Genomic DNA, 55,739 nt, shown 5'->3' with positions numbered 1-55,739 from the left:
AAACCGGATCAGACGCGATCGTTCGGGGTAGGTTCGTTCGGCCACCTGCATGAGAATTTCCCACTCGCTGCGTGCTTCGCCGGGAGGCGGCGTAATGAACGGCGAGAAGATAATCTCGCGCTCGGTAGAGGTTTCAGTACCGCCATCGCGCTGCTCGTAGCGCGTCGCTGCCGGCAGCAGGATCACGGTGTCGGCGGGATCAACTAGCATTTGGCTGGTTAGGACAATATCTTGATGGACGCGCAGCGCCGGACGGCTCAGCGCAGCGCGAATGTACTCAGGATCGGGCATGGTATCGAGGAAATTGCCTCCTACGGCGTAGAACACATCAAGCGCACCATCGTAAGCAGCATCGAGCATCTCGCCGCAACTGAGCCCCTTCCAATCCGGCACGGCAAAGCCCCACTGCCTGCCCAGCCAGCGCGCTTGCGCGGTATTCACCGGTCTCCCGCCGGGGAAAGCCGTCGCCAGACACCCCATCTCGCCACCACCTTGCACGCCGCTATGACCACGGATCGGCATCACCCCGCAGTATTCTCGGCCAATAAAACCACGGGCAAGCGCCAAATTGAGAATTGCTTTGACATTCTCGACCCCATACTCGTGCTGCGTAATACCCATACTCCACACGAACACCGCACTCTTGGCCTGTGCCAATACCTCGGCAAGGGTCAGCATCTCGGCGCGGGTGCTGCCGCTCGCCTGTTCCAATTCCTCCCAAGACTGCCCGGCCAGCGCGATCTGCACATCGGCAAAGCCGCAGGTATGGGCGTCAATAAAGGAACGGTCAATCCAATTTCGCTCGATCAGATGCTTGAGCACGCCGTTGAGAAAAGCGATGTCGCCACCGGTGTGAATCTGGAAGAAGCGGTCGGCGAGGCGGGTGCCGAACAGCGCGCTCTCGAATACACTCGGTACCCAATAGCGTTCGAGACCCGGTTCGCGGTAGGGGTTGATGACGAAAATGCGGGTGCCGTGCTGCTTGGCGTAATAGAGATACTTGGTCGTCACCGGCTGATTGTTGGGCGCATCGCTGCCGATAAAGAGCAGCACATCGCTGCCAATCCAGTCGCGGTAGCTACAGGTCGAAGCAGCTACACCGAGGACCTGCTTCATTGCGGTCGTGCTCGGTGCGTGGCAGAGACGGGCAGCGTTATCGATGTTATTGGTGCCGAGAAAGCGGGCCACCTTTTGGGCCACATAGTAAGTCTCGTTGGTGATGCCGCGTGAAGTGAGATAAAACGCGATCCGGCGCGGATCAGCAGTGCGCAGGCACGCGGCAATCTCGTTCAGCGCTGCGTCCCACGTCATTCGGCGAAAGCCAGCCTCACCACGCCGGCGGATCATAGGGTAGGGCAAGCGGCCAAGCGCACGCAATTCACGCCCGCTCAGATCGCGCAGCGCCGTAACATCCTCTAGCCGACGCACATCGAGCGGCGGCATCGTATTGAGGCGCAACAGGTTCAGTCGTACCGTACAGAGATGCACACCTTTCATGGTGAAATCGCGCAGACCGGCGGTACCCAACGCGCACCCATCGCAGACACCCTCGTTTAAAATCCGCCACGCCTTGCCGAGACTGTCGCGATTTTCCCACACGGTGCGCGCCATTTCCCAATAATGGTTTGGCTTGACCTGCCCAAGCCCATTGGGTACGAGACTTACCCACGTCGCCGGATTCCAGCCCCGTCGTTTCATGCTGCCTCCTCGCCGGTTGGTTCGATTGGGGGATGCTTTTTTATTGTACCAGCAAATGTGCAAGGCAGGAGTGATTCATGGTGTATAGGACAAGGATTGGGCCGGATGCACACCAACTGCGCCAACCATACCAATCCGACTCACCTGTGGGTATCCGGTTTCCCCATAGTCATACCCCATCGCGCCCAACACCCTTAGAATCCGATACAATAATGACTCTCCATAACCGTCTTCCATCAAGGCAGGATCACGTGACCGGCGACCCAAACAGCAACACCCATCAATGATCTCGTTCCGGTTGTGGCAGCATTACAACAACCGTTGGGCCACAACCTGATCGGGATGGCCTTGTTCGGCTTACGAGCGTGGGATGATGCCCGGCCCGCAAGCGATTGAGATCTGTTGCTCATCGCGGAACATCTGCCAACATCGTTATAGGAGCGCCACCAATATCTGCTTGCGTGCTTGCCGGCGGCGTGGCGCGGAAGAGCGACCGTGATAGTCAAAACGCCTGCCGAATTCACTCCCTATCTTGCACCGCTGTATCTCGACATCGCGCTCGATGACATTGTGCTCTACGAACGTGACGGTTGGCTCACATTGCGCTTTGCCGCCATCCGTACACTCCTCGACCAGCACGGTCTTTACCGGATCCAACGTGGGCGTGATCTGATTTGGGAATGGCGCGAATTCCTCGATTTTGGCTGGGAATTGAACTAGGAGATGATCTTAAGATCGATCAGCAAATACTGACCTAAACTCATGAACACACCCATCACCGATCCCATCCAAGCACGCTGCGCATTGCTGGAAGCGGAATTGGCTTGCTACGTCGAGCTGCTACGCGAGCACTATCACCCCGAACAGATCAACGTTCCCTTGATCACATCCACGAGGTGCTGTTGTTACTACCTCCGCGCCTTGGGGTTAATATTGTGGTCTACACGCCGCACGAATTTGCGACGATGAAAGTATCGAAGCTGATAAGGAAAGGTGCTCTATGAGCGCTCCTGAACAATGGCTAGCTTCTGCGCGCGATGATGTGCGCGTCGCCCGGCTTGCCTGCGTGAAGGCATCTCTAATCAGGTTTGTTTTCATTGCCCGCAGTGCGTTAAAACGTCACTCGAAGCGTTGATCGTGCATCAAGGCCTTGTGCCGTACCGTATTCACAAGTTGTCTGATCTGCCCAGTCAAGTCAATGCTGCGCCACGAGCCGCGATAGCAACGACTCGCTATCCGGGTTTCACCCCTGATGTATCCCAATCGCTGCCCAATCAACGTGATGCCGAGGAAGCACTTGCGATCGCTCAGCACGTCTCGGCATACGTTACAGATCTGGTTGCGGCATAACCCCCCTAGACAAGCCCCCCGATCTTCGTGTAGACTAGAAAAGAGGGAGGTTGTATGCACGTCCAGCCCGAACCAATTTTGGTCATTGCCGCACACGCTGACGACATCGAGTTTGCCGCCGCTGGGACGATTGCCGGCTGGGTGGCGTCTGGACATCCGGTGATCTACTGTATTGTTACCGATGGATCGGCCGGCTCTAACGAGCCGGGGATCGATCTGGTGGCATTGGCGGCGCGCCGGCAGGATGAGCAGCGAGCAGCAGCAACCGTGCTGGGTGTTCATGATGTGCGTTTCCTCGGCTATCGTGACGGCGTGTTACAGCCAACCCTTGAACTGCGGCGCGAGTTGACTCGTCTCATCCGTGAGATTCGCCCCTTCCGCGTGCTCTGCCAAGACCCAACCTTGATCTTTGCCGGCAGCACGTACATCAATCACCCCGATCATCGGGCCGCTGGCGAAGCGGCAATTTACGCTGTCTTCCCTAGCGCTGAAACCCGTCCTATCTTCCCGGAATTGCTCGCCGAAGGCTACGAGCCGCATAAAGTGCGCGAACTCTATCTGATGTTCCCGCCGGCCCCTGATCTTTACCTCGATATCAGCGATCGGATCGAGCAGAAGATCGAGAGCCTGCTCTGCCACCGCTCGCAACTTGGCCCCGAGGTCGCCGAGTGGGTGCGCAAGTGGGATGCCGAGAACGGCGCCAAGATCGGTACGGCTTACGCCGAAGCCTTCCGGGTGATGCGTCTGGTCGATAATTAGCCCCGCGATACGCAAACCACTGTTCACGGGCAGCGTCGAGCTGTTCCCCGCTGGTTTCGTATACGCGCTGGATGAGTGTTTATAGCGCCGGCCCGTCCGGCTAGAAAGGCACTCCATTGGCAGATTGATACCCGTGAGGTGTGCGTGTGTCAGGGCCACGCGCATCTCAGTTGCACCAGTCGGTGCGTCGCCCTGTTCTCGTGTCCGCGCCAGCGTCGGGGCACGTGCCTACGATGTGGTTTCCCTTCTAGCCTGCTGCGGCGTCGCAGTCGCGCAATGCGCGTTGGAGACCACGGTAGCGGACGTAGTTAGTGAGGTTATATGAGTACTTTGACGAACAATCGCTTACAGGCCCTTAGTGACAACGCTTGGCTGCACTTCTTCCAAATGGGCCACTTCTCCAGTACCGACGCGCGACCCACGGTGCTCGTGCGAGGTGAAGGGTCGCGCGTATGGGATCAAGACGGCAATGAGTACATCGATGGACTCTCCGGTCTGTTTACGGTCAATGTCGGTTATGGTCGCCGTGAAATTATCGAGGCGATCAGTGCTCAACTGAGCGAGATAGCATACGTTAGTCCCTTTAGCTTCCCCAGTTTGCCATTAATCGATCTGTCAGCACGGCTGGCGGCCATCAGCCCGACCGGCCCCCGCTCGCGCGTCTTCCTGACGACCGGCGGTTCAGATGCGGTTGAGACAGCGCTGAAACTCGCCAAGGCATATCAGCGCCGACGTGGTTTTGCCGACCGCACCAAGATTATTGCCCGCCGCGTGAGCTACCACGGCACCTCGATGGGGGCGCTCTCGGTTAATGGCGTGACCTCGATCCGCAACGGTTTTGGGCCACTAGTGCCGGGTGCGCGCCACGTGCCGCTTCCCTACCGCTACCGCTGCGACTACTGCGCCCTGCACAGTGCTTGCCATGGCGTCTGTGTTGATGAGGTCGAGCGCTTGATCGAGTTTGAAGGGCCAGAAACTATCGCTGCCATCATCATGGAGCCGGTGCAGAATAGCGGTGGCGCGATTGTCTCGCCCCCCGGCTACCTCCAGCGTATCCGCCAGATTTGCGATCACTATGGGATTGTGATGATTGTCGATGAGGTGATCTGCGGTTTTGGTCGCGTTGGCGACTGGTTCGGTTCGACAGCAATGGGAGTCAACCCCGACATCATCACAACCGCGAAAGCGATGACCAGCGGCTACGCACCGCTCGGCGCAGCGATTGTGCGTGATACGATCGCCGATGTGTTTGTGTCTGACAACGACGCCGACAAGTTCATGCACGGCATTACCTTCGGTGGGCACGCCGCCAGTTGCGCCGCTGCACTCGCCAACCTTGACATTATCGAACGCGAGCATCTGCTTGAGCGGAGCCGCGATATGGGCGCCTACCTGATGCGCGAACTTGAAACGGCAGTCGGTAATCATCCTAACGTCGGTGAGGTGCGCGGGATGGGGATGTTTATGGCGGTCGAGCTGGTGCGTGACCGCGCGACCCGCGAATCGTTGGCCGAAGAGCGGTTGATGGTCTGGCTGAGCGACCAGTTGAAGCAGCGCGGTTTGATCTGTCGCGCCGATGACCGGCTTGAGCCGGTGATCCAACTGGCCCCGCCGCTGATCCTGACCCGCGAAGAGGCTGATCGTTGCGTCAGCATTGTTGCCGAAGCGGTGCATGCATTGGGTCGTAAGCTGGGCAGCACCCCCGCCGTGTTTGCCATTCATCCGCCGGTTGAAGCGAAAACCGCGGTAGCGGCAGATTAAACGGTTCGCAACGGTGAATAGTATGCTACACGCGGCGGCGCCAGACGTACCGTCGCGTGTGCCCTACAGTCGTGAGCTGAGCAGCCCTCTTGTTGACAATCTATCCGCTGGCTCACACGACAGCGGCGGTTCGCGGCGGTGCCAGAAGAACCGCCGCGCAGGGTCTCCGTTATCGGTTGACGAGCGGTACGTACAACTGAGACAGCCCAAGCTGCACCAGCATCGGGAATCCACGGTAGGGGAAATCACCAAGACCCAACTGGCCGGTTTCATTGTCACCCCAGCATACGGCACGACCGTCTGCCAACAGCGCGCATGAATGACTATTGCCGGCAGTCAGAGCGGTTACTTGACCGGTAATCCCCGTTACTGTCACCGGCTCGCTGCTGGTTGTTGGTGCATTAACACCGAGCTGACCGGCATCATTGTTTCCCCAACACTTTACCTGATGATCGACCGTGAGCGCACAGGTATGGTCGTTGCCCGCCGCTAGCGCGACTACACCCGTACTTAAACCATTTACAGCAACCGGTGCTGTGCGATCCGTTGTGGTGCCGTCACCGAGCTGACCGCTCCTATTCGCCCCCCAACACACCACCCCACCTGTTGCAGTGACAGCACAGGTGTGCGCACCACCGGCCGCAATTGCGCGCACATCGGTGAGGTTAGCGACCCGCATCGGCATCTTGTCACTACTGAACTCAGCACTCGTGCCATTTGCCCAACAATACACACTACCATCAGCGGCTAAGGCACAGGTCTGAAACCCACCGGCAGTAATCGCGCGCACATCACGTGGCAGACCAGCAATCACAGTCGGTGTAGCACCCCACTGATGCCCCCAGCAGACTACGTCGCCGTTCTGCTTAAGCGCACAGGTGTGCTGCTCACCGGCAGTGATTGCGCTCACGCCTGACGACAGATTCGTCACCGGTAGCGGATCACTGCGCCGGCCAGAGGAATTGCCGGCCTGCCCATAATAATTGCCACCCCAACAGACGACACCACCGGCACTCGTCAGGGCGCACGTATGGCTATTGCCGGCATCGATTGCCGTCACCCCTGACAGCGTTTCGACTTCCGTCGGCACCCCACGTGCGGTAAACATCGTATCGCAGAGATTTTTATCGTACTTTGCCCCCCAGCATAGCACTCGACCATCGGCAGCGAGGGCACAGGTATGCGAATGCCCTGCGGTGATTGCTTGTACCCCACTCGGCACTGATGCACTGTACCGCGCAGTGGTGCTCTGCAGAACTCTGCCATCACCTAGTTGGCCCTCCAAATTGCGCCCCCAACATAACACGCCGCCACTCGCCATCAACGCACAGGTATGGTTATACCCGGCAGACAGAGCGGTAATGCCGCCTGTGATACCGGTTACCGCAACCGGTTTGGTAGACATACCGTGAACATCGTTATTTCCCAATGAACCGTAGAAATTGTTACCCCAACACCATGCACTGCCCGACGCGGTCACGGCACACGTATGAAACGAACCGGTGCTGATGCTGGTAATGTCCGTTGGCAGATCAGCCACCACCATTGGCCGTGCCCGACTCGTAGTTGTGCCATCACCGAGCTGACCATGTTCATTGTAGCCCCAACACCAGACTCGACCATCTCGACTCAACGCACAGGTATACATCCTACCGGCGGAAACGGCAACCATCGTATTCGGCAGATGCGCCACGGCTACCGGCGTCGGTTGCCACTCTGCTACGCCTTCACCCAATTGACCAAAGGAATTATCACCCCAACACCATACACGGCCATCGGTCATCACAGCACATGCATGCGAGGAGCCCATCGATATCGATACAGCGCCGCTTGAAATCGGGATCGTTGGCGTTGAACCTTGGAAGCACATAACCATGCCGCTATCGTTGAGAACGCACGGATAGCTGCCCGCCACCAGAGCGGTCACGGTTCCGGTTATGCCGGTCAATTCCCGAGACTGAACGGTATTATACGAATAGCCCCAACAAACAATCCGGTTCTCTACAGTAACAGCACACGTATACCCATAACCAACGGCAATCTTAACCGCACTGGCATTCAACAATGTCGCTTGCACCGGGACACTTGTGTTTTGGTGCGTGCCATCACCGAGCTGACCATAAAAATTATCACCCCAACACCACACCTTGCCATCAGCCGTTAACGCACAACTATGCCTGTCATAGACATCAACGGCAACAACTCGCTGTGGCAGGAGCGATGAAGCCGCATTGGCAGTGACGGCAGCCGCAGGTGGAGTTAGGGGAGCGGCAATAACGGCACGACCGGTTAGCATCAAGACCGACAGAACCAGACCGAACCAGACCAAGAGGATGAAAAGCTGTCGCATGGACATTGTCTTGCTCCGTAGTTATTCAGCGTTTCATTTGATGCAAGTACCGGTACTTCGGTCACATCGTAGCACGACCTTGTGACATCTATGGTCACACTGATCGAACTGAATGCTGGAAGGCGAGAAAGGCAACCATCCTTGCCTTCTCACTATGGGTGTGATAAACTACGATTAGTAAAGAGGTGATGAGGCTCACCGTTGCAAGTGCCTGCGGGCTGATAGCCTCTACAGAAGGTACCTTCTGTAGAGGCTTTTCTGTTGTTGAGAGGGAGCCGCGATGACGTTTCACAGCATTCTATTCACCGACATTCCCGACGATACACCGGTACCGCAATGTTTTCCCGATTTGAACCTTGATCAGGTGGTGGAGGCGATTGCAACTGCGTACAAAGATGCGCGGCTGCAACCATTCTTTCATGCGCCGCTGCGTGACGAGGAACTCATCCGCCATCGACAAGCAGTGGCGCGCGATCTCGAACACCCGCGCATTGCGACAGCAATCACCACTTTTAATAAGCAGATGGACACCATCGCTCGTTACCTTGCTCTGCGACAAACCCTGATCTACGAGCATCACCGGCAAGGGTGGTTACTTGAAGCGGTGTTGACCTATTGCACTGCCGTAAGTGAATTAGCCCATACGCTGAGCACAGCAGAAGTACGTTCTGTTGGTTTGCAATCGTTTACGCATTATCTGTACAACTATCTAAGCACACCCACATTTAGCGAACTAAACAACGCAGCACAGAGCATAGAACATGCACTACAGCAGATCAGGTTTAGTTTAATAATTCGTAGTGATTCTTTTATTGTTAAAAGTTTTGAAAACGAGCAACCGTACAGTCCAGAGATCAGCGCCGTATTCGCTAAATTCCGTCAAGAAGATAGTCCTAGCTATCTCACCAATCTGCGTGAAGCAGCGGGGATGAACCATATCGAGGCTAAAATTGTCGAATTTGTCGCTCGTCTCACGCCTGAGCCGTTTGCTGCCCTTGCCCAATTTTGCGCCCAGCACGAACGGTTTATTGATGAGACAATTCGCCGCTTCGACCGCGAGATCCGGTTTTATCTGGCCTACCTTGAATTCATTGCGCGCTTCCGGCAGCAAAGTTTGCCGTTTTGTTACCCAGAGATAAGCCGCAGCGACCGCAACGAGACCGTGCGCGATGGCTTTGATCTGGCGCTCGCCCACGCGATGTATGCGCGACAAGCGCCGATCGTGCTCAATGACTACGACCTCATCGAACCAGAACAGATACTTGTCGTATCAGGCCCAAATCAGGGTGGCAAAACAACATTTGCGCGGATGGTTGGGCAGTTGCACTATCTAGCTGCGTTAGGCCTGCCGGTGCCAGCCCGTCAAGCTCGCCTCTTCATTCCCGATCACATCTTCACCCACTTTGAACGGAGCGAAGCCATCACCAACCTGCGCGGGAAACTCCAAGACGAGTTGGTGCGAATGCACGAGCTGATGGTCAAGACGACGAGCAACACGCTGCTAATCCTCAACGAAATCTTTCACTCCACAACCGTTGAGGACGCCACCTTCTTGAGCAAAGAACTTATGGCTCGCATATTGCGCCAACAAGCGTTTGGCGTATGGGTGACGTTCATCGACGAACTCTCACGGCTGAATGAGCATACGGTCAGTATGGTCAGCCTCGTCGATCCGGCCAACCCAAGCCAACGCCCGTTTAAAGTGGTGCGCCAACCGGCCGATGGTCGCGTCTATGCGCTAGCAATAGCTCGCAAACATCGGCTGACGTATGAACAGATTAGAGAACGAATGGAAAAGAATTGAGGTATCTTTTTCAGTGCGGAATAATCCCAGATAGGATAGGTAAAAAGCTATGCGGGTCTATTTCCTTTACCCTGATCGGAACGACGATCCGAACAAACCCCTCCCAGCACACGCCGATCATCTGTTGCGCGATCTCGCCCTCGCCCCAATCATTGCCGCAATGGCCAACGGCGATCAATTTATTGCAGCGACTGTCCAACAGGTACTGCTGAACAGTCTCACCGATCTAACCCAGATCACATATCGGCAAGCAGCCCTCCAAGATTGCCTGAACCACCCAAACGTCATTCATGCACTCTACCAAATTCCGATCAAAGCATTTGAACTCAAACGCAAACGTTGGCTTGGCCTGTTTGGCATGCATTATCCGAGCAGTATTCTCAGTGAAGCACGTGCAATGCTCATTGCCTACCTTGATCTGCTCAAGGAGCTGCGCCAGCTTGCCGATCAGCACCGAGCGGCATTTCAATCACCGGCCTTCAGCCGCTTTTTTGCCATGATTCAGCAAGAACTGAGCGATGACTACCTTGTTGAGATAGAGCAGCATCTGCGCCAGCTCAGCTTTCGTGACGGTATCCTAGTCAGTGCCGGCCTAGGGCGAGGCAACGAACCGGGTGATTATGTACTGTGTAAACCTAACCAACCACAAAAAAATTGGTTACAGCGGCTCATCGACCCGACACCGAGCTACGCTTACACCCTGCCCCCCAAAGACGAAGCCGGCAGTCGTATGCTAGGTGATCTGCGCGATCGCAGTCTCAACGTGGTGGCGGATGCAGTCGCGCAGGCCGCTACCCACGTGGAAGGCTTTTTCAAGATATTGCAACGTGAATTAGCGTTCTACGTCGGCTGTCTTCATCTGGCGAAACGGCTGTATGCGCTGCAAATGCCTATCTCGTTTCCCCAACCGTTACCACTTACGCAGCCTTATTTCGCTGCCAAAGGGTTATACGATGTCTCGCTGGCATTAGTCAGCCAACAACCGGTGATCGACAACGATATCGAAGCTACTGATGCCAAGCTATTCGTTATCACCGGCGCCAATCAGGGCGGCAAATCAACCTTTTTGCGCAGCGTAGGTATTGCGCAATTGCTGATGCAATGCGGCATGTTTGTACCGGCTATATCCTTCTCGGCTAACGTCTGCAGTGGTATCTTCACTCACTCCAAACGTGAAGAGGATGTAACGATGAACAGCGGCAAACTCGATGAAGAGCTTGCCCGGATGAGTGAGATTATCGATCAGCTCCGGCCGCACGCTCTGATCTTACTCAACGAGTCATTTGCCGCCACTAACGAACAGGAAGGGAGCGAGATTGCGCACCAAATCATCAGTGCGCTGCTCGACAGCCAGATGAAATTACTGTTCGTGACCCATCTCTACAATTTTGCCCGTCGGTGGTGGCGTATGCAGCGAACAGATACGATCTTCTTACGCGCCGAACGGCAATCCGATGGCTCGCGTACCTTCAAATTGCGAGTGGCCGAACCGCAAGCGACGAGCTACGGTGCCGATCTTTATTATCAGGTGTTTGGTGAAGTAGCGCAGGTAGCATCAGATGAGAGCACCGCAGCCTGAGGCAGCAACACTCGCACCTGCCGCGCCAAGGTTGCAGTATCGGCAAAACCTTGATTCACGTACCGCACCACGCCATTGCCATCGAGCACAACGGTTGCGGGTGCAGTGAGAATACCCAATTGCCCGACAAGCTGCGGATGTTCAAGCGCTGATACCGTGGTCACTACAACCTCTTCACCCGTCATCGCTGCCAACTGGGCTAACGCTGGCGCTTGGCGAGCGTAGCATTCACGGCAACCGGGAGTTGAAAACGCGATCACGGCTGGCCGGCCAAGTGGGACAATGCCGGCGAAGATGGGGATTTGGCCGAGTATGCGTAACCGGTACGCCTGCCAAGACCGTACCCCTACCCACAACAAGCCAAGCCCGGCTGCGAGCGCGCCGATAATGAAGAGACGCTCGATCATTTCCACCGCCCCAAACGTTGCAATTGAAAGAAGATAAAGCACCCGGCGCAGAAACCAAAGAGCAGGTTCACAGCCGCCAGCGCAACGACGAGCAATGCCAGCGCCCAACCGAGCAGATGCGCGCCGAACCACAATGCAAGCGTGGCCGCGATTAACACTGCTGCGCCCATCCCTTGGGCGAATCGGTGAGGGGCCGGGTCTTCTTGGTGGAAATCGGGGCGCAGGAGACCAAGCGGGCGCAACACATCGCGATAGAGGCGCTGAAAGAGCGCTAGCGCCGGCGAGATAGTGCCAAGCGCCATCACCGCAGCGACAAAGGCGAGCAGCCAGAGATAGTCGGCAGCAAAGGCGAGCAGGAGCAACAGAATGATCGTGGCCTGATTGACGCGCAACGCCGTGCGATCAACGAGCGCGGGTGGGGAAGAAATTGATTGAGCAGCCATAGATAACTACCTTACGTAAGTTTTCAAGTTCTTGCGTTAATCTTAAATAAGATAGTCTGTTTTGTCAAGAAAGAGAGCATGGGTGCTACGGATGCGCACGGTGGCCCGACCCGTGCGCATTTGTCCTCGTCGGTGGAAATCCGTGTCTCATGAACATTTCGGGTAAAATAAAAGGGACACAGCATTGCTGTGTCCCTTTCGAGCTGGTAGCGGCGGCAGGATTCGAACCTGCGACCTTCGGGTTATGAGCCCGACGAGCTGCCACTGCTCCACGCCGCGTCGCCATCTGTTACTATAGCACATCAAAATCACTATGTCAAGAGGTTTTTCACTACATGGTGTTGTGATGCAGGCTGAACAGCCAGAGCAAATCGCCGCGATCCGCGCGCTCTTTCGCGAATACGCCGCCAGCCTGCCCATTGATCTCGGTTATCAAGGGTTTGAAGCAGAACTGGCTGCGCTTCCCGGTGCATACGCGCCACCGCAGGGCAGGTTGTTGCTGGCGCTCGTCGCCGGTGAAGCGGCAGGTTGCGTGGCGTTGCGCCCGCTAAGCGAGACGATCTGCGAGATGAAGCGGTTGTACGTGCGGCCATCGTTTCGCCGCGAGGGGTTAGGGCAGCGGCTCGCCAGCCAGATCGTGGCAGAAGCGACTGCAATCGGCTATGAGCTAATGCGGCTCGATACCCTGCCCACGATGCGCAGCGCGATCCGGCTGTACGAATCGCTCGGCTTTACCCGCTGCGCGCCGTACTACCCCACCCCGATCACCGAGACGGTGTTCATGGAACGGCGGCTGTTGTAGAGACGTTGCAATCTAACGTCTCTACGACACCCTTACCGTATCGACCGGTAGCCACCTTTCACCCCACGCGGCGACAACACCAACTGCCAAAGCTGGCTGGCCCGCGCCATAAAGCTGCCGGCGCTCGTGAGCAGGTAGAAGCGCCACATGCGGTAGAAACGTTCATCGTACCGGTGTGCCAACTGCGGCCATGCTTGCTCGAAATTGGCATGCCATGCCTTGAGCGTCGCCACGTAATTGACACCGAAATTGTGCCAGTCTTCAAGCACAAACAACCCCTCGAACGCCGCCGTCAACAAGCGCGGCGAAGGCAACATCGAGTTGGGGAAGATGTAGCGTTCGATCCACGCATCGCGCCCTTGATAGGCGACATTCGTGCCGATCGTGTGCAACAGCAAGAGACCATCATCGGCCAACAAGCGGCGCGCCGTTTGCATAAAGGTACGATAATTGCGATAACCAACGTGCTCGAACATCCCTACCGAGATGATCCGGTCAAACGTGCCCTGTGTTTGCCGGTAATCTTCCAGCCGGATCTCCACCGGCAAGCCACGACAACGCTCTTGAGCCAGCGCGGCTTGTTCCCGCGAGACGGTAATCCCGACTACATGCGCGCCGTAGCGTTCAGCCAGATATTGGGCCGTGCCGCCCCATCCACACCCAATATCAAGCACACGCATGCCCGGTTGCAGATCGAGCTTGCGCGCAATCAGATCGAGCTTCGCCTCTTGCGCTTCATCCAGCGTGCGGGCACCGCTATCCCAGTAAGCACAACTGTAGATCATGCGACGGTCGAGCATCGCGGCATAGAGATCATTCCCGATATCGTAGTGGCGCTGACCGATCACGAACGCACCCTTGCCGCGCTGGCGATTGATAAACCGGCTATCAAACCATAGTGGGAGATTCACCAGCCAACCTACCTGTACCGGTGCCTGTACTTGCAGGAGCCGGCAAATGAACTCATCAATTGCCGCACAGTCCCACCAACCATCCATGTAGGCTTCGCCAAGACCAAGCGAGCCGTTAAGCAAGCAGCGAAGGTAGAGACGCTCATCGTATACCTGAATGTCCCATGGTTGTGAGCCATTGACCGTAATGCCGGCGGCATCGAGCAGTTTTCCTGCATAATTGCGTGCCCACCGGTGAAGACGATGCCGTTTAGATCGAGCGACATTCGTTGTCGTTGGCAGAGAAGCCAGTTCGCGTTCAGTCATAGCACCCTCCTTCTAGATGCAGGCCAAACGATTGAACGTGCTTCGCAACTGTCGCTTGCCGCATATTCACCTATGGTATCAGTTCACTACTTGTCACCCCCTTACAAGAGCGGTATACTGCTTGCAAAGAAAATGATTGCACATGTGCAGGTTTACTATTATGAAACAACACGACGTTCGCTCCCATTTGCCGCACCAGCTTATCCATGATGTCTACGTCCTGCTGGATGACGGCGACCGACGCGCGTTAGCGCATACCAACCTGACGCCGCTCGAGTTCAATTTGCTGTTGCAGCTTGATCTCGAGCAGGGTCAGCGACTGACCGATGTGGGTGCGAAACTGCTCTGTGTCAAAAGCACGATCACCCGGCTCGTCGATCGGCTCGAGCGCGACGGATTAGTGCGGCGCAATCCCGATCCTGATGATCGGCGGGCGCAGCGACTGATCCTCACGCCGCGCGGCGCGGCGGTGCGCGCCGAGGCGCTGGCAATGCACAACGCAGCGGTCGAGCGCCGAATGAATCTGCTTGACCCGGAAGAGCAAGAGCAGCTCACCCGCCTGCTGTTAAAACTACGGGATGGGTTGGCCGCCGATTTAGCGGCTCAGCAAGCCGTCGAAGCCGAAACATAGCTGTTTCCTCCTAGTCTGCGAATCCTTTGCCTGTTTTCAAACAGTATTCTTCATGATACCGCTGCTTTGACAACAGGCAAGATGGCATGAATCTGATTCGACTGGCGCTGGGTTGGTTGATCGGGATCACGTTAGCTGGAGTTGTTGCCTTGCCGCTACACTGGTTTGCACTAGCAGCCGGTGCGGCGGGGGTAGGTGTCGTTGTTGTTCATCGCCGCTGGCGCTGGGTAGCGCTGGCGGCGATGTGTTTGGCGCTGGGTGGCATGCGCTACCACGTTGCCCAACCCTTGCTCGGCCCGCACCATATCGAGCGCTGGGCTAGCGCTGATGAGGTGATGCTGGTCGGCGGCGTTGCGGAAGAGCCACGCCGCGATGATACCGGCCAGCAAGTGGTCATCAGCGTTTCTCACGCCGGCCCTGACGGACAGTTGGCCCCGGCAGAGGGCCGTGTGCTGGTGCGCGCCCCACCCTACCCCCCGTACTATCCGGGGGATCGCTTGCAGATCAGCGGTAGGCTGACCTTGCCCCGCCCTGCCCAACGTCCGGGAGAGTTTGATTACCGCGCCTACCTTGCACGCCGGAACATCTTTGTGCTCCTTAACCAGCCTACCACTATCAAGACATTGGCTGCGCGTGAACCGGCGTGGGGGTTGGCCCAGATCAGCCAGTTTCGCGAGCAGTGCCGGCGTACCGTGCTGCGCCTCTTGCCCGAACCACAAGCGGCGCTGGCAATCGGGATTCTGCTCGGTATTCAGGCCGGTCTGCCGGAAGCGGCCCGCACAGCTTTCGCTACTACCGGCACCTCGCACATCTTAGTTGTGTCGGGCTGGAACTTTACCATCGTCGCGGCGGCACTGGCAGCACTGGCCAAACTCACTCGCCTGCGACCATGGTCAGCCTTTTGGCTTAGTCTAGCCGTGATGTGGATCTATGCCGGTTTCACCGGCGCTTCGGCGGCAGTCGTGCGGGCAGCGATGATGGCTAGTCTCGCTCTCTTGGCCCGCACCGCCGAGCGGCAGAGCGAGCCGTGGCGGTTGTTGTTGACCACTTGCTGGCTGTTGACGTTGATCAACCCGCATACCCTCTGGGATCTCGGCTTTCAACTCTCGGTGTTGGCTACGGCGAGCCTGTTTGCATTTGGTAAACCGGTGGAACACTGGCTTGATGGGGTGCGCTGGCTGGCACACCCCGCGTTGGCAGCAGTACGCGAGGCGCTCACCGCAACCTTGGCGGCGCAAGTGCTGACAATGCCGCTGATGCTCTACCACTTCGGTAATCTCTCGCTGGTTGCACCGTTGGCCAATATCCTGATTGTGCCGGTAGTGCCGGTGGCGATGCTGTTGGGAATGGCGGCATTGATCGGCGGGTTGATCTGGCTGCCACTCGGCCAGTGGCTAGCGATCATCGCATGGCTGCCGCTGAGCTGGATCAGCAATACGGCGCTGGTGCTGGCCCAACCGGCATGGGCGGCGCTTGCTGTGCCGTCCTTCCCACTCTGGCTGTTGCTGGCAGGTTATGCCCTGATTGGCGGCTATTGGCTATGGCGGCGGCCAGATCGGGCAGACATACGAGCAAGTTAATGCAATTCACCAAATCTAGCGCTTTGTGTTATGATGCAAGGAGAAACATTCTGATATTGGCAAGGAATACGTATGGCCCAGATCGCACCCTACGGCAGTTGGCGTTCGCCGATTACTGCCGCTCTGCTCGTCGCCAAGCAGGTAAGCCTCAGTTGGCCGCAGATTGATGGCACTGATATCTACTGGATCGAAGGACGTCCGCAAGAGGGTGGGCGGAATGTGCTCGTGCGCCGTGCCGCTGACGGCACGATCAGCGATGTGACCCCAACCGGTATGAACGTGCGTACTCTTGTTCATGAGTACGGCGGTCTCAGCTATGTGGTCGATCAGGGTGAAGTTTTCTTTGTTGAGTTTAGTGATCAGACCCTCTACCGCCAGCTTCCCGGCGCGGCGCCGGTACCGCTCGGCACACCGGCAGGCTTACGCTTCGCCGAAATGGTTGTGGATCGGGCGCATAACCGGTTGATTGCAATTGGGGAAGATCACCGCGGTGATGGTGAAGCCCAGAACTATCTGGTGGCGGTGGATCTAGCCAACGGCGCGACGACACCATTACTCACCGGACGCGACTTCGTGGCCGCGCCGCGCCTGAGTCCCGATGGGGCATGGCTGGCATGGCTGGCGTGGGATCATCCCAATATGCCGTGGGACGCCGCTGAGTTGTGGGTGGCGCCGATCTTGGCCGATGGCAGTCTGGGAACGGCGCGCCGATTAGCCGGCGGCGCCGGCGATACGTGCTTTCAGCCGGAATGGGCTGCTGATGGCAGCTTGTTGGTGGTGGCTGAACGCAGCGGCTGGTGGAACCTGTACCGGCTCGATCTCGACGGCAACGCCATCCCGCTTTACCCGCGAGAAGCCGAGTTCGGCCAGCCGCTTTGGCAGTTGGGCATGCGTACCTATCTACCGTTGCCTGACGGACGTATCCTAGCATCGTTCTGCCAGCAGAGCCGTTGGCAAATGGTGGTGATAGGGCGAGACGGCAGTGCCGAGCCAATCGAAGTGCCGGTCTCGGTGATCAATATTGTCAATGGCGCTGGTGATCGTGTAGTCTTCATTGGCAGTTCACCAACACTACCGGCAACGCTCTTCCTGCTCGATGTAAATAACCGCGCGCTCACACCAATCCGGAGCAGCGGCGAGCTGCCGGTTGATCCGGCGTACCTCTCACTGCCCGAAGTGATCAGCTTTCCAAGCGCCAACGGCCGCACCGCCTACGGCATCTTTTACCCGCCACACAACCCTGACTTCATCGCCCCAGAAGGGGAACGGCCACCACTACTGGTAATGATCCACGGCGGGCCGACTGCCGCCGCCTACCCCACCTTGCGTCTCTCGATTCAATACTGGACGAGCCGAGGGATTGGGGTGCTCGATGTGAATTATGGCGGCAGCACCGGTTTTGGCCGCGCCTACCGTGAACTGCTCGACGGTCGATGGGGAATTGTCGATGTCGAAGACTGCGTCGCCGGCGCACAGTTTCTCGCGGCCAGCGGCAAAGCTGATCCCGAACGATTACTGATCACCGGCGGTAGCGCTGGCGGGTTCACCGTCTTGGCGGCGCTTGCCTTCCACCACACCTTCCGGGCCGGGGCGAGCCACTTCGGTGTCGCCGACCTAGCGGCACTAGCTCGCGACACGCACAAGTTCGAGTCGCGCTACCTTGACCGTCTGATCGGCCCCTACCCAGAGCGAGCCGACCTCTATCATGCTCGTTCACCACTTTACCATGCCCATCAGATCAGGTCACCGGTCATCTTCTTTCAAGGGCTAGAAGACAAAGTAGTGCCGCCGGCCCAATCAGAAGCGATGTACGAGGCGCTCCGTGCGCGCGGCATCCGCACCGAGTACGTGCCCTTCCCCGGCGAACAGCACGGCTTCCGCAAGGCCGAAAATATTATCACCGCCATCGAACGCGAACTGGCGTTTTATGGTGAGGTGCTTGGCTTTACGCCGGTAGTGTGACGACGGCTCAACAGGCCGTGCAGAAGTCACCGCATGCTACTTTGTCTGCGAGGGAGCAACGGCATCCAGCGGAGCTGGCGCCGCCCAACCAAAGCAGTCTCCCGTTTCAGCGAAACTAACCCGCTCAGGCGTCCCATCCGCGCGGGAGATCGCTTCGCCGTCTGCGGCGGCTCGCAATAACATCGAGGAACGAAAGGCAGCCATGCACCGCTCGGCGCGCAAGGACAAGCGGTGTAAGATGAATGTTTGATCATCTTGCCTGCTTCATTGCCGGCCAGTTGCGTGCTATACTTACACCATCAAAACGATTGGTTGTGGGAGTATGCCTTTGAGTACGGAGCCAGCCGCCCTTCTCGAGCGCGCTACAGCCATTGTTGCCGCCCAACTTGCCGGATTGCGCGAACTCTACCACGCCGCCTTGCAACAGCAAGAAGGCGTGGTTCAGCGTGCGCGCCAACTTTCGCGCCAACTCGATGAAGCAGTGGTACAAGAGCAGTTTGCCCGTGAACACGGCTTATCCACCGTTGCTATCGCGGCGCGGGTCAAGCAATTGCGAGCCGAACACGCCACCGCGGCTGAAGCTGAAGCCGAATTGCGCCGGTCGCTCCGCCAACTCGACCAACTTATCCGCCAAATCGAGATGAGTAGCACCACCCTTACCCGCAATGTGGAAGGCGTGGCTGCCGATCCGTGGGTGCAGGCGTTGCGGGCGCAAGTCATTAAGGGTCGCGAGGAAGAGCGCATCCGACTGGCGCGCGAAGTGCATGACGGGCCGGCGCAAGTGCTGGCTAATGCACTGATGGGGGTCGAAGTCTGCCAAAATCTGCTCCAAGAGCAGAAGCTGGAACAGCTCGGCTCGATCCTTAGCCAGCTCGGTGATAACGTGCGCGAGGGCTTGCGTGAAGTGCGCAGCTTTATCGCCGATCTCCGTCCGGGTAAGTTGGAAGAACAAGGTCTGGTGCCGGCGCTGCACGAATACATCCGTCGCTACCGCGACACGGTAAGCAATCCGGTCGTGTTTGAAGCCGATCCGTTGCCGCGCTTGCCGGCTGAAACCGAGATCGTGCTCTACCGCATCGTGCAAGAGGCCTTGCAGAATGCGCGCAAACATGCCCGCGGCGCGCCAGTTCGGGTCACCTTGTTAGCTCGCGGCGGACGCTTGCATCTGTCGATCCGTGATGAAGGACCCGGCTTTGATCTGCGTGAAGTCGTTCGGCGCGCCGGACGCGAGAGCTGGGGGTTGACAAGCATGCGCGAACGGGCCGAGCTGATCGGCGCGCAACTAACCGTCACGACCCGGCGTGGCGCCGGCACCGAAGTGCAAGTGACGATGTCATTGCCGCAACCGGGTTGAGTTATCCGAGGAGTCATGCGTGACAGCGCCATTATCATCAAAGGTCAGAGTATTAGTGATTGATGACCACCCGCTCTTCCGGCAGGGGATCCGCTGGAGTTTAGAGAGTGCATCCGATATTGAGGTGATCGGCGAGGCTGAGAACGGCCAAGAGGCGATCAAGCTGACCGAACGCCTGATGCCCGATGTGGTGCTGGTCGATATTAACCTACCCGGCTTGAACGGGTTGGAGGTGGCGCGGGTGATTAAGCGCCGCGAGCCGCGCACCGGCATCATCGTGCTGAGTGTTTATGAAGACGATGATCAATTATTTCAGGCAATTAAGGTCGGTGCGGCTGCCTTTACATCCAAAGATATTAGCCCGGAAGAGCTGGTGCAAATGATCCGCGAGGTCGCCCGCGGGCGTTATCTGATCAACGATGCAGTGCTGGCCCGGCCCAACGTCGCGGCGCGGGTGCTGCACCAATTCCGCGAACTGGCCGCCACCGACGAAGAGGACAGCGCGAATTTGTTTGCCCCGCTGACCTCGCGCGAAATTGAGATTCTCGATTGCATTGCCCGCGGCCTTTCCAACAAAGAGATTGCCAACGAGCTGAGCATTAGTGGCCAGACGGTCAAAAATCATATCACCTCCATCCTCTCTAAGTTGCAGGTCAATGACCGCACGATGGCGGTAATTGTGGCAATTAAAAAGGGGTGGATTAAGATGGGTTATTCGCAACCGCTTGAGTAGGGACATTGCGGTGCAATGTACCTACGGCGCTCCTCGTAACGCAGCGGCGATGACGCGATCTAACCGCACCATGTCACGAGCCTCTACCACACTGATAAACGCAAGCTGGGGCAAGCTATTGATTACCGTTTGCGCCGCTTCGTTTGCCAGCTCGTGTTCAGATGGAGTGAACGTTTCCCGTACCGCTTGCCGCAACCATTCGGCCTGCCGATCACGGCGGAGCTAGTAGCGGGTAAGGATACCTTCACCCGCACCACACTGTCGAGCGGCGCGCCGGCGATCTGCGTTGCGGTGCAGATAGGCAAGCCCGATCAGCGCAGCAGACAACTCTTCTGGCAGGTATACTTTGCAGGCTTCCCGTTGCGCGGAGCTGAGATTGATTAATGCAGCTTCATGCCTCCCGGCGGCGATCGCGAGATAGCCACTGTGTCGCAACAGGCTGACCCGACCATAGGAAATGCTCATCTCGGTGATGATCGCACTGGCGGCGGCAAGGTTGCGTTCCGCCGCTGTGATCGCTCCCTCTTCCAGATCGATGCTGGCGAGGCGCAGATGCGCTTCCCACAACGCCATCGCGTCACCACCAGCAGTTAATTGTGCAATCAAGCCGGCAAACATCCGGCGCGCCGGCGATAGGTCGCCGTATGAACGCAACGCTTCGGCCACATCGCACCGGTAGCGCCACACCATGATCTGATCGCCATTGTGCGTCACCAGATCAACCGCTTCGCGCAGCATAGGCAATGCTTTGTGGTAATGGCCATGGGTGCAATACCCGACGCCGAGCTGATTAAGCGCATACGCTAAAGGAGCCGGCGCATTGCTGCGCCGGGCAATCATAATCGCTTCGTTGAGGATGGTTGCATAGCGCTCCAGATTGCCGGGGAAGCGGTTGAGCATGCCTTGGTAGGCTAAGCCCTGCGCCACATCGGCCTCTTGCCCTGCTTGGCGTGCCAGCGCAATCCCTTGGGCAAGCAGATCACCGGCATGTAACGCACCCTGCTGCGAGGCAAGATAGCCAACCGTAATCAGTGCACGTCCGCGCAATGCAGGCGGGATGGCTTGCGCTGACCCAGACATCAACAGTGGTTCGACCAAACGCCCCGCGTAGACTGCGCGCCGGCTCAGCCAGTAAACGCGCAGCGCCGCGGTGATTCGCGCTGCCACCATCCCGTTGTCGGCGGTCAACGACCAGCGAATCGCTGCACGTAAATTTGGTAGCTCAGCATCGAGTTGATTCAGCGTCGTTGCGGCTGCTGCGCTTTCGAGCAGCAGGCCGGCCGTTTCGGCAAGGTTGGCAAAATAGGCGGCGTGGCACGTATAGACACTGGCAGCTTCAGGATGCGATTGCAACCGTTCGGCAGCGAAAACCCGGATCGTTTCGAGCAAACGAAACCGTCCGCTTGCTTCAACCTGCACCAGCCCTGCCTCAACCAGCGGGTCAAGACTGTCTACACCCAACGCTACCGCTGCCGGTGCGTCAAACGTACTCGGAAACACACCCAAGCGAGCAAAGCTGTCGCGTGCTGCCGGCGCCAGCAAACGTTCACTCCACGCAATCGTGGCCTGCAACGAGCGCTGGTGCGCCGGCAGATCGGCAAAACTGCTATCAAACGCCGTCACCCCCGCCTCAAGGCTCGCCAACAACGCCGCCGGTTCGAGCACATCGGCGTGAGCCGCAGCCAACTCAATCGCCAACGGCAGACCGTCGAGCCGCTGGCAAAGCGCGGCAACCGTTGCTGCATTAGCCACGCTAAGGGCAAACGCCGGGTTCACTGCCGCCGCGCGTTCGCAAAACAGCCGGGTAGCCGGCGCTGCCGCCACCGCGCTCACGCGCCGGTTGGCCGGTACGATCAGCGGCTTGACCAAAAAGCGGGTTTCGGCACGCAGACATAGCGGCACACGGCTCGTGATGAGAACGGACAACTGCGGCGCCGCCGCCAATAAGCGCGCGATCAACGGCGCCGCCGGCAAGAGCTGCTCGAAGTTATCGAGCACGAGCAGGAATGAACGCTGAGCAAGCAAGGCGATCAGCGCCGCTTCAGCTTCATCACCCTGCGCGCCAAGGCGCGCGGCGATGAATGGCGCAACCGCTGCCGGATCATCAAGCGCCGCCAACTCGATCACCGCTGCGCCATCAGCAAACGATGGCTGCAACGCGGTAGCCACAGCCAGCGCCAAGCGCGACTTTCCCACTCCCGGCGGGCCGATCAACGTGACACAACGGGCCGTATGCGCACCGATCAACTGGATAAGTTCAGCGATCTCGGCGTCGCGTCCAAGTAATGGAGTCGGCGCAACTGGCAAGCGATGCGCTAGAGGACGCGCCGTCGCCGGGATGGGCTGGATGGTGGCATTGGGTAACGTGCGCGAACCGGCAGCAGCAAGAAAGGCGGTGCGCTCCTCACCGGCCAACCCCAAAGCGTTCGCCAGTTGCACCGCCGTGGCACGAGGCGGCATCCGCGCGCCGGTTTCGTACTTTCGCACCAGCGACACCGAGATCCCGGCGCGCACCGCTAATTGGGTTTGCGTCAGCCCCAGCTCAAGACGGCATTGCTTGAGCAAAACGGGAAAGGTGATGGCAGCCGGCAAGCGCTTGTCATCCTTTGCAAAACATTTGGCCTACTTAGCCGGAAGTGTGCTTCAGCGGGCCGCAATGGTACTGCCGGCTTGTGTCACTCTTGTGTTACTGCATTATACCATCGCATTCTTGAAACAGATTGAACGTTTTGTTACAACCAGAACACATCCGTTAAATCTTTCGTTAGTGGAAAGGGTAAGCGATTGCGATCGGCAGACACCTCTCGATATCAACCTCTAACACAGGAGCATGTATGATCCACTTTACCTCGCTCATCCAAGCGGTCGGCCTCACGCCAGCCTTGTCGGCTTACCCGTTCACCAGTGTGTTGATGCTAGTGCTGATCGGCGGTCTTGTACAACAACATCTGCTCAATCCTGAGCAAATCGCACGCGATTCGATGGGGTTCTCTACCATTCTTGCCAACCAAATTGGCGGCGTTGATCTACCAACGTGGGCGTTTGAAGGGCCATTTTTATTCTTGATTTTGCTGGGCGTGATCTACGAGTGGTCGAGCGAACGCAGCGCCACGGCACAAGAGATGATGGGGTTTGTGAATCGCCTTGTGAAGACTGGGGCCGGCTTTGGCGTGCAATATCAGATGGTGAATAGCCAGATGGAACAGATCCTCGATCTACTGACACAGACACTGCCGCCCGATATTGTGACCGCACTCAGCACCGGCGTGGCAGTTGCCACTGTCGTGCCGCTGGCCCCCCAGCCAGCCGATAGCCTCGCATGGTTGGCCCAACCGATTGCGGTCGTTTGGTCAAGCATTGTCACCATCGCGATCTGGATCATCTCTGGCATCCGCGCCGCCATCATTACCCTCATTTGCCTGATGGATCCCGGCGGCCACCTTGGTTTGCTCAAGCTGTTTTCGTGGGGTGACGGCGGATGGGCAATAACGACCACCGTTGTGCTGATCTTCTTCCCGCTGCTGGCCTTGTTGCTAGCCGGTCTTACCGTGCTCGGCCTTTGGTTCATCCGGCGCTACTTCGAGCTGCGCGAGCGGAAGATGATGATCGCCTGCCAACATTGCGGCGGCCAGATGCATCCCGCGGCGCTCGAATGCCCGGCCTGCCGCCAGCCCAACCAGCAACCGCGCATGGTTGGTTGGATCGGCCAACCACGGCCAGAACCGGTCACCGATCTGGCGGCGCACCGGATTACACTGATCAAGCATCGCCGTTGCCCAAGCTGCGCTACCCGGCTCAAGAAGCGCGCGGTGCAACAAGCCTGCCCGGCATGCGAAACTGTCACCTTCACCGATGTGGCGCAGGTCAATTCATTTCTGCGCGTACTAGACCGGCAACTGCCGCGCACCCTGCTCGTTAGCGGCTTGCTGGGGTTAGTGCCGATTATTGGGGTGGTACCGGCAATCATCTACTACCGGCTGAGTTTAATCGCCAGCTTGCAGAGCTACGTGCCGGTAGGCATCGGCTGCTTCACCAACTGGGTCTTGCGAATCGTGGCGATCTTCCTCATCGGAATGCAATCAATCCCGGGCATCGGCGCATTCGCTATCCCGGCGTTATGCCTGATCAACTACACTGTCCATCGCCAGATCGTGGCTGGTCAGGCGACAAGCAAGATCCGCGCGACCGGGTCGTTGGCGATGCCGGACGGGAAGACGGTGGCGTCCTAACAACAGAGAGTGCGGCAGTCAAACTGCCGCACTCCATATTCTGCACTCCTCGGTTAGGATTGAAACCTACCCTTACGCCGATTTACGGGTTTTACTGCTCGCTTTGCGGGCTGACACCGCCGGCTTTTCAGGAGCGGGCTGTGGCGCCGGTGCAGCTTCGACTGCCACCCCGGCCTGCGCCTCATCGAGCGAGTTAGCGATGTAGTCGCACTTCGGATAGCGCGAGCAACCGTAGAACGGGCGGCCAAACTTGCCCCGGCGTCGCAATAGTTCGCCCTCGCCGCACTTTGGGCAGGTCACACCGGTCGGTTCTGGCAACGGAGCCGGCTTGCCATCGCGACCGATCCGGCGGGTGTTGGTACATTCTGGATAGCCCGAACAACCAAGGAAGGGGCCAAATCGGCTCTTCTTGATCACCATAGGCCGGCCACAGACGTTGCACAGCACATCACTCGTCTCTGGCGCGCTCGCCTTATCAAGAATGATCTGACCATTCTCATCGCGGTGAAAATCGCTGGTGAAATCGCACGAATCGCCTTCACCCTCACGGTTGTACCGCGAACAGGCCAAAAACTCACCGTTCCGGCCAAACTTAATCACCAGCTTTCCCTGACCGCACTTCGGGCAATCGATATCGGTCGTAATCTCTTCGCGCTTAACATTGCGCATTTGGCGCTGCGCCGTCTCAAGCGTCGAACGAAAAGGGCCGTAGAACTCACGCAATACCGGCACCCACTGTTTAGAACCTTCGGCAATATCATCAAGCTGCTGTTCGAGCGACGAGGTGAAATCGTAATCGACAATGTTGCCGAAATGCTCAACCAGCAAATCGGTGACCACCCGCCCTAATGTGGTCGGAATCAGCTTCTTATCGACCATCTCGACGTATTCACGCTCTTGAATCGTTGAGAGAATAGTCGCGTACGTGCTAGGCCGACCAATGCCGAGCCGTTCCAGCTCTTTTACCAGACTGGCTTCGGTATAGCGCGGCGGCGGTTCGGTGAAGTGTTGCACCGATAGCAGCTCAACCAACTGCAAACCCTCACCTTCAGCCAAGGGTGGCAAGCGACGTTCGCTGTCTTCGTCCTCTTCGCCTTCGTCGAGACTGACGTTATAGACGGCGAGGAAGCCGGGGAACTTAAGCACCGAGCCGGTGGCGCGGAAGAGGTAGGGCGGCGCGCCGGCCACGCTCGGTTGGGCGGCAATGTCAACCGTAGTGCTGTCAAAGATAGCCGGGGCCATCTGCGAAGCGATAAACCGCTTCCAGATCAGATCGTAGAGCCGCCACAGATCGCGATCAAGCCGCTCACTCAACTGCTCAGGCGTGCGAGCGCTACTGGTTGGACGAATCGCCTCATGCGCCTCCTGCGCACCTTTCGCCTTGGTTTTGTAGACCGGCGGCTGGTCGGGGAGATAGTCACTCCCAAACCGCTTACCGATCACCTCGCGGGCTTCAGCTTGCGCTTCCGCCGCCACCTGCACACTATCGGTACGCATGTAGGTAATCAAACCGACCGTGCCCTCTTCACCACCAACATCGACCCCTTCATATAAACGCTGAGCCAGCATCATGGTCTTCTTGGCGCTAAACCCCAACTTACGGGCTGCCTCTTGCTGCAAGGTACTGGTGGTAAACGGCGGCGCCGGCGAGCGGCGCTTGTCGCGCCGGGTCACTTTGGCAACGGTATAGGTCGCGCCTTTCAGATCGGCCACGATCGCCTCGGCCTGCTCACGCCGCTCAATCGAAAACTTCTCCAGCTTCTTACCGTCACGCTCGATCAGGGTCGCGCGGAAGAGATCACGCGGCGCGATGCCAGCCTCTTTCAACAGATCGGCCTCGATCGTCCAATATTCCTGCGGCTGGAACTGCTCGATCTCGCGCTCGCGCTCGACGATCAGCCGCACCGCCACCGACTGCACCCGCCCGGCGCTTAGACCACGCTTGACCTTATCCCACAGCAGCGGGCTAAGCTGATAGCCAACCAGCCGGTCGAGCACCCGCCGCGCCTGTTGAGCGTCAACCAAATTTTGGTCGATCTGGCGCGGCTGTTGTAACGCCTGCTGCACCGCATTGCGCGTGATCTCTTGAAAGACCACCCGGTACACCGGCGTCTTTTTTGGCGTCTTGACCGACTGCGTAATATGCCACGCAATCGCTTCACCCTCGCGATCGGGGTCGGTCGCCAGATAGATCGCGTCAGCGTTGCGGATTGCTTGGCTCAACTCTTGAACGACCTTCGGCTTAACGATTTCATAGGAAGGGGCAAAATCGTGCTCGATATCAATCGCCAGCCCGTTCTTAGGCAAATCGCGCACATGGCCCATGCTGGAGGTAACCTTATAGCCTTTGCCCAAATATTTCTGAATCGTCCGCGCTTTGGCCGGCGACTCAACGATCACTACTTTTTCGCCCATGAAGCAATTCCCAATGAATCTAGAAGTCTACTTGAACAGGTTTTCGCTATCGTCATCGCACTATACGCGGCGCTGGCGCGATTGTCAAGGGCGAGCCTTCCCGATTTTGACCGGTTGTTGAACTGTAACTCGCTTCCCTACGATGAGCTATTGACAAGCAGCATCGATCAGATAACCTGTGGTTAGGGTAACCAGTCTTTTACTTCATGGACGATCCGGTTTATCGTGCCCATTTTACCCTCGATTTGCTGGTATACTAACGGTATCGAGGGTTGGGTATGGGCTGCCGGCAAGGAGTATAGCCATGCCTTCAGAGACGCAGGAGACGGCCCAGCACGCTCCGTTGTTCGATATGTTCGCGCCTGCGACGTATGAGGAATGGCGGGCAGCGGCTGAGAAGACGCTGAAGGGCGTTCCGTTTGAGAAGCGCCTAATTACCAAGACCTACGAACAAATTCTGCTGCAACCGATCTATAACGCTGCCGATATTGCCGAGTTGCCGCACACTGGCTCGCTGCCCGGCTTTGCCCCGTTTGTGCGCGATACGCGCGTGTTGGGGCCGGTGTTGGAACGCTGGCAGGTGGCGCAAGAGCTGCCTTATCCGACCGCAGATGAAACGAATCGGGCGGCACAGGCCGATGTACCGCGCGGCTTGACGACACTCAACTTGCCGCTGGATCAGGCTACCCGCTTTGGTCTCGATCCCGACGTAGCCGCGCCGGCGCAGGTAGGTGCGGGCGGTCTCTCACTGGCAACGCTAGCCGATGCCCGCCGCCTGTTCGCCCAGCTCGACCTTGACCGGCTGTCACTGTTGGTGAATGCCGGCGCGCAGGCGCTGCCGGTAGCGGCCCTGCTCGTAACCGCCGCCGAAGAGCAGGGCCTTCCGTCCGACCGGCTACGCGGTTGTATCGGCGCCGATCCGCTCGAAGTGTTAGCTGCCGATGGGACGTTACCGGCGTCGCTCGACCGTTGCTACGACCTGTTGGCCGAGTGGACACGATGGGCACAAACGCATGCCCCAAATCTACGCACCATAGTTGTTAGTACTCACGTGTACCACAACAGTGGCGCCCACGCCGCCCAAGAGCTAGGATGCGCATTAGCAACCGGAGTTGCCTATCTGCGCGCGTTGCAAGAGCGTGGCCTCAGTGTCAATGACGTGGCCCCACGCATCCAATTTTCGTGCTCGGTGGGATCGCAGTTCTTCATCGAAGTAGCCCGTCTGCGCGCCGCTCGTATGCTGTGGGCGCGGGTAGTAACCGCGTTCGACGGTGATGAAACTGCGCAGCAGATGCATCTACACGCCCGCACTTCGGCGTGGACGAAGACGCGCTACGATGTCTATAACAACATGCTGCGTGCCACCAGCGAGGCGATGGCAGCAGTGATGGGCGGGGCGCAGAGCATCCATATCAGTCATTTTGATGAAGCGTGGGGCCTGCCCGACGAGTTCTCGCGCCGGATTGCCCGTAATTTGCACGTGATCCTGCAAGAAGAGTGCAACTTCTTCCGCCTGATCGATCCACCCGGTGGGTCGTGGGCGGTCGAGAAGTTGACTGATGAGATCGCGGCCAAGGCGTGGGCGTTCTTCCAAGAGATCGAACGGCAGGGTGGCATGGCAGCCGCTCTGCGCGCGGGAATGCCGCAAGCGGCTATCGCTGCCACCCGTGCCGAGCGCTTTGCCGCTATTGCTCAACGCCGCGAGGTGATCGTCGGCGTCAATATGTATCCCAATCTCAGCGAGAAGCTGCCGGAGGTACGCCAGATCGACCACGTGCAGTTGCACGCTGCCCGTGCGGTTGATCTACGCCACGCCCGTGAGATGCGCTCGGAAGAGGCATGCCAAGCTGCGCTAGTTGAGCTGGCCCACCGGCGCACCATGGCAGCCACACTGGCCGCCGTTCGTGCCGGCGCGACTATGGGTGAACTGAGCTGCGCGCTGGCTGCCGCCGATAGCGCCGCGCCGCAGATTGAGTTGCTGCCGGCCCACCGTGCCGCCGAGCAGTTCGAAGCTCTACGCACCGCTGCCGATGCCTATGCTGCCCGCACCGGGCGCCGCCCGGCTGTGTTCCTCGCTAATATGGGACCAATTAGTCAGCACAAGGCTCGGGCAGACTTTTCGACCGGCTTTTTCGCCGCTGGAGGTTTTGCTGTCATCGGCAACGATGGCTTCACTACTGTTGAAGAAGCCGCCGCTGCAGCGCTCGCTTCCGACGCTGAGATTGTTACGATCTGCTCAACTGACGAAACGTATCCAGATATTGTGCCGGCCTTGACCCACGCGATCAAGTCGCAACGACCTGATGTCACGGTCGTGCTGGCCGGCTATCCGACCGATCTTATTGACACGTATCGCGCCGCCGGGATCGATGAGTTCATCCACCTGCGCGCCAATTGTTATGAAACGCTGGCCCGGCTGCAACGTCTGAAAGGAGTGGCTGAGTGAAGAACCCCGATTTCACGACGCTGTCATACCGCGATGAGCGACCTGTCCCTGATCTGACTGAGTGGCAGGCAAAAGCTGAACAAGTAGCCGGCAAGCCGTTGCGCGAGCTGACTTGGCGCACGATGGAACAGATCGAGGTGCGGCCACTCTATACGGCTGCCGATTTGGTCGGCCTTGAGCACCTTGGCTTTACCGCCGGCATTCCACCATACTTACGTGGCCCGTACCCGACCATGTACGTTACCCAACCGTGGACGATCCGCCAGTATGCGGGCTTTTCTACTGCCGAGGCGAGTAACGCTTTCTATCGACGCAACCTTGCTGCTGGCCAAAAGGGGTTGTCGGTAGCTTTTGATCTTGCTACCCATCGTGGTTACGACTCTGACCACCCACGTGTCGTCGGTGATGTTGGTAAAGCGGGTGTGGCCATCGACTCGATCCTCGACATGAAGATACTGTTCGATGGTATCCCGCTCGATCAGATGTCGGTCTCGATGACGATGAACGGCGCGGTGATTCCGATCATGGCCTTCTACATCGTCGCCGCCGAAGAGCAAGGTGTACGGCAAGAACAACTCACCGGCACCATCCAAAACGACATCTTGAAAGAGTACATGGTGCGCAACACCTACATCTACCCGCCTGAGCCGTCAATGCGCATCATTGCCGATATTTTTGCGTACACGGCCAAGCACATGCCCAAGTTCAACAGCATCAGTATTTCGGGCTACCACATGCAAGAGGCCGGCGCCACCGCCGACCTTGAGCTAGCCTACACGCTGGCTGACGGGCTGGAGTATGTGCGCGCTGGGTTGAAGGCCGGGCTGGCGATTGACGCCTTCGCGCCGCGGCTCTCGTTCTTCTGGGCGATCGGGATGAACTACTTCATGGAGATCGCCAAGATGCGCGCTGCCCGTCTGCTCTGGGCCAAGATTATCAAGCAGTTTAACCCACAAGACCCCCGCTCGCTGGCGCTGCGCACCCACTGCCAGACATCGGGCTGGAGCCTCACCGAACAAGACCCGTTCAACAATGTAGCCCGCACCTGCATCGAGGCAATGGCCGCTGCCCTCGGCCACACGCAGTCATTGCATACCAATTCGCTCGACGAGGCGATCGCGTTACCGACCGACTTCTCGGCTCGCATTGCCCGCAACACCCAGTTGTACCTGCAAGAAGAGACCGGCATCTGCAAGATCGTCGATCCGTGGGGCGGGTCGTACTATCTCGAATGGCTGACCGATGCGCTGGCCCGCCGCGCATGGGCACATATCCAAGAGGTCGAAGAGCTGGGTGGTATGGCCAAAGCGATTGAGGCCGGTTTGCCCAAACTGCGGATCGAAGAGGCGGCGGCGCGCCGGCAAGCCCATATCGATTCAGGCCGCGAGACGATTGTCGGTGTCAACAAGTACCGGCTCGAATACGAAGCACCGATCGAGATTCTGGAAGTTGACAACACTGCTGTGCGCCAGAAGCAGATCGAACGGCTGCAAAAGCTGCGCGCTGAACGCGACGAGGCCAAAACGCAGGCAGCTCTCAATGAGCTGACGCGCGTGGCGGCCACCGGGGAAGGCAACCTGCTGGCGGCAGCGATTGAAGCTGCGCGCGCGCGGGCTACCCTCGGCGAGATTTCGATGGCGATGGAAAAGGTCTTTGGCCGCTTCAAAGCCGAAATTCGCTCGGTAGCCGGCGTTTACGGCAGCGAGTATAGCGACGCCGAGCAGATACAGCACGTGCGCGCTATGGCTGATGCCTTCGCTGCACTTGAAGGTCGCCGCCCCCGCATATTGGTGGCAAAGATCGGGCAAGATGGCCACGACCGCGGCGCCAAGGTGGTGGCGACGGCCTTTGCCGACCTCGGCTTTGATGTCGATATTGGTTCGCTCTTCCAGACACCTGAAGAGGTTGCACGGCAAGCAGTTGAAAATGACGTACACGTGGTTGGGATCAGCTCGCTGGCCGGCGGCCACAAAACCCTCTTGCCGCAACTGGTCGAAGAGTTGCGCAAATTGGGTCGCGAAGACATTATGATCGTGATTGGCGGCGTTATTCCGCCCCAAGATTACGAATTCCTGCGCGCACACGGCGCGGCGCTGATCTTCGGCCCCGGTACAATCATTCCCGTTGCCGCCGAGAAACTGCTCCGTGAGCTGCAACGACGGTTGCACGGTGATAGCGTCGCAACACCGGCGCCGTAGAAAGGAATACGACCGTTGGAGAGACGTTGCCTTGCAACGTCTCTCCATTATGTTAGAATATTGAGACCGTTATGACCAACGACCAATCACCAACCGAAGAGATGCCATTCGCGTTATCGGTGCTGGCTGGGATCGCCAGTCGTCACGACGGCTTGCCCGGCAATCCTCTCACGTCAGCTCCTGCACCGAGTGGGTCACGTCGCCGCACCCTCACAACAGAGGAGTATGTCGAAGGGGTGCGCAACGGTGACCGCGCTATTCTGGCCCGCGCCATTACGCTGATTGAGAGCAACGCACCAGCTCATATCGCTCAAGCCCAAGAGGTTCTACGCCAACTGCTGCCTTACACCGGCGGGGCGCTCCGGGTCGGCATCACCGGCGTGCCCGGCGTCGGTAAAAGCACCTTCATCGAAGCACTTGGCACAATGCTCTGTGAACAGGGGCATCGGGTGGCGGTGTTGGCAATCGATCCATCTAGCAGTATCTCGCGCGGCAGCATCTTGGGCGACAAAACCCGCATGGAACGACTTGCCCGCCATCCCAACGCTTATATTCGACCCTCACCGTCGGGCGGTAGTTTGGGCGGTGTAGCCCGTAAGACTCGCGAGACTCTTTTGATTTGCGAGGCAGCCGGTTTTGACGTGGTGTTAGTAGAGACGGTCGGCGTCGGCCAGAGCGAGACCGCCGTGCGCGGGATGGTGGACTTTTTCTTGCTGTTGATGCTGGCCGGCGCCGGTGATGAGCTACAAGGGATTAAGAAGGGCGTCATTGAGCTGGCCGATGCGCTGGTCATCACCAAAGCCGACGGCGATAACAAAGCGCGCGCGTTGGCAGCGCAAGCCGAATATCGTCATGCTCTACGCTACCTCACCCCAGCAACACCGGGTTGGAAACCGCCGGTGCGTACCTGTTCGGCGCTGACCGGCGACGGCATCACTGCCGTTTGGCACGAGATCGAACACTTCCGCACCGAGATGATGGCCAGCGGTGTTTGGTCGACTCGTCGCCGTGAACAGGCGCGTGATTGGCTTTACACGCTGATCGATGAACAATTACGCACGCTCTTCTTTGCCCATCCGGCTGTGCGTGAGCGCTTACCTGTGATCGAACAGGCGGTGGTAGAAGGAGATTTGCCGGTGGTCAGTGCGGTGCAACAGCTTATCGCAGCCTTGGGCAGCACATAAACCCGTAACCCGTCGAGCCACGGCGCTGCTGTGCCTGCGCAATGGGGCACAGCAGTGCTGTGCCCTTACTGGTCACCCATCTTCGCGCAGGATATACCCCACACTACGCACGGTATGGATCAAGCGTGGCTCACCGTTGGCCTCAAGCTTCTGACGTAAGTAGCGCACATAGACCTCGATAATATTGCTTTCGCCGCCGAAGTCGTAATTCCACACCCGATCATAGATAATGTCGCGGGTTAACACCTGATTGGGATGGCGCATAAAGAGTTCTAGCAGATCGTACTCTTTCGCCGTCAACTCAACGCGACGATCACCCACGCGCAATTCACGTGATCGGGTATCAAGAGTCAAATTAGCGAAACGCAGTACTTCCTGCTGTAGACTCGCTTGTTGGCGACGCAACTGGGCGCGAACACGGGCCAGTAACTCTTCAAAGGCAAACGGCTTGACCAAATAATCGTCAGCGCCGGCCTCCAACCCAGCCACTCGATCACGCACCGCATCGCGCGCTGTCAACATAATGATTGGAATACTCGACTCGGCGCGCAGCCGGCGGGCAACTTCAAAGCCATCAACCCCCGGCAACATCAGATCGAGCACCACCAGATCGTAATTGCCAGTGACAGCCATCTCTAAACCGCGGATGCCGTCGTAGGCAACATCAACCTGATAGCCTTCCAAGCTGAGGCCGCGCCGTAAGTACGAAGCAATTTCAGTTTCATCTTCAACAATCAAAATTCGCGCCATACCTGTAGTATACGAAGAGGTAGCGCGCTCGTCAATGCATTACCTTAATGCGGCTCGCTATCGAGTTCGTTGAGAAAGTCTTCAGGGTGTTGGCGAATTTCAAGGCTGCGTTGCTCAATCTCGCGGCGCAACTCACGGCGCAAACGGGCCGCCATCCAACGCCGGCGCTGCTCTGCCGTCTCGATCCGCACTGGCGGCACCGGGCACGGGCGAAAATTTTCGTCAACCGCCACCATCGTAAAGTAGCAGGTCATCACATGGCGCTGGGTGCGCGCAGTAATATTCTCGGCCACCACCCGAATGCCCACCTCCATTGACGTATTACCAGTGTAGTTAATCGATGCCAAGAAGGTCACTAATTCACCAACATGGATACGAGCGCGAAAAATAACCTGATCGACCGACACCGTCACCACGTAGCGTCCAGAGTAGCGTGACGCGCACGCGAAAGCGACTTGATCGAGCAGTTTCAAAATATGACCGCCGTGAACATTGCCGGCAAAATTAGCCATATCAGGCGTCATCAACACGGTCATTTGCAGAGTGCGGAACTGCTCAGACTGTTGCGTCCCTCCATTGGTTTCCATAGCTCAACTCCACCAGATGGGAATGATGAGATGCTGCTTCGTCAAGTATACTCGCGAGAGATACGCACAGCCGCATATTGCCGGTCGCAAGCGTATGCAACCAGCACAGCGTGCTAACATAGGGTGCGGCAGGGTGACTGCCGCACGCCATATTGTTGCCGCCAACGCATCGTTACTGGTAACGAAACACTAACAGATAATAGCGCCAGAGACCGGCGTTGAGGGTGCGGGTTTGAGCAATACAGCCACGCATTGCGTCAATCTGGATCTCGGATTGCAAATGCAGCGCGCGTAACACCAGTGCCGCCGGCAGGGTCAGTTGGGCGAAATGGCCGAGGAAGCGCAGCGACGGCCCGGCGCTGAGGGTAAGGTCATCGCGCCGGAGCAAGCGCAAACCGACTACTTCGGCAAGCTTGATCAACTCGTCAGCGGTTACCAAATCGGGCATTGCCCACGGGCGCAGCCATGCCCGCAATTGATTGCGCTCAGCCGGGGAGAGATCGGATCGCGCTGCGAAACGATCGGCGATGACAACCCTGCCTCCCGGACGCAACACTCGCGTGATTTCAGCCAGCAACGCCGGCTTATCCGGTGCATGGCAGATACTTTCCAGCATCCAGACCACATCACAGCTTGCGTTGCGCAACGGCGCTGCGGCGTAATCGGCGCACACAAACGTGGCCGTCCCGTCGCGCCGCGCCCGCTTGGCCTGTTCGGGTACAATCGTGAGGCCGATCACCAGCCCATCATGACGAGCGGCAATCGCATTGGCGCTCGCGCCGGCGCCGCAACCAGCATCCAGCAAACATTCACCGGGAGCAAGCTGGGCCGCTGCTAATAACGTTTCGTCAATTGAACGCAGGGCAGCGCGATGGCTCCGAACCTGCTGCCACAAACCGGCATGCATCGCCTGCGAACCGCGGATGATGCCGAGCACGCGGAACATCCAGTCGGTCTGGCGATAAAACGCGCGCACGGCGTTGTGAGGGTGAACCATGGTCAACACCTTACCCTCGTGTCATTGCGAAGGCGCGCCCCACCCCGCGTGTCATGGCGAGGGAGTGGCGGCTACCAGCGTAGCTAGCGCCACCCGACCGCAGCAATCTCCCCCTTTGGCGGAACGCATACCCGAGCAGATGCAGTCCGGAGGAGATTGCTCTGCCGCGCTCCGCTCGGCACGCAACGACATACGCAAACCACGTGTCATTGCGAAGGCGCGCAGCGGAAGCAATCTCCCCTTTGGCGGAAGAGATGCCTGTGCGCCGCCATCTGCTGCTCGAACAAGCTATTGATACGACCAGACTCGCACTGTCGAATCGAAACTGCCGCTGGCCAACAAATCACCACCCGGCGCAAACGCCACCGAGGTGACACTTTCGTTATGCCCGCTCAACTCCCAGCGCAACGCGCCATCGCGCACCCGCCAGATGCGCACGGTCCGGCCATAATGCGCGCTCGCGAGATACTGATTATCGGGGCTAAACGCTAAGCTGAAGCATGCGCCGGAAGGGGTTGCCAACATTTGCAACGGCTGGCCATCATCGACCCGCCAAATAAAGATCAGGCCATCGCCGCCGGCACTCGCCGCCAATTGTCCATTCGGGCTGAAGGTGACACTAAAGATCGCATCGCTATGCCCGTGCATCACCCGCACCAACGAACGATCATGCATCTGCCAAAGTCGTAAGACCCGATCATGGCCGGCGGATAGCAGCAGATTGCCATCAGGGCTAAAGGCCACGCTATTGATCACCCCCTCATGACCGGGCAATATACCGCTCAAGGTACCATCAGTCGCGTGCCACAAATAGACCACCGGATCCCAGCCGCCGGTCACGATCAAATCACCGTGCGGTTGGAACGCAATGCTAAAAACCGCACCGTGACGCTGGCCATCACCCAAATGCATGAGAAGTTCGCCATCAGTAACGCGCCAGATCCGCGCGCCGTGCTGGCGACCCGCCGCCGCAATCCGCTGACCGTCAGGACTAAACACGACGGCATTGACTTCGCCAATATTCCCGCTAATGACGCGCTGCAATTGGCCATCAGGCAACCGCCAGAGCCGGAGCATGCCATCCCATGACCCTGTCGCGAGTATGTCCTGATCAGGACTAAATGTCAGACTGTTCACCCAGCTCTGCACAGCTAACAATTGGCGCAGCAACGGTCGCTGGACGGCCAGCGCATCAGTCGCTGGCTGTTCGAGCTGGAACAAGCGGTGATGCGTCGCTAACAAGCGCCGGTTAGGCCGCAACGCCAACCGGTTAGGCTGGCGCAGCCGCCTGCCGGCCAGCGCGCCGTACTCGCTATCCCGCAACTCCGGCGCTACCAGCACCTCCAGCGTCATCGCATCAATAGTTAATAAGCCAGAATGAAAGAGGATTTGCAAATCAGCGCGCAGTAACAGTGCATTATGTGGCTCCGCTGGCCCTTGCGGATCGATCAAGACCGGGCGCAACACATCGGCTACTTGGCAACCACTGATAGCGCAGGCCCCGTCATAGGCTACCAGCAATTTTTGCCACAACACCTCTAACGCCGACGAAACTTGGTCGGCGGACGACCCAACCACACCATTGGGAGAAGAAGGCTGCTGCATTGTCAAACTCGGTCGTCGAATGCGCTAGTATCCACGTGGTGCCAACAATCATAGATCAACTATATAAACGATACCTGTGAGTCACCACGTTGTAAGATAACATTTCTGTCAAATTGTTAGCAAACAGAACAACGCCAAGCACTACCGCTCGACGACCGACCATTATTCAACTTGGCGCAACCACCCTTGCACGGCAACCAAATCGTCCGGCGTGTTTAGATTAAGCAACGAGCGCGCAGCAGGATCATAACGACGCCAGAGGGCAGGGCCGGGATCAACCCAACGCAACGCCATCAATGCAGCTTGCAAGCGGCGTTCGCCAGCAGCAAAGGCCCGGCGCAACTGCGGGAGCGCGCTTTGCCGGTAGACAGCGAACAGTGGCTGTGGGTGATCAGGCTGGCCGGGGGGAGTAGGCGCCAGCGCATCGCCGGTAAACGGCCACTGCGCTAGCGCCGCTAGCACTTCTGGAACAATCAGCGGCATATCGGCGGCAATCACCAAGGCCGCCGGTGCGCGCATAGCTTGCAAACCGCTGATCAGACCGCCAAGCGCGCCGCTGCCCGGCTGCTCATCGGGCACAATCCGCGCTGGCAAGTCAGACCACGCTTCAGCATCATTGAGTACGACGATGGTCTCAACGCACAGAGGCTGCAACAGCGCAACGGCGTGGCCAAGCAGATGCGGGCCGCCTTCGCCCCACAGCCGCAACCGCCGCTTATCAACGCCAAAGCGGCGACTACGCCCGCCGGCGATCACTATCCCACTCAGCTCGATATCACTAGACATGCGCACGTACAGCGAGGTGATTATGAGCCAACTTTGCCCAGCGACGCAAGGAACTCAGCATTATTCTTCGTCTTGGCCATTCGGGTCAGCATCAACTCAGCGCCTTCATTCTCGCCAACCATGCTGACCATTCGCCGCAGCATCCAGCTCTGACGCAGCGTCACCGGATCGAGCAACAGATCCTCGCGGCGGGTGCCCGAACGCTGGATATCAACTGCGGGGAAGATGCGCTTCTCAGCCAGCTTACGATCGAGATGCAGCTCCATGTTACCGGTACCCTTGAACTCCTCGTAGATCACATCGTCCATACGCGAACCAGTATCAACGAGGCAGGTAGCGATAATGGTGAGCGAGCCGCCATCTTCGATATTACGCGCTGAACCGAAAAACCGCTTGGGCGGGTAGAGCGCCGCCGGATCAACACCGCCGGAGAGCGTGCGCCCGCTTGGCGGCATCGCAATGTTATAGGCGCGGGTCAGACGGGTGAGCGAATCCATCAAAATCACCACGTGGCGCCCGTGCTCCACCTGCCGCTTGGCCTTTTCGAGCACCAATTCGGCCACCTTGATATGCTGCTCGACCGGCTCATCGAACGTGGCGGCCACCACCTCACCCTGCACCGAACGGCGCATATCGGTTACTTCTTCGGGCCGTTCGCCGATTAAGAGCACAATGAGCTGAATATCAGGCGCATTGGTCGTCACACCATTGGCGATCGCCTTGAGCAACATCGTTTTCCCAGCTTTGGGCGGAGCAACGATCAAACCGCGCTGGCCACGACCAATCGGCGCAATCACATCAACAATGCGCGTCGGGAGAATATTCGGCTCAGTCGAGAGCACAATCTGCACATTGGGATGGATCGGCGTCAACTGCTCGAATAACGGTCGCTTCTGGGCCATTTCGGCTGGCAGGCCATTGATCCGCTCGACATAGAGCAACGAGGGGTAACGTTCAACCTCTTTGGGCGGGCGCACACGACCCTCGATCATATCGCCAGTGCGCAGATTAAAGCGGCGGATCTGGGATTGCGCCACGTACACATCATCGTTGCTGGGGCTCAGCCGCGGATTACGTAAGAAGCCGTGGCCTTCGGGAACGATTTCCAGTAAGCCGGAACCCTGCATTGTCACCGGTTCTTCAACCACAGCAGTTGTTGCCGGCGCAGCAAGCACACCTTCGCTCCCGGCTGATGACCCCGCATCACCATTCACCCGGCGCCGGCGCCGGCGCGTCTTATCGGCTGATTCGGGAGTACCTGTCGTCATACGCTTGTCATCCATTGCGTGTCTTATCACTCCTCTGCGTGGATTGCACCGGTTGGCGGAGTAGTATGGTCGGCGGATGAGTCGGGCAATCGGCCGGATGCAGCTTCACCCGAACGATAGCCGAGCGCCTCAAGACGATGGTGGATCTCTTCAATCCCCTTCGCACCCAAATTACGAATCCCCATAAGGCCACGATCATCAAGGCGCAACAACTGCCCGATGGTGTGGATCTCCGCGCGGCGCAAACTGTTGTAGGTTCGAGTACTTAAACCAAGCTCATCAATCGTGCGATTGGCAATCTCTTCCGGGATCGGCGGCGGCAGGTTGGGCTGCTGTTCAGGCTCTTCCGGCTGGTTCAAGCTCACAATCCGGCCAAAATACTGAGTTAAGATTTGGGCAGCGTGGCTCAACGCATCACCCGGCTTGATGGTGCCATCAGTCCAAATCTCAAGAATGAGCCGATCGTAGCCGGTGAGTGGATCATCACCCATCTCTTCCACCAAAAAGTTGACCCGCGGAATCGGACTAAAAAGAGCATCAACTGCAATCTCGCCAATCGGCATGCCACTCACTGTATCGGCTAACTGCACCCCCCGGCCACGCTCAACCGTCAACTGCATTTCGAGCGTTGTGTTCTCATCGTCAATCGTGCAAAGGTAGTGTTGCGGATTCACGATCTCGACGGTGCTAGGAGTATCAATATCACCTGCAAACACGGGGCCGGGGCCATGCTTAACCAACTGCAACGCCACTGCCCGATCGCTATACGAACGCAGCCGAATACCTTTCACATTGAGCACCAACTGGGTGCCGTCTTCTACGACGCCGGGAATAGCAGTAAATTCATGAATCACACCCGCCACTTTAATCCGGGTAATAGCGGCGCCGGGGATTGACGAGATCAACACGCGGCGCAACGCATTCCCGAGCGATGAGGCATGGCCGCGTTGCAGCGGCGCGATGGCGAAGCGGCCATAATTTTCAGCCGCTGCAATGAGGGTAACCCGTGGCGTGATCAGCGACAGTTCAAGCGTTTCCATATTCCTGTTCCAGAAGGCTCTGCGACTCTAATGGCGCCCGTTGCTGCCATGACGCACCGGCGCGCCCAACGAACAGTGCGCCTTGCCGAGCAATGGCGTGTCGGACTGGCAGACTCAACCACAATAACGAGAGCGGGAAGCTGTGCTTACAGTGCGCTTTGTTGGCGGCGCTGTAGCGCAGTTGGCGGCGGCAATGCGCCTACATGTGCGCGTGACTTTATCATATCGGTGAGAGTTACACGCTGTGTTGGTCACAGACTCGTTATATGATACCATAAATTAGCGTATCTGTCGCAGACAGTACCGCCGCAACGATCTGTTATCGTCACCCGATTACTGCGACGCCCCGGTGGGCCGTCGCTTGAGGCGATGTACGTTATGAACAAGACCCAGCGTGATTGGTTAACGCTTATTCTCATGATCGCTGGCGTAGGCTGGATTGTCATCAGCCGGCCGCCGGATCTGCCGTCGGTAACGGTGAGCCCACGAACGGGCTTTATCGCACCGGCCATTGCCTTGCCGCTGGCCAATGGCGAGACGCTAGCGCTGTCGGCGTTGCGCGGTCAGGTTGTAATCGTTAATTTCTGGGCCAGTTGGTGCGGCCCTTGCCGGGCCGAAATGCCCACCTTGGAAAAGATCTATCAAGCTGAAGGTGAGCGTGGCTTGACGATTCTGGCCGTCAATAGCACGGTGCAAGACGATGAAGGCGCAGTGGTGGTCATGCAACGCGAGTTCGGACTGAGTTTTCCGATCGTGTTTGACCGTAACGGCGAGACCGGCCAGCGGTATGGCATCCGGATGCTGCCGACCACGTTCATTGTTGATCGAACCGGTGTCATCCGGGAGGTCTTCTTTGGCGGGCCGCTCAGCGAAGCTAGCCTGCGCAGCGTGATCGAACCGTTGCTCGGTGAATAGGCCGCGCTGCGCATGACTGCTTCATCAAGCAGCCAAACGTAACAGACCTTGTTGCCGCTCAGTGTAACGTATACGCTACCGAAACCTTATGCTTCCAGTGCTTAACATTGGCCCCTTTGCCTTGTACACACCCGGCCTAATCCTGCTGCTAGGCGGCTGGCTCATCTTGCAAGTCAGCGGACGCGCTGCCCGCCTCAAGCAGCTTGACGGCGACCGGCTCGAGATGATCATCTTTATCACTATGCTGGCCGGTGTCATCGGCGCGCGCCTCGGCTATGCGCTGATGGCATGGCCGAGCTATGTAGCCGATCCGTGGGCCTTGCTCTCGCGTGATTTGCAAGCCTTTTCTCCGCTAGCCGGCGTGGCGACGGCCATCATAATCGGCAGTGTGATGCTCTGGCGACAACGCTGGCCGTTGTGGCCCACCTTCGATGCGCTCACGCCGGGAATCGCCCTCGCCGTCCTCACCCATGCTATCGCCCAATTGGCCAGCGGCGATGGTTACGGTCTGCCGGCTGAAGTGCCATGGGCGATCAATCTGTGGGGTGAATTGCGCCACCCTACCCAACTCTACGCTGCGCTCACGGCGCTAATCGCCTTAGTTGTCTGGCGGGTGCGTTACCGCCAGTCGCAACCGCACGGCATGCTCTTTCTCACTGTCAGCGCTTTGCTCGCCGCCGGTACGTTGATCGGCGAAGGATTTGCCGCCACCGGCTGGCTCTTGCCGGGTCAGGTGCGCGGGTCGCAAGTCGTCGCGTTAGCGATACTTGTCATCATTGTACGGATCTGGCCAGAGATCTTTCTGCAACACAACTACAGATAACGCGGTATACTAGCAGTACAACGAACCACTTTTGCTGCTAAGCTCCGAGAAAACACATGCGGGTGTTGATCGTCGAAGATGAATTAATCATTGCCCAAGACCTAAGCCAGACCTTGCGGCGCATCGGCCATTCGGTCGCCGATGTGGTGACAAGTGGTGAAGCGGCGTTGGCTACGGTGGCGCGGCAACCGCCTGATCTGGTCTTGATGGATATTCGCCTCAGCGGGGCTATGGACGGCATTGAAGCCGCACGCCAGATTTACAGCCGTTGGGGGGTGCCGGTCGTCTTTTTGACTGCGCACGCCGACGATCAGACTTTGCGCGAGGCGCTCCTCGCTGAACCATGGGCTTACTTGCTTAAACCGTTTGACGAACGCGAGCTTGAGGTCGCTATTGCCGTCGCCGCTTATAAGTACCGGCTTGAACGGCGCCTGCAGTCTAGCGAACGCCATCTCCGCACGACCTTGACCAGCATCGGCGATGGCGTAATTGTCACCGATCCGCAAAGCCGGATCACCTTTGTCAATCCGGTGGCTGCGCGCTTGTTGGGCATTACCCCCGAGGAGGCTATCGGTTGGCCCTTGGCGCGCATTTATACCTTGGTTGCCACCAATACCGGCTTGCCGGCTGATAGCACGCCGCCCCATCCCGATTCGGTAAATGGCTTGCCAGCCCCGGTCACGCTCCTGACCCGGAATGGCGATCGCTTGCTGGTTGAGCATACCGTAGCCCAAATAACCGGCGCTGACGGTGCAAATGAGGGTGTCGTGATCGTGTTCCGTGATGTCAGTGAACGGCAACGGGCAATCAACCAGTTGCAAGAAGCGAAACGCCGATTACAAACTAATCAATCGTTGCTAGAACAGCGTGAACAGGCACTCACCGCTCTCGGTACGCTCGCGCATACCCTTAACGCAGCGCGCTCGCGCCAAGAGATCTATGCGGCCATCATTACCGCTGGCGCGAACTTGTTACACGGCTATCGTGGTTCTTTGTTGATCTACAACCCTGCCACCGATCTTGTCCATCCGGTTGGTCACTGGGGTGAACCACTCGTTCACCGGCCGGTACCGCGCTGCTCGTGTTGGGGAGAACGGCGCTGGGCGTTGAGTCTGGCCGGCGATAGCCATGTATGCAATTTTATCCCGAACGGGTTGCTCGGCGAGCGGATGTCGTTACCCATCCGGCAACACGATGAGGTGATTGGCGTACTGAGCCTGTACCATCCCGATCCAGCACAGGGCAGCGGCTACCAGTTGGCAGCAATGATTGCCGAATTGGCTAGTCTGGGGTTCGGCGCGTTAGCTGGCAAGCATATGGCCAAGGTGATGAACCGCGCTGATCCGACTGATGAATGATGCCACTCGTCGCCGCCGCGCATGACGGGGAGGAGCCGGTATTGTTGTAGAGAAGAGGAGCGTTGGTGGAATTTCCTGCCGCCATCACGAACTTGCCTAAAGCGCCAACTGGGATTCGTGGTCTCGATGACATCACCGGCGGCGGTCTGCCGCGAGGCCGGACGACCTTGATCTGCGGCGGCGCTGGCTGTGGCAAGACCCTGCTCGCGTTTGAAACGTTGGTCCGCGGCGCGGCGCTCTACGGCGAACCCGGCCTCTTTGTCTCGTTTGAAGAGAGCCCGGCTGATTTGCGTATGAATGTGGCGAACCTTGCTATTGATGTCGCCAATTTGGAACAGCGCGGGTTGTTGCTGCTCGAACAGATTTCGCTTGAGCAGGGTGAAATAGCAGAGGTGGGCGAGTACGATCTCGAAGGCCTCTTCATTCGGCTTGGCCTGCTGATTGATCGCATTGGGGCACAACGGATCGTGCTCGATACGATTGAAACCCTCTTTAGCGCGTTTGGCAATCAATCCATTCTGCGCGGCGAATTGCAACGTCTCTTCCGCTGGTTGCGCCAGCGCGGCCTGACCGCCATAATTACCGCCGAACGTTCCGGGCAAGGCCTGAGCCGCTTTGGGATCGAAGAGTTTGTCGCTGATTGCGTCATTTTGCTCGACTACCGGATTACCGAGCATGTGTTGACCCGCTATGCCCGCATCGTCAAATATCGCGGCTCTTCTCACGGCGTCAATGAGTATCCCTTTACGATCGGGCCACATGGCATCACTATGCTGCCAATCACCTCGTTTACGCTGAGGTATCCGGTTTCCGCTGAACGCATCTCAAGCGGCTTTCCCGATCTCGACCACTTGCTCGATGGCGGCGGCTATTACCGCGGCTCCACCATTCTAGTAAGCGGCCCGACCGGTTCGGGCAAAACAAGCCTTGGCGCATCGTTTGTCGCCGCTGCCTGCGCCCGCGGCGAACCGGCGATCTTCTTCGCGTTCGAGGAATCAGCCGATCAAATCGTGCGCAATCTGCGCTCGATCGGGATTGATTTGCAACAATGGCGCGATCGCGGCCTCTTGCAGATCATCAGTAGCCGGCCCTCGTTGGCCGGTTTAGAGACCCACTTGATCACGTTGCTCGAAGCGGTGGAACAGAGCGGCGCGCGCGCCGTAGTGATCGACCCGATCACCGGCTTTCATACCATCAGCCGTCCGGTTGATATTACGACGATGCTGTTCCGCCTCTTCGATGGCCTTAAGTCGTTGGGTGTCACCACCCTCGCTACCAGCTTAACCAATGCCGGCGCCGATCCTGCCCAGAGTGAGGTCAATATTTCATCGCTGGTCGATACGTGGATCGTCTTGCGCAACCACGAGACCAACGGCGAACGCAACCGTAGCTTGCTGGTGCTCAAATCCCGCGGCATGCGCCATTCCAATCAGGTGCGCGAGCTGGTGATGGATGCGCACGGGTTGCGATTGGTGGAAATTTACGCCGCCGGTGAGACGGTGTTGATTGGCGCTGCCCGCATCGCCGAACAAGAGCGGCTCCGGCACGAACAGGAACTGCACGAGCGGGAAGCGATCCAGCGCCAGCGTCGTTACGCCTTGCAACAGCGCCTGTTGGCATTACAGATCGAGGCGTTGCAAGCCGAGTTGGCTGCGCTCGATGACGAGATGAACGCGGCAGCCGACCTATCGGAAGCACGCGCACGCGCGCAGATCCAGAGCCGGCTCGCGACCAGCCGGTACCGTGACTCTACTCAAGAGGGTAGCGATGGCAGATGAAGCGCCGGAGTATGAATATGATCTGTGGCTCTACATTGCCGGACAGACTCCCAAAAGTCTGCTCGCAGTCGCTAATTTGCGCCGGATTTGTGACCAATACCTGCATAATCGCTATCGGGTTCACGTGATCGATTTGCATCACGAACCCGAACGAGCGATTAGCGATAATATTCTGGCTATTCCAACCTTGGTGCGCAAGTTGCCGCCGCCGATACGCAAAATCGTTGGCGATCTCTCGAATACGGAACGGGTGCTGGTTGGGCTGGATCTAACACCCCGGCGACATACAGGGAGCTGAGCCGATGGATATCACCAATCAGCCAGTTGTACCATTGCTGCGGTTGTACGTCGCCGGCGCAACCAGCCGCTCGACCCGCGCAATTACCACGGTGCGCCGGTTGTGCGAGCGGTATATGCCCGGTCGCTACCGGCTTGAGGTAATTGATGTCTACCAACAGCCCGATCGGGCGCGCGAAGATCACATTATCGCGACACCGACACTGCTGGTTGTCGAACCCGGCCCGCCTACGGCGTTTATCGGTGAATTGCGTTCGTCGGATTGGCCGCGAGTGGCTGCTGCGTTGAATATTCTGACCGATGATGATTGAGGAGTGTCGCTTCACGAGCGTGGTACCGGCAACACACGGGGTTGCCCCCATACACCCTCGCGCGAATACATAGGGAAGTGCCGTATGGGAAATGAGCCACAGATGAGTCCAGCCGAGATTGCTCGCCTTCAAGCGCGCCTCACTGAATTGGAAGAGTTGGTGCGGGCATTACAGATGGGTGAGGCTGATGCGCTGGTGATTGATGGGCCGCGCGGCCCGTTGATCTATACCCTGCGCGGCGCCGAACATCCCTACCGGGTGTTGGTCGAAACCATGAATGAAGGCGCCTTGACCCTACTGGCCGATGGCACCATTCTCTATTGCAATAGCAAGTTCGCTGAAATGGCCGGTCTGCCCCAAGACCAATTGACTGGCCGCTCGTTACTCGATCTGGTCGCGCCGGCTGACCGGCTCCTCTGCGCTGAATTGCTCTCCGCTGGCGCCGCCGGTTCGAGCAAAGGCCCAATCACGCTGCAAGCGGTTGATGGCTCGCAGCGACCAGCGCAGATCTCGTTGCGCGCCCTACGTGACGAGACCGAAGCCAATATGTGTGCTGTAGTGACCGATTTGTCAGGGCCGCAAGCGGTTGCCGCCCAACTGCGCGCCGCACTGGCAGAAAAAGAGTTGTTGCTGCGCGAGGTGCATCATCGGGTCAAAAATAATTTGCAGATCGTGTCGAGTCTCTTGCGCTTGCAAGCCGAGAATATCAGCGATGAGCGGGTCAGCGCCGCAGTTCAAGATAGCCAAAACCGCATTCGTGCCTTGGCGATAGTGCATGAGCAACTGTACCGCTCAGAGAGTCTGGCCCATATCGATATTGGCGAGTATCTGCAAAATATCGCCACCAGCGTCTGGCGTTCACTCAGTATGCGGGGCAGCCCGATCCGGCTGGTCAGCGAAGTGAGCCACGGCATTAGCATCAATATCGATCAGGCAATTGCGTTGGGCTTGATTGTCACCGAGTTGGTCTCGAATAGCGTCAAGCACGCTTTTCCCCATGGCACGAAAGACGGTACGATCAGCCTACGGTTACACAAAGACGGTGATACATTGCGCGTTGAGGTTGCCGACAACGGCATCGGTATGCCATCCACGGTCAACACTGGCGGCGGCAGCCTTGGTATGCAATTGGTGCAGGGCCTCTGCCGCCAGATCGGGGCCACCTTGCAATTTGGCGCTGGGCCGGGTACCACGGTGGCGATTCAGGTACCGATGGGGAAGGTTGATGCCGGTTGAAGGCACAGCCTGCACTTAACCGGCATCCGTGGCTGGCAACACGTGCAACGCGCGTAACGCCTCTTCCTGCTGCTCGAACAGATGCGGCGCTACCCCACGCGCCGTCAGGGCGTCGCCGATCTTCATGCGCAAAAAGGCGCTCGTCGTATAGCGCGTGACGTGGGTGTAATACCGCTCCATCAAATGCGCGACCATGGCGCTATATTCTAGCAACAGTTCAGGCGTAATGCTGAAGTTGTCGTAGTTGACCACCGCCGCCATACGTTGGCCGGCCCGGCGCGCCAGTTGGTCAACGTGATCGGCAATCGCGGTGATCTGTTCAGGCCGGGTGATGCGCAGACCTTCGAAGTTGATAAAGAGAATGCCGCTGTGCGGGTCATAACTAAAGCGCCGTTCGAGCGGCAACCCAACTAGTTCTGCCCGCAGCCCCATTGGCCCATCCCGAAATATGCGCGCATCCATCAAGCGCACATCGGCGGCCAGCGCCGGGCGGAACGCCATCTGGGCCAGAATATCGCGTTCAAGGTCAATGCCGGGAGCAATCTCGCACAACGCAATGCCATCGGGAGTGAGCCGGAAGACGGCGCGCTCGGTCACATAGAGCACCGACTGTCCTCGCTTGGCCGCGTAGCGCCCGCTAAAGGTAATGTGCTCGACCTGCTCGACGAATTTGCGCTCACGCCCCTCTTGTACGATCTGGAGCTTCCCATCGTGGACTTCCACCTGCAAGCCGCCGGCGGTAAAGGTGCCTACGAACACCACCCGGCGCGCATTTTGGCTGATGTTGATAAAACCGCCAGCCCCAGCCAGCCGCGGGCCAAATTTGCTGACGTTAAGGTTGCCCGCCGCATCGGCCTGCGCCAAGCCGAGAAAGGCCAGATCCAACCCGCCGCCGTCATACAGATCAAACTGCGCCGGTTGATCGACAATCGCATCGGTATTGATACCAGTACCGAAATTGAGCCCGCTGCTCGGAATGCCGCCGATCACCCCCGGCTCGGTCGTGAGCGTTAACAGATCGGAGATGCCCTCTTCGGCGGCTACCGCCGCAATCCCTTCCGGCATACCAATGCCGAGGTTTACCACCGCATTAGCCTGTAGTTCAAATGCCGCCCGGCGCGCGATCAGTTTACGCTCGTTGAGTGGCATCGGCGACAACAGCTCGGTAGGCACCCGAATCTCACCGCTCAGCGCTGGATCGTAAGCCACGGCAAAGGTCTGCCAATGATGTTCGGGGCTCGCAACGACGATACAATCGACCAGAATGCTGGGAATCTTGACGTGACGGGGCGAAAGGGTACCACGCTGGGCCAACCGCTCGACCTGCACGATCACGATCCCGCCGGAATTGTGAGCGGCCATCGCCAACGCCTGCGCTTCCAGCGTCAGCGCCTCGCGCTCCATGGTGATATTGCCTTCGATATCGGCGGTTGTACCGCGCAAGATGGCAACATTGATCGGGAAGGTCTTATAGGCTAGATACTCTTCGCCATCAAACGTGATCAGCTCAACCAGATCAGTTTGGGTGCGCTCGTTGAGTTTACCGCCGCTAATGCGTGGATCGACAAATGTGCCGAGGCCGACGCGCGTAATGGTGCGCGGCTTGCCGGCGGCGATGTCACGGTAGAGGTGGGTAATCACGCCCTGCGGCAAATTATAGGCTTCGATCTGCCCACTGACAGCAAGGCGTTGCAAGGCCGGCACTAACCCCCAGTGACCGCCAATGACCCGGCGCACCAAACCGGGTAGGCCGAGATGGTTTAACCCTTTCGCTTTCCCATCGCCCTGCCCAGCCGCATAGACGAGAGTCAGATCACGCGGTTGACCGGTGGCGCGAAACCGTTCCGCCAAGGCGATCGCGATCTCTTCGGCAAAGCCGGTGCCGACAAACCCACCCGTCGCCACCGTATCACCGCTGCAGATCACGCGCACAGCATCGGCAGCGCTCACTACTTTATTGCGGCGACCCTGCGCTTCCTGATCAACCTGCATCATGCCCTCACGATTGCCAGCTACTCAAGCCGTGCTTCCAACGCTCGCATCGCCGTCACCAAATATTCCTGCCGGATCGCCGCCGTCACATCGCCACGAGTACGCTCAAGCACCGCTCGCAGCGCATCAGTGGTGCGCCGCAGACCGCCGGTAATCGCCTCGGGAAAATCGACCGTGATCAATGCGCTGTAGATATCGTCCATCACGCCAAGCAATTGTTCACCACGCGCTACCTCGCCCCGACGCAAGCCATCGAGAATCGCCCGGCGCAGCTCGCTTGCCGCCTCGGCTAGACCATTGAGATAGGCCGCTGGCTCAACGCCAATCATTTCACCGGTTGGCGGCTCGTCACCGGCAAGAAAGGCCAGCACTAAGTGCGCCTCAGCATACTCTTTGAGCGCATCTTGGGTATAACCGGCATAACGCACTTCGGGCGCGCCGGCGGTAGCGTCATTGAGTTCGGCTACTACCCCCTCGGCAACCGCTAAGAGATGGCGGGCCGTCGTATAATCGCCGCGATGGGCGGCGCGAATACTGTTGGCGCTCTGCCGCACTAAAACGCGGGTCGCTGCGATCGCACGCTCGCGCGCGATGTGGATACTCTCAAGCTGCACTACGCACCCGGCAACAATCTGCTCGATGCTCATACCCAACCCCTTGCTTGTTCAGCGTAGTAGTTATTATAGCATCGATTGCAGATATAACCGATTCCGCGACACGCGGTTATGTCGATTGACACCAGTAATGACGCCGAGCAACTCACTAGCCCGCGATACTCATCAATTCGCGTGCTCCCACACCCACCAGATCACCCTCATCTGCTGTCGCAGGTTGGCCGACACCATAGCGCTGCCAGCCTAATCGGCAGTGATGCGCGCCGCACTGCACCCGACTCGCTATAACCCTCCCATTGACCAGTACGAGAGGGCGTTGCCTCCACAGCAAGCTCCTGTGTATGGCGAAACGAACCCTGAAGCGATCGGCCCGCGCTCGTGGGTAATGTGTGCTGCGTTCGCAACCACCAGAGACAAGTGGGGAGAAAAACGGTTGCCAGTGTAGGTAAGGAGCGGCATCCGACATAGCTGGCACCACCCGGCCACAGCACTACGCCACTTGAGCGAACTGGATGCCTGAAACGCTTGGGCGGCTAGATTGCGATTGTTTCATACGAGCACAGAAGCGAATCCTGCGCCGACTACCCGGTTGCGTCCGGCCGATTTAGCCTCGTACAGGGCAGCATCCGCTCGCGCCAGCATACTGGCCTGATCGTCGCTTGGGTGATATTCGGCCAAACCGAAACTCGCTGTGACGACGCGATCGCTGATCACCGTTTGCCCCATAATATGATGGCGCAAACGATCAGCAAGTTGCTCAGCTTCAGCGAGATGCACGCAGGGCAGGAGCAGGAAAAACTCTTCGCCGCCCCACCGCCCAACGACATCGGTCGAACGAATCGTGTTGCGCGCCAAGCGAGCAAGTTGGCGCAAGACCTGATCGCCGCCTTCGTGGCCATAGGTGTCGTTGATCTGCTTAAAGTGATCAATATCCCACAGACAGATCGTAAATGGTTCGCCGTACCGTTGATGGCGCGCAATCGCCTCTTGCAACTCCTGCTCACAACGCCGGCGGTTGGCCAACCCGGTAAGCATATCGACAAATGCCCACTCTTCCATCAGCTTATACTCGATCTGCAACTGCTGGGATTGTGCCCGGTAACGGCTGACAATATAGATAAAACACAGAAAGATCGCGCCCATACCATACACTTGTAACGAGTACAACCCCAGTTCTACCGGTTCATGTGGCAGACTGAACAGGATTTGACCGCCAAGAATGACCACCGAGAGGCCGTACAAACCGGTGACTATCATCACGCTAGTACGATGGTGGAAGAGATGAAAACCGAGCGTACAGATCATGAGCAAGAACCAGATATCGTCATTAACGGTCTGCTCCCAACGCAATTCCAGTGTTTGGCCGAGCAGGAGCGGCGGTACGATCCCGTTAAATAACAACGACTCGGCAGCAAACACCATAAACATTAGCCGTTCAACGGTCGTTAATCTACCGCGCCGGGTGGTGACCATCCAGATCACGAGGAGGGAAACCGCGATCAGAAACAGATCGTTGGCGATGTAAATGAGGCGCACAGACAATGGTTGGATGTGATCAAGACTCTGCTTGACAACATCGAGCGCCACCATCAAGACACCCAGCGAACCGGCGATCTGGTAGGTACGGCGACGTTGTTGGTCGAAGCGTCCGCGTTCTTGTTCGATGACGGTTTGCATAGCAGAAAGGGGCTTCGCCACCGCAGCAACGATGAGGTATTGGAACTTTAGCCAATGCTACGCCAACGAAGTGATGCTGATTAGAGGACAATTCACCTTACTATGTACTAATGTACTAACGTTGAGTTTTGAGCAACCTGTGAAACTATTCCCATTTGTTATACCTGATTTGGCATAGGGTTGGGAGGAGAAATGACACCGAAATCTTTATCTATGAGAGCAAGTTTGTACCACCAGCAGCGATTCGCTCTGCATGCTCCGCCTCCTACAGACTCATAACGCAACACATTAGACACGGAACAAGACAATGGTAGAGGTCACGCATTACAGGAACGCAACAGGCAGGCTTGCCAACGGAGCATTCACACACACTCGATTGCGCCCGGTGGATTTGGCCGTGTATAAGGCTTCGTCAGCCCGCGCCAACAAGCTGGCCAGATCATTATTGCAATACTCAGCTAACCAAAACTAGCAGTGACCGGACGATCGCCAATTACAATTACTGACATTATCTCATGCCTCAGCCGCTCAACCAACTGCTGCGCCTTAGGCAACCGGGTATGTGGCAACAGTCAGAAAAACTCTTCCCCACCCCACCGGCCAACCGTGTCAGCCGCGCGGATTTGAGAGCGGGCTACTTGGGCTATCTGGCGCAACACGTAATCACCTGCTTCGTGGCCGTAGGTATCATTGATCTGCTTAAAGTAGTCAATGTGCCATAGGCAAATGGTGAACGGCCACCGTAACGCTTGCCGCGCGCCATCGCCTCTCGCAACGCCTGTTCGCAGCGGCACCGGTTGGCAATCCCGGTCAAGCCATCAAATAACGCCCACTCTTTCATCAATGCGTATTCGGTTTGCAATTGTTGCGCCTGCATTCCGGTAGTGGCTCATCACATCGATAAACCCCAGCAATACCGCTGCCGAACCGAAGATTTGCAACGCTTGCCACCCCGCTGCAAGATCAGCGCCTTGCATACTCGCGAACCACATCTGACCGGCCACCATTGCTGTCGAAAGACCGTAAAAACCGATCGTAAACGCCATCGCGATTTGATAGCGAAATAGGTGAAACGCGAGCGCGCATACCACCATGATCAACCATACATCATCTCGTCTCATGCCAACGTTGCGCTAGCGTTTGGCCAAATAGTAACGGTACCAAACTATTTAACACAGCGAATCGAAGGTGAACAAGAAGAAGGCGAGTCGTTCGATAAACGCCAGATGATAGCGGCGCTGAGATAACATCCAGATGAGCAACAGCGCGCAAACAGCCATAAACAGGTTGTTGGTCAAATGCACCCAACGTTCTGCCCACGATTAGTACAACTCGGAAGAACTAATAGCAAACACATCAATTGACATGAAAGCGATACTGAACAGACCGGCGATTTGGTAAATTCGGCGGCGTTGGTGTTCAAAGCGCTGAAACTTCTGTTCGGGTGTATCCTGCATGATAAAAAATGTTAAAGAGACGTTGCAATACAATTATCCCATTCACATGTTACACTCTTAATAATCAAACTATCATCGAAGAACAACCAGCACTATTACAAAAAAAATCTATTAACCGTGTTATCTTGTAGCGTAAATTATATTCTAACACAGAAAACAGATTACGCTCAATTAGCATAACATGAACTAAATCGAATTTGAAGAGTGTTTGCAGTTAAAAAATAGTTTACTTTTCGCGCCAAGCCAGCACTCGCGCCGGTGCGCCGTCAGCCTGCACGAGGGGAAGGGGGAGGAACGCAAAGGTATAGCGTGTACCACACTCCAATGCAGCCAGATTGCAGAGATTTTCGGCAATGAGGATGTTGTTCCCTAAGAGAGTCAGGTGCGCGGCATCGTTGCCATCAACGGTTGAGTCGACGCTGAAGGCATCGATCCCCACCAACGTCACGCCAACATCAACCAGCGCCTGCGCCAATCCAGCGCTCAGATACGGATGACGAGCATACACATCAGTGCCCCAATACGCTTCCCAGCCAGTGCGGATAAGAACCATCAGGCCTGCCGGCAACGCCACGCCAGCCAACACCTCTGGCCCGATCGGTGCATTGGCCTCATACCCGCCGGCATCGATCACGATTCCCGGACCAACCAGCCGCGCAGGTGGAATCGCATCAATTCCGACTCCGCCGGCAAAGCGATGGCGCGGCGCATCAAGATGGGTGCCGCTGTGACTGCCGAGTTGCAGCGCGCTGATCTGCCACGGCGGGTTAGGCAACGGTGTGATTTGTACCGGCGGATCACCCGGATATACCGGCATGCCGGATGTGATCGGGCGGGTGAGATCGTAAATCATGCGTGGCGTGGCTTACTGCTGGCACAATGACAACACTCTCCGGCTGGAAGCTGATCTGGACCTCGCTCCCTGCCGCGATACCGAGATCAGCATACGCGGTGTAGGGGTGGGCAATCTCTAGCATCGCCCCACCAACCGCAATCCGCACCTGAAATAACCGCCGGCCCGGCCACTGCTCGACAATCCGGCCCGGCAAGAGATTGTGATTGGCAAACCGGGACAGCGGACGATCGGGGTAGACCAACCAAATTTCTTCGGGCCGGATGAAGGCCGTGACCATCTCACCTAGCGCCGGCGGTTGCGCCGGCAACGCGGCGGCGATCCGCCATCCCTGCCAATCAAGCCAGACTCGCTCAAGCTCAATGCCAATCACTTGCGCTGTAATTACATTGGCTATGCCCAGAATCTGCGCCACCCGCACATTGGCCGGATACCGGCAGACCTCGGCTAACGGCCCGATCTGCTCGATCTGGCCCTCGCGTACAATCGCGATCCGGCTCCCAACCGCAAAGGCGTCATCGAGATTATGGGTGACGTAGATCACAATCAGACCGCGTTCGGCTTGCAACGCGCGCAGATCGGCGTGGAGCTGGTCGCGCACCGGCTGGTCAAGCGCTGAAAATGACTCGTCGAACAAAATCACGGGCGAGTCGGTCGCCAAAGCGCGCGCAATCGCCACCCGTTGCTGTTGCCCGCCTGACAACTCATGGGGTCTGCGCTGGGCCAGATGGGCCAGATGCATGCGATCGAGCAGCTCGTAAGCGCGGCGGCGGGCCTGCGTGCTATTGCCTAACGGAAACGCAACATTCTCTAACGCCGTCATGTGCGGGAAGAGAGCGTAATGCTGGAAGACGTAGCCAATCCGGCGCCGGCGCGGCGGGAGGTTGATCGGCGGTTCGCCTTGACGCTGGCGGAACAACATTGTATCGCCGAGGCTGATCACACCCGCATCCGGCGTCATCAAACCGGCAATCGCCTGCAACGTTTGCGTCTTGCCCGCGCCTGACGGCCCGAATAACACGAGGATTTCGGCCTCAACCTGAAATTGCATGCGTAGCGTCAGATGATCGAGCCGGCGCCGGATATCAACGGACAAGCGCGGTTGCATCTGTCTCCTCCTACGTCGTGATCTGCGTCGCGGATGGCGCTTGGCGCGGGCGTTCCAGTTGACGCACCCACCATAAGCCCACAAAGGCTACGGCTGTCATGACCAATACCATCAAGTTGGCGTCAGCGTACCGTTGCGCTTGCACTGCATCATAAATCGCGACCGGCAAGGTTTGTGTGCGGCCGGGAATATTACCCGTCACCATCAAGGTAGCGCCAAATTCGCCCAGCGCCCGCGCGCCTCCCAACACGATGCCGGCCACAATCCCGCGCCGCGCCAGCGGTAAGGTGATCCGGGTAATGATCCGTAGTTCGCCGGCCCCCAACGTGCGCGCCGCTTGTTCGAGCCGCGGATCAACGTTCGCCAGTGCAGCTTTGCTGCTCTGGATCATCAGCGGCAACCCTACTACCACCGACGCCACTACTGCTGCCGGCCACGAAAACAAGATGCGGATCTGAAACCATTCCACAATCGGGCTGCCCCGACCCAGCGCCAATAAGAGATAGTAGCCAATCACGCTCGGCGGCAAAATGAGCGGCAGCATTAACAACGTCTCAACCACAATCTGGCCGGGGAACGCGGTGCGCGTAAGCAACAAAGCGATTGGTAACCCAATCACAAAGATAAAAAAAGTCGCAAAGGCGGTTACTTGCAATGACAACCAAAACGCCGGCCAATTCATACTCGCTACCTCGCTGGCTCAATAATCTCGCCGGGCAAGATGAAGCCGTACTTCTTCATAATCTTGTGCCCTTCCGGGCTATTGACAAACTCCATAAACCGGCGAGCAGCTTCATACTGCTTCGAGCTAGTCACAACTGCCGCCATCTGAATCAGCGGATGATCAGGATGCAACTCAGCCGGGATCAGCACCCAATGGCCATTGCTCTGCACACTCAGCGAGAGAGCGACGATCGCCGCTTCGACGTTGCCGGTATCAGCTAGCGTCAAAGTTTGGGCCACATTCTCGCCAAACACCAGCCGGTCTTTGATCTGCTCCCATATCCCAGCCCGTTCCAACGCTTCACGCGCCGCTTGACCATACGGCGCGTGCTCTGGATTAGCAATCGCAATCCGCCGGTAGGCCGGATCGAGTAGATCGGTAAGCTGCTGCAGTTGCAACGCCTGATCAGCCCGCGTCCAGACCGTAATCCGGCCTTGGGCATAGATGGTCATTGACGACTCATCGACTGCCCCCTTAGCCGCCAAATCTTCGACAAAGCTCTTATTCGCCGCATAGAACACATCAAACGGCGCGCCACGCTCGATCTGTTGGGCGAGCTGGCCGGTTGAGCCGATATTGAATACCACCTGAATACCGGTGCGTTCGGTAAACAGCGGCCCAATCTCCTGAAACGCTGGAGTAAGATCAGCGGCAGCCGCAA

46 protein-coding genes, 1 tRNA gene and 1 riboswitch (1 of these 48 only partly in view) are annotated in these 55,739 nt (G+C 57.9%); of the genes, 23 read left to right on the top strand and 24 right to left on the bottom strand.

Going from position 1 to position 55,739, the window contains the following annotated elements:
* On the bottom strand, positions 1-1,698 hold a 1,698-nt coding region (locus Q1A00_RS12105), incomplete at its 3' end, for a molybdopterin-dependent oxidoreductase (protein WP_299757039.1).
* Positions 1,699-2,193: 495 nt separating this feature from the next.
* Here Q1A00_RS12105 and Q1A00_RS12100 point away from each other — a divergent pair.
* The 4 genes from Q1A00_RS12100 (at position 2,194) to Q1A00_RS12090 (ending at position 5,568) form a co-directional block, all read left to right on the top strand.
* Positions 2,194-2,418 (top strand): hypothetical protein, encoded by a 225-nt coding sequence (locus Q1A00_RS12100; protein ID WP_299757036.1) that lies wholly within the window; start codon positions 2,194-2,196, stop codon positions 2,416-2,418.
* Between the two features lie 342 nt (positions 2,419-2,760).
* Positions 2,761-3,048, top strand: a complete 288-nt coding sequence (locus Q1A00_RS18480) for a DNA-binding protein (protein WP_366917428.1) — start codon at positions 2,761-2,763, stop codon at positions 3,046-3,048.
* 54 nt (positions 3,049-3,102) lie between these two features.
* Positions 3,103-3,807 carry a PIG-L deacetylase family protein gene (locus Q1A00_RS12095; protein WP_299645063.1) on the top strand — a complete coding sequence of 235 codons (705 nt, stop codon included), beginning with the start codon at positions 3,103-3,105 and terminating at the stop codon, positions 3,805-3,807.
* A gap of 321 nt (positions 3,808-4,128) precedes the next feature.
* Positions 4,129-5,568 (top strand): aminotransferase class III-fold pyridoxal phosphate-dependent enzyme, encoded by a 1,440-nt coding sequence (locus tag Q1A00_RS12090; protein WP_299645062.1) that lies wholly within the window; start codon positions 4,129-4,131, stop codon positions 5,566-5,568.
* Positions 5,569-5,737: 169 nt separating this feature from the next.
* On the opposite strand, the gene Q1A00_RS12085 is transcribed toward Q1A00_RS12090, so the two are convergent.
* Positions 5,738-7,864 (bottom strand): RCC1 repeat-containing protein, encoded by a 2,127-nt coding sequence (locus Q1A00_RS12085; RefSeq protein WP_366917427.1) that lies wholly within the window; start codon positions 7,862-7,864, stop codon positions 5,738-5,740.
* A gap of 229 nt (positions 7,865-8,093) precedes the next feature.
* Positions 8,094-8,156, top strand: a riboswitch (Fluoride riboswitch).
* Between the two features lie 42 nt (positions 8,157-8,198).
* On the opposite strand from Q1A00_RS12085, the gene Q1A00_RS12080 reads away from it, so the two are divergent.
* The gene (locus Q1A00_RS12080; protein WP_299757032.1) at positions 8,199-9,722 is read left to right on the top strand and encodes a DNA mismatch repair protein MutS; all 1,524 of its coding nucleotides are present in this window, start codon (positions 8,199-8,201) and stop codon (positions 9,720-9,722) included.
* A gap of 49 nt (positions 9,723-9,771) precedes the next feature.
* Positions 9,772-11,301, top strand: a complete 1,530-nt coding sequence (locus Q1A00_RS12075) for a DNA mismatch repair protein MutS (protein ID WP_299757029.1) — start codon at positions 9,772-9,774, stop codon at positions 11,299-11,301.
* Here the strand turns inward: Q1A00_RS12075 and Q1A00_RS12070 are convergent.
* From Q1A00_RS12070 to Q1A00_RS12060, 3 genes are all read right to left on the bottom strand, one after another.
* Positions 11,247-11,708: a thioredoxin gene (locus Q1A00_RS12070; RefSeq protein ID WP_299645059.1), complete on the bottom strand. Its 462-nt coding sequence runs from the start codon at positions 11,706-11,708 to the stop codon at positions 11,247-11,249. The two genes, Q1A00_RS12075 and Q1A00_RS12070, sit on opposite strands and share 55 nt — an antisense overlap.
* Positions 11,705-12,151, bottom strand: a complete 447-nt coding sequence (locus Q1A00_RS12065) for a DUF4395 domain-containing protein (RefSeq protein WP_299645058.1) — start codon at positions 12,149-12,151, stop codon at positions 11,705-11,707. The genes Q1A00_RS12070 and Q1A00_RS12065 overlap by 4 nt, the downstream gene beginning before the upstream one ends.
* A 204-nt stretch (positions 12,152-12,355) precedes the next feature.
* Positions 12,356-12,430: transfer RNA gene (locus Q1A00_RS12060), tRNA-Met, on the bottom strand.
* Positions 12,431-12,497: 67 nt separating this feature from the next.
* On the opposite strand from Q1A00_RS12060, the gene Q1A00_RS12055 reads away from it, so the two are divergent.
* On the top strand, positions 12,498-12,953 hold the full coding sequence (locus Q1A00_RS12055; RefSeq protein WP_299757025.1) for a GNAT family N-acetyltransferase: 456 nt from the start codon (positions 12,498-12,500) through the stop codon (positions 12,951-12,953).
* Positions 12,954-12,985: 32 nt separating this feature from the next.
* Here the strand turns inward: Q1A00_RS12055 and cfa are convergent, their stop codons facing one another.
* Positions 12,986-14,170, bottom strand: coding sequence for a cyclopropane fatty acyl phospholipid synthase (gene cfa / locus Q1A00_RS12050; RefSeq protein ID WP_299645056.1), 1,185 nt, complete (start codon positions 14,168-14,170; stop codon positions 12,986-12,988).
* 160 nt (positions 14,171-14,330) lie between these two features.
* Here cfa and Q1A00_RS12045 point away from each other — a divergent pair, with 160 nt between their 5' ends.
* From Q1A00_RS12045 to Q1A00_RS12025, 5 genes are all read left to right on the top strand, one after another.
* Positions 14,331-14,801 carry a MarR family winged helix-turn-helix transcriptional regulator gene (locus Q1A00_RS12045; protein WP_299645055.1) on the top strand — a complete coding sequence of 157 codons (471 nt, stop codon included), beginning with the start codon at positions 14,331-14,333 and terminating at the stop codon, positions 14,799-14,801.
* 86 nt (positions 14,802-14,887) lie between these two features.
* Positions 14,888-16,381, top strand: a complete 1,494-nt coding sequence (locus Q1A00_RS12040; protein ID WP_299757022.1) for a ComEC/Rec2 family competence protein — start codon at positions 14,888-14,890, stop codon at positions 16,379-16,381.
* A 72-nt stretch (positions 16,382-16,453) separates the two neighbouring features.
* Positions 16,454-18,343 (top strand): S9 family peptidase, encoded by a 1,890-nt coding sequence (locus Q1A00_RS12035; RefSeq protein ID WP_299645053.1) that lies wholly within the window; start codon positions 16,454-16,456, stop codon positions 18,341-18,343.
* A 322-nt stretch (positions 18,344-18,665) separates the two neighbouring features.
* Complete coding sequence (locus Q1A00_RS12030; RefSeq protein ID WP_299645052.1) at positions 18,666-19,697, top strand: sensor histidine kinase; 1,032 nt, start codon at positions 18,666-18,668, stop codon at positions 19,695-19,697.
* A gap of 19 nt (positions 19,698-19,716) precedes the next feature.
* Positions 19,717-20,430 (top strand): response regulator transcription factor, encoded by a 714-nt coding sequence (locus tag Q1A00_RS12025; RefSeq protein WP_299645051.1) that lies wholly within the window; start codon positions 19,717-19,719, stop codon positions 20,428-20,430.
* Positions 20,431-20,652: 222 nt separating this feature from the next.
* Here the strand turns inward: Q1A00_RS12025 and Q1A00_RS12020 are convergent, their stop codons facing one another.
* A complete protein-coding gene (locus Q1A00_RS12020; protein ID WP_299757017.1) occupies positions 20,653-23,022 on the bottom strand; it encodes a helix-turn-helix domain-containing protein in 2,370 nt (789 codons plus the stop codon).
* 242 nt (positions 23,023-23,264) lie between these two features.
* Between Q1A00_RS12020 and Q1A00_RS12015 the strand changes: the two genes are divergently transcribed.
* Positions 23,265-24,659 carry a hypothetical protein gene (locus Q1A00_RS12015; protein ID WP_299757014.1) on the top strand — a complete coding sequence of 465 codons (1,395 nt, stop codon included), beginning with the start codon at positions 23,265-23,267 and terminating at the stop codon, positions 24,657-24,659.
* 72 nt (positions 24,660-24,731) lie between these two features.
* Here Q1A00_RS12015 and topA read toward each other — a convergent pair whose 3' ends face one another.
* Positions 24,732-27,074, bottom strand: coding sequence for a type I DNA topoisomerase (gene topA, locus Q1A00_RS12010; protein WP_299645047.1), 2,343 nt, complete (start codon positions 27,072-27,074; stop codon positions 24,732-24,734).
* Positions 27,075-27,378: 304 nt separating this feature from the next.
* Here topA and Q1A00_RS12005 point away from each other — a divergent pair, with 304 nt between their 5' ends.
* From Q1A00_RS12005 to meaB, 3 genes are all read left to right on the top strand, one after another.
* On the top strand, positions 27,379-29,520 hold the full coding sequence (locus Q1A00_RS12005) for a methylmalonyl-CoA mutase family protein (protein ID WP_299645046.1): 2,142 nt from the start codon (positions 27,379-27,381) through the stop codon (positions 29,518-29,520).
* Complete coding sequence (gene scpA / locus Q1A00_RS12000; protein WP_299645045.1) at positions 29,517-31,718, top strand: methylmalonyl-CoA mutase; 2,202 nt, start codon at positions 29,517-29,519, stop codon at positions 31,716-31,718. The genes Q1A00_RS12005 and scpA overlap by 4 nt, the downstream gene beginning before the upstream one ends.
* A 71-nt stretch (positions 31,719-31,789) precedes the next feature.
* Entirely contained in the window at positions 31,790-32,902 is a 1,113-nt protein-coding gene (gene meaB / locus Q1A00_RS11995; protein WP_299645044.1) for a methylmalonyl Co-A mutase-associated GTPase MeaB, read from the top strand.
* 72 nt (positions 32,903-32,974) lie between these two features.
* On the opposite strand, the gene Q1A00_RS11990 is transcribed toward meaB, so the two are convergent.
* From Q1A00_RS11990 to Q1A00_RS11960, 7 genes are all read right to left on the bottom strand, one after another.
* On the bottom strand, positions 32,975-33,652 hold the full coding sequence (locus tag Q1A00_RS11990; protein WP_299645043.1) for a response regulator transcription factor: 678 nt from the start codon (positions 33,650-33,652) through the stop codon (positions 32,975-32,977).
* A 44-nt stretch (positions 33,653-33,696) separates the two neighbouring features.
* Positions 33,697-34,239, bottom strand: a complete 543-nt coding sequence (locus Q1A00_RS11985; RefSeq protein ID WP_299645042.1) for an acyl-CoA thioesterase — start codon at positions 34,237-34,239, stop codon at positions 33,697-33,699.
* Positions 34,240-34,411: 172 nt separating this feature from the next.
* The gene (locus Q1A00_RS11980) at positions 34,412-35,236 is read right to left on the bottom strand and encodes a methyltransferase domain-containing protein (protein WP_299645041.1); all 825 of its coding nucleotides are present in this window, start codon (positions 35,234-35,236) and stop codon (positions 34,412-34,414) included.
* Between the two features lie 288 nt (positions 35,237-35,524).
* Positions 35,525-36,841, bottom strand: coding sequence for a WD40 repeat domain-containing protein (locus Q1A00_RS11975; RefSeq protein ID WP_299645040.1), 1,317 nt, complete (start codon positions 36,839-36,841; stop codon positions 35,525-35,527).
* A 162-nt stretch (positions 36,842-37,003) separates the two neighbouring features.
* Positions 37,004-37,627 (bottom strand): molybdenum cofactor guanylyltransferase, encoded by a 624-nt coding sequence (locus Q1A00_RS11970; protein WP_299645039.1) that lies wholly within the window; start codon positions 37,625-37,627, stop codon positions 37,004-37,006.
* A 20-nt stretch (positions 37,628-37,647) separates the two neighbouring features.
* Complete coding sequence (gene rho / locus Q1A00_RS11965) at positions 37,648-38,895, bottom strand: transcription termination factor Rho (RefSeq protein WP_299645038.1); 1,248 nt, start codon at positions 38,893-38,895, stop codon at positions 37,648-37,650.
* A gap of 26 nt (positions 38,896-38,921) precedes the next feature.
* Positions 38,922-39,935 carry a DNA-directed RNA polymerase subunit alpha gene (locus Q1A00_RS11960; protein WP_299645037.1) on the bottom strand — a complete coding sequence of 338 codons (1,014 nt, stop codon included), beginning with the start codon at positions 39,933-39,935 and terminating at the stop codon, positions 38,922-38,924.
* Between the two features lie 378 nt (positions 39,936-40,313).
* Between Q1A00_RS11960 and Q1A00_RS11955 the strand changes: the two genes are divergently transcribed.
* From Q1A00_RS11955 to Q1A00_RS11925, 7 genes are all read left to right on the top strand, one after another.
* On the top strand, positions 40,314-40,850 hold the full coding sequence (locus Q1A00_RS11955) for a peroxiredoxin (RefSeq protein ID WP_299757004.1): 537 nt from the start codon (positions 40,314-40,316) through the stop codon (positions 40,848-40,850).
* Positions 40,851-40,938: 88 nt separating this feature from the next.
* Positions 40,939-41,673 (top strand): prolipoprotein diacylglyceryl transferase, encoded by a 735-nt coding sequence (locus Q1A00_RS11950; RefSeq protein WP_299757001.1) that lies wholly within the window; start codon positions 40,939-40,941, stop codon positions 41,671-41,673.
* Positions 41,674-41,729: 56 nt separating this feature from the next.
* Complete coding sequence (locus Q1A00_RS11945; RefSeq protein ID WP_299645034.1) at positions 41,730-43,031, top strand: response regulator; 1,302 nt, start codon at positions 41,730-41,732, stop codon at positions 43,029-43,031.
* A 65-nt stretch (positions 43,032-43,096) separates the two neighbouring features.
* On the top strand, positions 43,097-44,809 hold the full coding sequence (gene kaiC, locus Q1A00_RS11940) for a circadian clock protein KaiC (protein ID WP_299645033.1): 1,713 nt from the start codon (positions 43,097-43,099) through the stop codon (positions 44,807-44,809).
* Positions 44,799-45,107, top strand: a complete 309-nt coding sequence (locus Q1A00_RS11935; RefSeq protein WP_299645032.1) for a circadian clock KaiB family protein — start codon at positions 44,799-44,801, stop codon at positions 45,105-45,107. Before kaiC ends, Q1A00_RS11935 begins: the two co-directional genes overlap by 11 nt.
* Positions 45,108-45,111: 4 nt before the next feature.
* Positions 45,112-45,417, top strand: a complete 306-nt coding sequence (locus tag Q1A00_RS11930; RefSeq protein ID WP_066783387.1) for a circadian clock KaiB family protein — start codon at positions 45,112-45,114, stop codon at positions 45,415-45,417.
* A 102-nt stretch (positions 45,418-45,519) separates the two neighbouring features.
* Positions 45,520-46,653 (top strand): histidine kinase dimerization/phosphoacceptor domain -containing protein, encoded by a 1,134-nt coding sequence (locus Q1A00_RS11925; protein ID WP_299756995.1) that lies wholly within the window; start codon positions 45,520-45,522, stop codon positions 46,651-46,653.
* Between the two features lie 15 nt (positions 46,654-46,668).
* On the opposite strand, the gene Q1A00_RS11920 is transcribed toward Q1A00_RS11925, so the two are convergent.
* The 9 genes from Q1A00_RS11920 to modA form a co-directional block, all read right to left on the bottom strand.
* Positions 46,669-48,648, bottom strand: a complete 1,980-nt coding sequence (locus tag Q1A00_RS11920) for an acyl CoA:acetate/3-ketoacid CoA transferase (protein WP_299756992.1) — start codon at positions 48,646-48,648, stop codon at positions 46,669-46,671.
* A gap of 17 nt (positions 48,649-48,665) precedes the next feature.
* On the bottom strand, positions 48,666-49,292 hold the full coding sequence (locus Q1A00_RS11915; protein WP_299645029.1) for a haloacid dehalogenase: 627 nt from the start codon (positions 49,290-49,292) through the stop codon (positions 48,666-48,668).
* A gap of 516 nt (positions 49,293-49,808) precedes the next feature.
* A complete protein-coding gene (locus Q1A00_RS11910; RefSeq protein ID WP_299645028.1) occupies positions 49,809-50,936 on the bottom strand; it encodes a diguanylate cyclase in 1,128 nt (375 codons plus the stop codon).
* A gap of 572 nt (positions 50,937-51,508) precedes the next feature.
* The gene (locus Q1A00_RS11905; RefSeq protein ID WP_299645027.1) at positions 51,509-51,730 is read right to left on the bottom strand and encodes a GGDEF domain-containing protein; all 222 of its coding nucleotides are present in this window, start codon (positions 51,728-51,730) and stop codon (positions 51,509-51,511) included.
* Positions 51,731-51,754: 24 nt separating this feature from the next.
* Positions 51,755-52,057 (bottom strand): hypothetical protein, encoded by a 303-nt coding sequence (locus Q1A00_RS11900; RefSeq protein ID WP_299645026.1) that lies wholly within the window; start codon positions 52,055-52,057, stop codon positions 51,755-51,757.
* A 562-nt stretch (positions 52,058-52,619) separates the two neighbouring features.
* Positions 52,620-53,246, bottom strand: coding sequence for a cyclase family protein (locus Q1A00_RS11895; protein ID WP_299645024.1), 627 nt, complete (start codon positions 53,244-53,246; stop codon positions 52,620-52,622).
* A complete protein-coding gene (locus tag Q1A00_RS11890; RefSeq protein ID WP_299645023.1) occupies positions 53,191-54,354 on the bottom strand; it encodes an ABC transporter ATP-binding protein in 1,164 nt (387 codons plus the stop codon). Before Q1A00_RS11890 ends, Q1A00_RS11895 begins: the two co-directional genes overlap by 56 nt.
* Positions 54,355-54,364: 10 nt before the next feature.
* On the bottom strand, positions 54,365-55,036 hold the full coding sequence (gene modB / locus Q1A00_RS11885) for a molybdate ABC transporter permease subunit (protein ID WP_299756985.1): 672 nt from the start codon (positions 55,034-55,036) through the stop codon (positions 54,365-54,367).
* 5 nt (positions 55,037-55,041) lie between these two features.
* Positions 55,042-55,739, bottom strand: partial view of a molybdate ABC transporter substrate-binding protein gene (gene modA, locus Q1A00_RS11880; RefSeq protein WP_299756982.1) — the 3' portion only. 91 nt of this gene lie beyond the right edge of the window; only the last 698 of its 789 coding nucleotides appear in the window; the start codon falls outside the window, past its right edge; its stop codon occupies positions 55,042-55,044.

The sequence above is a fragment of the uncultured Chloroflexus sp. genome (assembly GCF_938091255.1).
Lineage (GTDB): Bacteria > Chloroflexota > Chloroflexia > Chloroflexales > Chloroflexaceae > Chloroflexus.
Note: the sequence above shows the minus strand (reverse complement) of the source record. Positions and strands in the feature narration are given on the sequence as shown.

What these genes read in the sequence shown, in the direction of transcription:
- Q1A00_RS12085 (WP_366917427.1), bottom strand. Translation starts at nt 7,864, where the DNA reads ATGCTAACCGGTCGTGCCGTTATTGCCGCTCCCCTAACTCCACCTGCG.
- Q1A00_RS12090 (WP_299645062.1), top strand. Translation starts at nt 4,129, where the DNA reads ATGAGTACTTTGACGAACAATCGCTTACAGGCCCTTAGTGACAACGCT.
- Q1A00_RS11935 (WP_299645032.1), top strand. Translation starts at nt 44,799, where the DNA reads ATGGCAGATGAAGCGCCGGAGTATGAATATGATCTGTGGCTCTACATT.
- Q1A00_RS11920 (WP_299756992.1), bottom strand. Translation starts at nt 48,648, where the DNA reads ATGATGCAGGTTGATCAGGAAGCGCAGGGTCGCCGCAATAAAGTAGTG.
- Q1A00_RS12015 (WP_299757014.1), top strand. Translation starts at nt 23,265, where the DNA reads ATGATCCACTTTACCTCGCTCATCCAAGCGGTCGGCCTCACGCCAGCC.
- Q1A00_RS11960 (WP_299645037.1), bottom strand. Translation starts at nt 39,935, where the DNA reads ATGGAAACGCTTGAACTGTCGCTGATCACGCCACGGGTTACCCTCATT.
- Q1A00_RS12065 (WP_299645058.1), bottom strand. Translation starts at nt 12,151, where the DNA reads ATGGCTGCTCAATCAATTTCTTCCCCACCCGCGCTCGTTGATCGCACG.
- Q1A00_RS12070 (WP_299645059.1), bottom strand. Translation starts at nt 11,708, where the DNA reads ATGATCGAGCGTCTCTTCATTATCGGCGCGCTCGCAGCCGGGCTTGGC.
- Q1A00_RS12035 (WP_299645053.1), top strand. Translation starts at nt 16,454, where the DNA reads ATGGCCCAGATCGCACCCTACGGCAGTTGGCGTTCGCCGATTACTGCC.
- Q1A00_RS12095 (WP_299645063.1), top strand. Translation starts at nt 3,103, where the DNA reads ATGCACGTCCAGCCCGAACCAATTTTGGTCATTGCCGCACACGCTGAC.
- Q1A00_RS11985 (WP_299645042.1), bottom strand. Translation starts at nt 34,239, where the DNA reads ATGGAAACCAATGGAGGGACGCAACAGTCTGAGCAGTTCCGCACTCTG.
- Q1A00_RS11970 (WP_299645039.1), bottom strand. Translation starts at nt 37,627, where the DNA reads ATGTCTAGTGATATCGAGCTGAGTGGGATAGTGATCGCCGGCGGGCGT.
- Q1A00_RS11950 (WP_299757001.1), top strand. Translation starts at nt 40,939, where the DNA reads ATGCTTCCAGTGCTTAACATTGGCCCCTTTGCCTTGTACACACCCGGC.
- Q1A00_RS11890 (WP_299645023.1), bottom strand. Translation starts at nt 54,354, where the DNA reads ATGCAACCGCGCTTGTCCGTTGATATCCGGCGCCGGCTCGATCATCTG.
- Q1A00_RS11910 (WP_299645028.1), bottom strand. Translation starts at nt 50,936, where the DNA reads ATGCAAACCGTCATCGAACAAGAACGCGGACGCTTCGACCAACAACGT.
- Q1A00_RS12075 (WP_299757029.1), top strand. Translation starts at nt 9,772, where the DNA reads ATGCGGGTCTATTTCCTTTACCCTGATCGGAACGACGATCCGAACAAA.
- rho (WP_299645038.1), bottom strand. Translation starts at nt 38,895, where the DNA reads ATGACGACAGGTACTCCCGAATCAGCCGATAAGACGCGCCGGCGCCGG.
- Q1A00_RS12040 (WP_299757022.1), top strand. Translation starts at nt 14,888, where the DNA reads ATGAATCTGATTCGACTGGCGCTGGGTTGGTTGATCGGGATCACGTTA.
- Q1A00_RS12030 (WP_299645052.1), top strand. Translation starts at nt 18,666, where the DNA reads ATGCCTTTGAGTACGGAGCCAGCCGCCCTTCTCGAGCGCGCTACAGCC.
- Q1A00_RS12080 (WP_299757032.1), top strand. Translation starts at nt 8,199, where the DNA reads ATGACGTTTCACAGCATTCTATTCACCGACATTCCCGACGATACACCG.
- meaB (WP_299645044.1), top strand. Translation starts at nt 31,790, where the DNA reads ATGACCAACGACCAATCACCAACCGAAGAGATGCCATTCGCGTTATCG.
- cfa (WP_299645056.1), bottom strand. Translation starts at nt 14,170, where the DNA reads ATGACTGAACGCGAACTGGCTTCTCTGCCAACGACAACGAATGTCGCT.
- Q1A00_RS11930 (WP_066783387.1), top strand. Translation starts at nt 45,112, where the DNA reads ATGGATATCACCAATCAGCCAGTTGTACCATTGCTGCGGTTGTACGTC.
- Q1A00_RS11925 (WP_299756995.1), top strand. Translation starts at nt 45,520, where the DNA reads ATGAGTCCAGCCGAGATTGCTCGCCTTCAAGCGCGCCTCACTGAATTG.
- Q1A00_RS11945 (WP_299645034.1), top strand. Translation starts at nt 41,730, where the DNA reads ATGCGGGTGTTGATCGTCGAAGATGAATTAATCATTGCCCAAGACCTA.
- Q1A00_RS11900 (WP_299645026.1), bottom strand. Translation starts at nt 52,057, where the DNA reads ATGAGACGAGATGATGTATGGTTGATCATGGTGGTATGCGCGCTCGCG.
- Q1A00_RS11955 (WP_299757004.1), top strand. Translation starts at nt 40,314, where the DNA reads ATGAACAAGACCCAGCGTGATTGGTTAACGCTTATTCTCATGATCGCT.
- Q1A00_RS12005 (WP_299645046.1), top strand. Translation starts at nt 27,379, where the DNA reads ATGCCTTCAGAGACGCAGGAGACGGCCCAGCACGCTCCGTTGTTCGAT.
- Q1A00_RS11975 (WP_299645040.1), bottom strand. Translation starts at nt 36,841, where the DNA reads ATGCAGCAGCCTTCTTCTCCCAATGGTGTGGTTGGGTCGTCCGCCGAC.
- Q1A00_RS11915 (WP_299645029.1), bottom strand. Translation starts at nt 49,292, where the DNA reads ATGAGCATCGAGCAGATTGTTGCCGGGTGCGTAGTGCAGCTTGAGAGT.
- Q1A00_RS11990 (WP_299645043.1), bottom strand. Translation starts at nt 33,652, where the DNA reads ATGGCGCGAATTTTGATTGTTGAAGATGAAACTGAAATTGCTTCGTAC.
- Q1A00_RS12055 (WP_299757025.1), top strand. Translation starts at nt 12,498, where the DNA reads ATGCAGGCTGAACAGCCAGAGCAAATCGCCGCGATCCGCGCGCTCTTT.
- Q1A00_RS12045 (WP_299645055.1), top strand. Translation starts at nt 14,331, where the DNA reads ATGAAACAACACGACGTTCGCTCCCATTTGCCGCACCAGCTTATCCAT.
- topA (WP_299645047.1), bottom strand. Translation starts at nt 27,074, where the DNA reads ATGGGCGAAAAAGTAGTGATCGTTGAGTCGCCGGCCAAAGCGCGGACG.
- Q1A00_RS11895 (WP_299645024.1), bottom strand. Translation starts at nt 53,246, where the DNA reads ATGATTTACGATCTCACCCGCCCGATCACATCCGGCATGCCGGTATAT.
- modB (WP_299756985.1), bottom strand. Translation starts at nt 55,036, where the DNA reads ATGAATTGGCCGGCGTTTTGGTTGTCATTGCAAGTAACCGCCTTTGCG.
- Q1A00_RS11980 (WP_299645041.1), bottom strand. Translation starts at nt 35,236, where the DNA reads ATGGTTCACCCTCACAACGCCGTGCGCGCGTTTTATCGCCAGACCGAC.